The sequence below is a fragment of the Streptomyces chiangmaiensis genome, from assembly GCF_036281785.1.
In the GTDB taxonomy this organism is placed as follows: domain Bacteria; phylum Actinomycetota; class Actinomycetes; order Streptomycetales; family Streptomycetaceae; genus Streptomyces; species Streptomyces chiangmaiensis.
Window position 1 is genome coordinate 1 of sequence record NZ_JAYWVC010000018.1, and the last position, 53952, is coordinate 53952.

The 53952-nt window shown below is 70.6% G+C and carries 58 protein-coding genes and 4 pseudogenes; 34 read left to right on the forward strand and 28 right to left on the reverse strand.

All coding sequences use genetic code 11. The features are described 5' to 3' along the window. Positions 1-174 precede the first annotated feature (174 nt). Both VXC91_RS08500 and VXC91_RS08505 read left to right on the forward strand, forming a co-directional pair. Positions 175-1992, forward strand: coding sequence for an APC family permease (locus VXC91_RS08500; RefSeq protein WP_329506317.1), 1818 nt, complete (start codon positions 175-177; stop codon positions 1990-1992). Positions 1993-2122: 130 nt separating this feature from the next. Continuing rightward, complete coding sequence (locus tag VXC91_RS08505) at positions 2123-2518, forward strand: luciferase domain-containing protein (RefSeq protein ID WP_329506319.1); 396 nt, start codon at positions 2123-2125, stop codon at positions 2516-2518. On the opposite strand, the gene VXC91_RS08510 is transcribed toward VXC91_RS08505, so the two are convergent. Next, on the reverse strand, positions 2500-2937 hold the full coding sequence (locus VXC91_RS08510) for a hypothetical protein (RefSeq protein ID WP_329506321.1): 438 nt from the start codon (positions 2935-2937) through the stop codon (positions 2500-2502). The two genes, VXC91_RS08505 and VXC91_RS08510, sit on opposite strands and share 19 nt — an antisense overlap. A gap of 22 nt (positions 2938-2959) precedes the next feature. Between VXC91_RS08510 and VXC91_RS08515 the strand changes: the two are divergent. The 3 genes and pseudogenes from VXC91_RS08515 to VXC91_RS08525 all read left to right on the forward strand — a co-directional run. Further along, positions 2960-3397 (forward strand): annotated as a pseudogene (locus VXC91_RS08515) (TIGR03668 family PPOX class F420-dependent oxidoreductase); the annotation flags it as partial. Between the two features lie 70 nt (positions 3398-3467). Beyond that, positions 3468-3842, forward strand: a complete 375-nt coding sequence (locus tag VXC91_RS08520; protein WP_329506323.1) for a CBS domain-containing protein — start codon at positions 3468-3470, stop codon at positions 3840-3842. 277 nt (positions 3843-4119) lie between these two features. Beyond that, positions 4120-4932 (forward strand): SAM-dependent methyltransferase, encoded by an 813-nt coding sequence (locus VXC91_RS08525; protein WP_329506324.1) that lies wholly within the window; start codon positions 4120-4122, stop codon positions 4930-4932. Positions 4933-4956: 24 nt separating this feature from the next. Here the strand turns inward: VXC91_RS08525 and VXC91_RS08530 are convergent, their stop codons facing one another. Beyond that, complete coding sequence (locus VXC91_RS08530; protein WP_329506325.1) at positions 4957-6210, reverse strand: hypothetical protein; 1254 nt, start codon at positions 6208-6210, stop codon at positions 4957-4959. Positions 6211-6543: 333 nt separating this feature from the next. On the opposite strand from VXC91_RS08530, the gene VXC91_RS08535 reads away from it, so the two are divergent. Continuing rightward, on the forward strand, positions 6544-7032 hold the full coding sequence (locus VXC91_RS08535) for a phosphatase domain-containing protein (RefSeq protein ID WP_329506326.1): 489 nt from the start codon (positions 6544-6546) through the stop codon (positions 7030-7032). Between the two features lie 18 nt (positions 7033-7050). On the opposite strand, the gene VXC91_RS08540 is transcribed toward VXC91_RS08535, so the two are convergent. From VXC91_RS08540 to egtA, 5 genes are all read right to left on the reverse strand, one after another. Then, positions 7051-7257, reverse strand: coding sequence for a dodecin (locus VXC91_RS08540; RefSeq protein WP_329506327.1), 207 nt, complete (start codon positions 7255-7257; stop codon positions 7051-7053). A gap of 175 nt (positions 7258-7432) precedes the next feature. After that, on the reverse strand, positions 7433-8434 hold the full coding sequence (egtD, locus tag VXC91_RS08545; protein ID WP_329506328.1) for an L-histidine N(alpha)-methyltransferase: 1002 nt from the start codon (positions 8432-8434) through the stop codon (positions 7433-7435). Next, a complete protein-coding gene (gene egtC / locus VXC91_RS08550) occupies positions 8431-9258 on the reverse strand; it encodes an ergothioneine biosynthesis protein EgtC (RefSeq protein ID WP_329506330.1) in 828 nt (275 codons plus the stop codon). Before egtC ends, egtD begins: the two co-directional genes overlap by 4 nt. Further along, entirely contained in the window at positions 9258-10574 is a 1317-nt protein-coding gene (egtB, locus tag VXC91_RS08555; protein ID WP_329506332.1) for an ergothioneine biosynthesis protein EgtB, read from the reverse strand. Before egtB ends, egtC begins: the two co-directional genes overlap by 1 nt. Continuing rightward, a complete protein-coding gene (egtA, locus tag VXC91_RS08560) occupies positions 10571-11887 on the reverse strand; it encodes an ergothioneine biosynthesis glutamate--cysteine ligase EgtA (RefSeq protein WP_329506333.1) in 1317 nt (438 codons plus the stop codon). The genes egtB and egtA overlap by 4 nt, the downstream gene beginning before the upstream one ends. A 300-nt stretch (positions 11888-12187) precedes the next feature. On the opposite strand from egtA, the gene VXC91_RS08565 reads away from it, so the two are divergent. Continuing rightward, positions 12188-13018 (forward strand): TIGR02452 family protein, encoded by an 831-nt coding sequence (locus VXC91_RS08565; protein WP_329506335.1) that lies wholly within the window; start codon positions 12188-12190, stop codon positions 13016-13018. Between the two features lie 119 nt (positions 13019-13137). On the opposite strand, the gene VXC91_RS08570 is transcribed toward VXC91_RS08565, so the two are convergent. From VXC91_RS08570 to VXC91_RS08585, 4 genes are all read right to left on the reverse strand, one after another. Beyond that, entirely contained in the window at positions 13138-13308 is a 171-nt protein-coding gene (locus VXC91_RS08570; RefSeq protein ID WP_329506337.1) for a hypothetical protein, read from the reverse strand. Between the two features lie 530 nt (positions 13309-13838). Next, positions 13839-14285, reverse strand: a complete 447-nt coding sequence (locus VXC91_RS08575) for a type II toxin-antitoxin system PemK/MazF family toxin (protein ID WP_329506338.1) — start codon at positions 14283-14285, stop codon at positions 13839-13841. A gap of 81 nt (positions 14286-14366) precedes the next feature. Beyond that, positions 14367-14561, reverse strand: a complete 195-nt coding sequence (locus VXC91_RS08580; protein ID WP_329506340.1) for an antitoxin — start codon at positions 14559-14561, stop codon at positions 14367-14369. A 114-nt stretch (positions 14562-14675) separates the two neighbouring features. Continuing rightward, positions 14676-15377 (reverse strand): SDR family oxidoreductase, encoded by a 702-nt coding sequence (locus VXC91_RS08585; RefSeq protein ID WP_329506342.1) that lies wholly within the window; start codon positions 15375-15377, stop codon positions 14676-14678. A 104-nt stretch (positions 15378-15481) separates the two neighbouring features. Here VXC91_RS08585 and VXC91_RS08590 point away from each other — a divergent pair, with 104 nt between their 5' ends. The 3 genes from VXC91_RS08590 (at position 15482) to VXC91_RS08600 (ending at position 17749) form a co-directional block, all read left to right on the forward strand. Next, on the forward strand, positions 15482-15991 hold the full coding sequence (locus tag VXC91_RS08590) for a winged helix-turn-helix transcriptional regulator (RefSeq protein ID WP_329506343.1): 510 nt from the start codon (positions 15482-15484) through the stop codon (positions 15989-15991). Positions 15992-16077: 86 nt separating this feature from the next. Further along, positions 16078-16650 (forward strand): TetR/AcrR family transcriptional regulator, encoded by a 573-nt coding sequence (locus tag VXC91_RS08595; protein WP_329506345.1) that lies wholly within the window; start codon positions 16078-16080, stop codon positions 16648-16650. A gap of 82 nt (positions 16651-16732) precedes the next feature. After that, complete coding sequence (locus tag VXC91_RS08600; protein WP_329506346.1) at positions 16733-17749, forward strand: alcohol dehydrogenase; 1017 nt, start codon at positions 16733-16735, stop codon at positions 17747-17749. Between the two features lie 17 nt (positions 17750-17766). Here the strand turns inward: VXC91_RS08600 and VXC91_RS08605 are convergent, their stop codons facing one another. Beyond that, positions 17767-18690, reverse strand: a complete 924-nt coding sequence (locus tag VXC91_RS08605) for a LysR family transcriptional regulator (protein WP_329506347.1) — start codon at positions 18688-18690, stop codon at positions 17767-17769. A gap of 142 nt (positions 18691-18832) precedes the next feature. On the opposite strand from VXC91_RS08605, the gene VXC91_RS08610 reads away from it, so the two are divergent. The 3 genes from VXC91_RS08610 to VXC91_RS08620 all read left to right on the forward strand — a co-directional run bounded on the left by VXC91_RS08610 (position 18833) and on the right by VXC91_RS08620 (position 21195). Beyond that, on the forward strand, positions 18833-19135 hold the full coding sequence (locus tag VXC91_RS08610) for a muconolactone Delta-isomerase family protein (protein WP_329506348.1): 303 nt from the start codon (positions 18833-18835) through the stop codon (positions 19133-19135). A gap of 106 nt (positions 19136-19241) precedes the next feature. Continuing rightward, positions 19242-20504: a YbfB/YjiJ family MFS transporter gene (locus VXC91_RS08615; RefSeq protein WP_329506350.1), complete on the forward strand. Its 1263-nt coding sequence runs from the start codon at positions 19242-19244 to the stop codon at positions 20502-20504. Positions 20505-20586: 82 nt separating this feature from the next. Continuing rightward, a complete protein-coding gene (locus VXC91_RS08620; protein WP_329506351.1) occupies positions 20587-21195 on the forward strand; it encodes a GOLPH3/VPS74 family protein in 609 nt (202 codons plus the stop codon). 19 nt (positions 21196-21214) lie between these two features. On the opposite strand, the gene VXC91_RS08625 is transcribed toward VXC91_RS08620, so the two are convergent. Further along, positions 21215-21910, reverse strand: coding sequence for an SDR family oxidoreductase (locus VXC91_RS08625; RefSeq protein WP_329506352.1), 696 nt, complete (start codon positions 21908-21910; stop codon positions 21215-21217). A 128-nt stretch (positions 21911-22038) separates the two neighbouring features. After that, the gene (locus tag VXC91_RS08630) at positions 22039-22428 is read right to left on the reverse strand and encodes an SgcJ/EcaC family oxidoreductase (RefSeq protein ID WP_329506354.1); all 390 of its coding nucleotides are present in this window, start codon (positions 22426-22428) and stop codon (positions 22039-22041) included. Positions 22429-22506: 78 nt separating this feature from the next. Between VXC91_RS08630 and VXC91_RS08635 the strand changes: the two genes are divergently transcribed. Both VXC91_RS08635 and VXC91_RS08640 read left to right on the forward strand, forming a co-directional pair. Next, positions 22507-23139 (forward strand): TetR/AcrR family transcriptional regulator, encoded by a 633-nt coding sequence (locus tag VXC91_RS08635; RefSeq protein WP_329506356.1) that lies wholly within the window; start codon positions 22507-22509, stop codon positions 23137-23139. A 49-nt stretch (positions 23140-23188) separates the two neighbouring features. Further along, complete coding sequence (locus VXC91_RS08640) at positions 23189-23752, forward strand: CGNR zinc finger domain-containing protein (protein WP_329506357.1); 564 nt, start codon at positions 23189-23191, stop codon at positions 23750-23752. 108 nt (positions 23753-23860) lie between these two features. On the opposite strand, the gene VXC91_RS08645 is transcribed toward VXC91_RS08640, so the two are convergent. Then, positions 23861-24145, reverse strand: a complete 285-nt coding sequence (locus tag VXC91_RS08645; RefSeq protein WP_408057350.1) for an alpha/beta fold hydrolase — start codon at positions 24143-24145, stop codon at positions 23861-23863. A gap of 341 nt (positions 24146-24486) precedes the next feature. On the opposite strand from VXC91_RS08645, the gene VXC91_RS08650 reads away from it, so the two are divergent. The 3 genes from VXC91_RS08650 to VXC91_RS08660 all read left to right on the forward strand — a co-directional run bounded on the left by VXC91_RS08650 (position 24487) and on the right by VXC91_RS08660 (position 26354). Further along, positions 24487-24912, forward strand: coding sequence for an Ohr family peroxiredoxin (locus VXC91_RS08650; protein ID WP_329506358.1), 426 nt, complete (start codon positions 24487-24489; stop codon positions 24910-24912). 78 nt (positions 24913-24990) lie between these two features. Beyond that, positions 24991-25170: a hypothetical protein gene (locus VXC91_RS08655; RefSeq protein WP_329506360.1), complete on the forward strand. Its 180-nt coding sequence runs from the start codon at positions 24991-24993 to the stop codon at positions 25168-25170. A 203-nt stretch (positions 25171-25373) separates the two neighbouring features. Beyond that, entirely contained in the window at positions 25374-26354 is a 981-nt protein-coding gene (locus VXC91_RS08660) for a D-cysteine desulfhydrase family protein (RefSeq protein WP_329506362.1), read from the forward strand. Positions 26355-26478: 124 nt separating this feature from the next. On the opposite strand, the gene VXC91_RS08665 is transcribed toward VXC91_RS08660, so the two are convergent. The 3 genes from VXC91_RS08665 to VXC91_RS08675 all read right to left on the reverse strand — a co-directional run bounded on the left by VXC91_RS08665 (position 26479) and on the right by VXC91_RS08675 (position 29768). Beyond that, a complete protein-coding gene (locus VXC91_RS08665) occupies positions 26479-27966 on the reverse strand; it encodes a flotillin family protein (RefSeq protein ID WP_329506363.1) in 1488 nt (495 codons plus the stop codon). 133 nt (positions 27967-28099) lie between these two features. Next, positions 28100-28318, reverse strand: coding sequence for a hypothetical protein (locus tag VXC91_RS08670; RefSeq protein ID WP_329506364.1), 219 nt, complete (start codon positions 28316-28318; stop codon positions 28100-28102). A gap of 25 nt (positions 28319-28343) precedes the next feature. Beyond that, the gene (locus VXC91_RS08675; RefSeq protein WP_329506365.1) at positions 28344-29768 is read right to left on the reverse strand and encodes an amidase; all 1425 of its coding nucleotides are present in this window, start codon (positions 29766-29768) and stop codon (positions 28344-28346) included. 159 nt (positions 29769-29927) lie between these two features. On the opposite strand from VXC91_RS08675, the gene VXC91_RS08680 reads away from it, so the two are divergent. Continuing rightward, positions 29928-30962 (forward strand): LacI family DNA-binding transcriptional regulator, encoded by a 1035-nt coding sequence (locus tag VXC91_RS08680; protein ID WP_329506366.1) that lies wholly within the window; start codon positions 29928-29930, stop codon positions 30960-30962. A gap of 36 nt (positions 30963-30998) precedes the next feature. Further along, complete coding sequence (locus VXC91_RS08685; RefSeq protein WP_329506416.1) at positions 30999-31493, forward strand: aldehyde dehydrogenase family protein; 495 nt, start codon at positions 30999-31001, stop codon at positions 31491-31493. On the opposite strand, the gene trxA is transcribed toward VXC91_RS08685, so the two are convergent. After that, positions 31405-31791: a thioredoxin gene (trxA, locus tag VXC91_RS08690; protein ID WP_329506367.1), complete on the reverse strand. Its 387-nt coding sequence runs from the start codon at positions 31789-31791 to the stop codon at positions 31405-31407. The two genes, VXC91_RS08685 and trxA, sit on opposite strands and share 89 nt — an antisense overlap. 119 nt (positions 31792-31910) lie before the next feature. Between trxA and VXC91_RS08695 the strand changes: the two genes are divergently transcribed. Continuing rightward, positions 31911-33341 (forward strand): dihydrolipoyl dehydrogenase family protein, encoded by a 1431-nt coding sequence (locus VXC91_RS08695; protein WP_329506369.1) that lies wholly within the window; start codon positions 31911-31913, stop codon positions 33339-33341. A 138-nt stretch (positions 33342-33479) separates the two neighbouring features. Here the strand turns inward: VXC91_RS08695 and VXC91_RS08700 are convergent, their stop codons facing one another. From VXC91_RS08700 to VXC91_RS08715, 4 genes are all read right to left on the reverse strand, one after another. Continuing rightward, complete coding sequence (locus VXC91_RS08700; protein WP_329506370.1) at positions 33480-34142, reverse strand: peptide deformylase; 663 nt, start codon at positions 34140-34142, stop codon at positions 33480-33482. A gap of 420 nt (positions 34143-34562) precedes the next feature. Continuing rightward, on the reverse strand, positions 34563-34910 hold the full coding sequence (locus VXC91_RS08705; RefSeq protein WP_329506371.1) for a tetratricopeptide repeat protein: 348 nt from the start codon (positions 34908-34910) through the stop codon (positions 34563-34565). An 82-nt stretch (positions 34911-34992) separates the two neighbouring features. Next, the gene (locus VXC91_RS08710; RefSeq protein WP_329506372.1) at positions 34993-35436 is read right to left on the reverse strand and encodes a MarR family transcriptional regulator; all 444 of its coding nucleotides are present in this window, start codon (positions 35434-35436) and stop codon (positions 34993-34995) included. After that, positions 35433-35930: a MarR family winged helix-turn-helix transcriptional regulator gene (locus VXC91_RS08715; RefSeq protein WP_329506373.1), complete on the reverse strand. Its 498-nt coding sequence runs from the start codon at positions 35928-35930 to the stop codon at positions 35433-35435. The genes VXC91_RS08710 and VXC91_RS08715 overlap by 4 nt, the downstream gene beginning before the upstream one ends. Positions 35931-36103: 173 nt before the next feature. Here VXC91_RS08715 and VXC91_RS08720 point away from each other — a divergent pair, with 173 nt between their 5' ends. The 6 genes from VXC91_RS08720 to VXC91_RS08745 all read left to right on the forward strand — a co-directional run bounded on the left by VXC91_RS08720 (position 36104) and on the right by VXC91_RS08745 (position 42138). Then, complete coding sequence (locus VXC91_RS08720) at positions 36104-37069, forward strand: pirin family protein (RefSeq protein WP_329506374.1); 966 nt, start codon at positions 36104-36106, stop codon at positions 37067-37069. A 197-nt stretch (positions 37070-37266) separates the two neighbouring features. Continuing rightward, complete coding sequence (locus VXC91_RS08725) at positions 37267-38403, forward strand: molybdopterin-dependent oxidoreductase (protein WP_408057351.1); 1137 nt, start codon at positions 37267-37269, stop codon at positions 38401-38403. A 2-nt stretch (positions 38404-38405) separates the two neighbouring features. Next, positions 38406-38834 carry a hypothetical protein gene (locus VXC91_RS08730; protein ID WP_329506417.1) on the forward strand — a complete coding sequence of 143 codons (429 nt, stop codon included), beginning with the start codon at positions 38406-38408 and terminating at the stop codon, positions 38832-38834. 12 nt (positions 38835-38846) lie between these two features. Continuing rightward, positions 38847-39221 (forward strand): hypothetical protein, encoded by a 375-nt coding sequence (locus VXC91_RS08735; protein WP_329506377.1) that lies wholly within the window; start codon positions 38847-38849, stop codon positions 39219-39221. 53 nt (positions 39222-39274) lie between these two features. After that, positions 39275-40327 (forward strand): NAD-dependent epimerase/dehydratase family protein, encoded by a 1053-nt coding sequence (locus VXC91_RS08740; protein WP_329506378.1) that lies wholly within the window; start codon positions 39275-39277, stop codon positions 40325-40327. Between the two features lie 344 nt (positions 40328-40671). Next, positions 40672-42138, forward strand: coding sequence for a glycosyltransferase family 87 protein (locus VXC91_RS08745; RefSeq protein WP_329506379.1), 1467 nt, complete (start codon positions 40672-40674; stop codon positions 42136-42138). 166 nt (positions 42139-42304) lie between these two features. On the opposite strand, the gene VXC91_RS08750 is transcribed toward VXC91_RS08745, so the two are convergent. Beyond that, on the reverse strand, positions 42305-43003 hold the full coding sequence (locus tag VXC91_RS08750; RefSeq protein WP_329506380.1) for a haloacid dehalogenase type II: 699 nt from the start codon (positions 43001-43003) through the stop codon (positions 42305-42307). Between the two features lie 308 nt (positions 43004-43311). Between VXC91_RS08750 and VXC91_RS08755 the strand changes: the two genes are divergently transcribed. The 3 genes from VXC91_RS08755 to VXC91_RS08765 all read left to right on the forward strand — a co-directional run bounded on the left by VXC91_RS08755 (position 43312) and on the right by VXC91_RS08765 (position 46069). Then, on the forward strand, positions 43312-44397 hold the full coding sequence (locus VXC91_RS08755; RefSeq protein ID WP_329506381.1) for a hypothetical protein: 1086 nt from the start codon (positions 43312-43314) through the stop codon (positions 44395-44397). Between the two features lie 347 nt (positions 44398-44744). After that, a complete protein-coding gene (locus tag VXC91_RS08760; protein ID WP_329506382.1) occupies positions 44745-45041 on the forward strand; it encodes a GYD domain-containing protein in 297 nt (98 codons plus the stop codon). 449 nt (positions 45042-45490) lie between these two features. Beyond that, positions 45491-46069 (forward strand): maltokinase N-terminal cap-like domain-containing protein, encoded by a 579-nt coding sequence (locus VXC91_RS08765; RefSeq protein WP_329506383.1) that lies wholly within the window; start codon positions 45491-45493, stop codon positions 46067-46069. A 500-nt stretch (positions 46070-46569) separates the two neighbouring features. Here VXC91_RS08765 and VXC91_RS08770 read toward each other — a convergent pair whose 3' ends face one another. The 3 genes and pseudogenes from VXC91_RS08770 to VXC91_RS46950 form a co-directional block, all read right to left on the reverse strand. After that, the gene (locus tag VXC91_RS08770; RefSeq protein WP_329506385.1) at positions 46570-48051 is read right to left on the reverse strand and encodes a multicopper oxidase family protein; all 1482 of its coding nucleotides are present in this window, start codon (positions 48049-48051) and stop codon (positions 46570-46572) included. Positions 48052-48573: 522 nt separating this feature from the next. Next, on the reverse strand, positions 48574-48804 hold the full coding sequence (locus tag VXC91_RS08775) for a hypothetical protein (RefSeq protein WP_329506420.1): 231 nt from the start codon (positions 48802-48804) through the stop codon (positions 48574-48576). A gap of 148 nt (positions 48805-48952) precedes the next feature. Further along, positions 48953-49078: pseudogene (locus VXC91_RS46950) on the reverse strand (LysR family transcriptional regulator); the annotation flags it as partial. Here VXC91_RS46950 and VXC91_RS08785 point away from each other — a divergent pair. Then, positions 49076-49222 (forward strand): annotated as a pseudogene (locus VXC91_RS08785) (cupin domain-containing protein); the annotation flags it as partial. The pseudogenes VXC91_RS46950 and VXC91_RS08785 overlap by 3 nt on opposite strands. Positions 49223-50393: 1171 nt before the next feature. Here VXC91_RS08785 and VXC91_RS08790 read toward each other — a convergent pair. Next, positions 50394-51044: an FMN-dependent NADH-azoreductase gene (locus VXC91_RS08790; RefSeq protein WP_329506387.1), complete on the reverse strand. Its 651-nt coding sequence runs from the start codon at positions 51042-51044 to the stop codon at positions 50394-50396. A 145-nt stretch (positions 51045-51189) separates the two neighbouring features. Here VXC91_RS08790 and VXC91_RS08795 point away from each other — a divergent pair. The 3 genes and pseudogenes from VXC91_RS08795 to VXC91_RS08805 form a co-directional block, all read left to right on the forward strand. Next, positions 51190-51849, forward strand: a pseudogene (locus VXC91_RS08795) (nitroreductase); the annotation flags it as partial. Positions 51850-52211: 362 nt separating this feature from the next. Beyond that, positions 52212-53189 (forward strand): patatin-like phospholipase family protein, encoded by a 978-nt coding sequence (locus VXC91_RS08800; protein ID WP_329506388.1) that lies wholly within the window; start codon positions 52212-52214, stop codon positions 53187-53189. 192 nt (positions 53190-53381) lie between these two features. Further along, positions 53382-53660, forward strand: coding sequence for a hypothetical protein (locus tag VXC91_RS08805; protein WP_329506389.1), 279 nt, complete (start codon positions 53382-53384; stop codon positions 53658-53660). Positions 53661-53952 lie beyond the last annotated feature (292 nt).

Sequence of the window (53952 nt, forward strand, 5' to 3'; positions counted from 1 at the left end):
TGCCGGGGGTCGCGAGCCGGTGAACCTTTCCGGTCGCCGCACTAGGACCCGTGAACCCCGGGCGGGCCAGTGCTCCTCACCACTGGCTCGCCCGGTCGCGTCCGCCGGGACGCGCCCGAAGAGGCCGCAGAGGAGACTGTTGGGATCCGTCCGACCGGCCGTGGTGAGGTCCCGATGGCGTATGGCCTGGCACGTCGTGAGCTGAGACCGAGAGTCCCCTTGCGTCCGGGTGAGGGCGAGAAGCACCATCTGACAAGCCTGGAGGGCCTGGCCGCGCTCTCCCTGGACGCGCTCAGCTCGGTGGCGTACGGACCCGAGGCCATCGTGCTGGCCCTGGTCGTCGCGGGGACCGGGGCGTTGACCGCCACGCTGCCCATCACACTCGCGATCACGTTTCTGCTCGCGGCACTCGTGGTGTCCTACGGCCAGGTCATCGCGGTACACCCGGATGGCGGAGGCGCCTACGCCGTCGCCAAGAAGGACCTGGGCAGGACCACCAGTCTGCTCGCGGCGGCGAGTTTGGTCGTCGACTACGTGCTCACCGTCGCCGTCAGCCTTGCGGCGGGCGCCGACGCCTTCGCGTCCGCGTTCCCGGGGCTCGCCGACGACAAGCTCGCCGTCTGTCTCATCGGGCTCGCGCTGCTCACCGCTGTGAATCTGCGCGGCGTCACCGACAGCGCCCGCGTGCTGATGCTGCCCACCGTGCTGTTCATCGTGGCCATCCTGGGCATCGTCGTCCTCGGCCTGATCCGCTCCCATCCGGTGGCCCTCGTCGGCACCCCCCGGTCCTTCCCGGCACACGAGTCGCTGGGGTTTTTGCTGATCCTGAAGGCGTTCTCGTCCGGCTGCTCGGCCCTGACGGGCGTGGAGGCCATCGCCAACGCCGTGCCGACCTTCCGCACCCCCCGGGTCCGACGCGCCCAGCGCACGGAACTCATGCTGGGCGCGCTGCTCGGGCTGATGCTCATCGGGCTCGCGGTGCTCATCCGCCGCGACCACGTCGCCCCGCGCGGGGACGTCACCGTCCTCGCCCAGCTCGCCGCCGGCGCGTACGGCACCGGTTGGGCCTACTACGCCACCAATCTCATCGTCACCCTGGTCCTGCTTCTCGCCGCGAACACCAGTTTCGGCGGACTGCCCGTGCTCATGAGTCTGCTCGCCCGCGACCACCGCCTGCCTCACCTGTTCGGGCTGCGGGCCGAACGGCCGGTCTACCGCTACGGGGTGGTGGCCCTGGCGCTGCTCGCCGCCGTGCTGCTCATCGCCGTCGACGCCGACACCCACCGGCTGATCCCGCTGTTCGCGATCGGCGTGTTCATCGGCTTCACCCTCAGCCAGATCGGTCTCGTACGGCACTGGGCGACCCAGCGGCCCGAGAGATGGCTGCACCGCGCCCTGATCAACGGCACCGGGGCACTGCTGACCACGCTGGCCGGCGTCATCCTCCTCACCACCAAGTTCCTGGAGGGCGCCTGGGTGGTCGTCATCGCGGTCCCGCTGATGATGCTGCTGTTCGCCCGTGTGGAGCGCTACTACACGGCCGTGGGGGAGGAGCTGGGACTCGGCCGCATCCCGGATCCCCCGGACCGGTGGACCGGGAGCCTGGTGATCGTTCCGCTCGGCGAGGTCAGCAAGCTCGCCCGGCACGCCGTGAGCGCTGCCCTGGCTCTGGGCGACGAGGTGGTCGCGGTGGCCGTCCACGCGGACCCGGACAAGACCCGCGCCCTGCAGGAAGCATGGGATCGCTGGAATCCGGGCGTGCGCCTCGACGTCATCGACAGCCCGCACCGGTCCCTGGTCCAGCCGATCGTCGACTATGTGCAACGCGTGGCCCAGGACGGACGGCAGATCGCCGTCCTCATCCCCGAGGTGGAACCCCGTCACCGCCGCTACGAGATCCTCCAGAACCAGCGTGGCCTGCTGCTCGCCACCGTTCTGCGGGCCCGCACCGACGTGGTGGTGTGCATGCTTCCGTACCGTTTGAGCGTGTGAGCCAGGATGCGACGGCCGCGGCTGCCTGCCGACCGGGTGGCCCGTCCGCCGGCCCGCCGTCAACCTCACGTCCCAGTTACAGACCCCTCAACCTCTGGTGTCGATGCAGTGAGGGGACGACGATGGGGGCATGACTCCGGCCCAGCGCGCCCTCGAGAGACTCGACGCCTGGCCCGACCTGAGCACAGGTCCGGCCAGTTGCGGTATCGGGCGGGCACTCCGCTCGTCGCACAGCGAGATCGTCCACTTCCACACCGACCACGAGGCGGACCTGCATCTCACCAGCAGAGCCATCCAGCGCATCTCCGGGGACCTCGCCGAGTCGACCGCCATCCGCATGGTGCCCGGTTCGCGATGGGTGACCGTGCACCTCGACTGCGATGCCGACGTGGATCTGCTGCTGAGTCTGGTCAGCGTGGCGCTCCAGGCGCACCAGACGCGCCCCCCGTCCGGCGCTTCGCCGGCGGCATGCAACTTCCGTCGTGTCACGGTGCTTCCACGCGACCGTCAAGGCGTCGGCCGCTGAAGGGCGAGCGCCTGGTTGCGGTTGATCAGGGCCCGGGTCACGGTGCGGGTCATCTCGCAGTGCCCGAGGACGTCCGCGCTGTCGATGAACTGATCTGCCGCGCCGATGACCGGCAGGGACCTGATCGCCGGGTCGGTGATGTGGCGCGCGTTGCGCTGGAACTGGTCGCGTTCGGCGCGGAGTTCGCGGATCTCCTCGCGGGCCGGTTCGAGATCGACGCGGAGGCTGGTCGAGCTGGCCGGGCTGTCCCGCTCGGAGGGGCGAGGCGGGAGGGCGGTCGGCCGACCGCCAAGCCGGACACCCGCGTTTCCGGGCGGCCGCTCCCGACTGAGGCCGAGACGGTGTAAAGGGGCGGATACCGGGTACCCGTCGCTACCGACAAGGACACCGGCCGGGAACAGGTACGCCGCCGACGTCATCGATCCGGGAGGAGGGCCCGCAGTGCCGCGGATGGCAGAGGACGAGGCACGGCGGCGGTTCGCCGGCGCCCGGGTCGCGCGGCTGGCGACGACTGATCCGCAGGGGCGCCCCCACCTCGTACCGGTCGTGTTCGCCGCCCACGGCGACGGGATCGTGACGGCCGTCGACCGGAAGCCGAAGAGCTCCCAGCGACTCAAGCGGCTGCGCAACGTAGCCGCCAATCCGGCCGTGTGCCTGCTGGTGGACGCATACGACGAGGACTGGGACCGGCTGTGGTGGGTACGGGCCGACGGGGGCGCCCGCACCGTGCGCCCCGACGCGCCCGCGGAACGGGACCGGGACGAGTACCGCGCCGCCCTCGCGCTGCTGACGCGAAAGTACCCCCAGTACCGGGACAGCACGCCGGACGGGCCGGTGATCGCGGTCGCCGTCCACCGCTGGAGCGGCTGGCGAGCCGCTCCCGACCCCGCGCGGCCGGGGGAGGCGAGGGCCGGACGGCACCCCGACGAGACGATTCCGGGAGGTTCCCATGACCAGGCGGATACGTGACGTGATGTCCCATGGCGCGGTCGCCGTCGAACCGATGACTTCCGTGGCCCGGGCGGCCCATCTGATGCGCGACCAGGACGTCAGCGGTGTTCTGGTGAGCTATGACCGCGATCTGTTCGGGATGCTCACCGACCGGGACATCGTGGTCCGCACCGTCGCCGAGGACCGCGATCCGCACACCACCACCGTGGGTTCCGTGTGCACCCGTCCCCCCGTGGTGACGCTGACGCCCGACGACACCACCGACCACGCCGCCGAGCTGATGAGTCGGTACGCCGTACGCAGGCTGCCCGTCGTCGCGAGCGACGGCTGCCCGGTCGGCATCGTCAGCCTGGGCGATCTGGTCGCCACATAGGAACCCGAATCGGCACTGGCCGACATCAGCAGGGCCCCGAAACGCTGAGCCGAGTGCCTCCCCGGGCTCGGTAAGCGCGTCGACGTCAGGCAGCGCTGTCGTCAGCCGGGACGCGGCCTTCTCGCCGACGCCCGCTCCGAGGTCGCCGGCCGGTTCGGCGAAAGGTGCGGACGCCGTGATCAACAGACGGCACAATGGCGGCGAGTGACGGGCCATCGGCGGCGGTCGTACGCACACCGGGGACGGCTCCTCGGTGTGCGAAGAAGGGGAGAGAGACGTGAGCGAGCACCAGCGTCCGTCGGGAGCTGCGCCCCGGCTGAACACCGGAGTGGCCCACAACGCGCGGGTGTGGAACTACTGGATCGGCGGGCGGGACAACTACGAGGTCGACCAGCAGGTCGGCGACCATGTCGCCGCCATGTTCCCGGTGATCCGCGACGTGGCGCGCGCGGACCGCGAGTTCCTCGGGCGTGCGGTGGGGTTCCTCGCCGGTGAGTGCGGGGTACGGCAGTTCCTGGACGTCGGCACCGGGCTGCCGACGTTCGACAACACCCATGAGATAGCCCAGCGCATCGCGCCCGAATCCCGGATCGTGTATGTCGACAACGACCCCATCGTGCTCGCCCACGCGCGTTCGCTGCTGACCAGTGCGCCCGAGGGGGCCACCGACTACATCGATGCCGACGTCCACCACCCGGAGGCGCTTGTGCGCGGCGCGGCGGCCACCCTGGACCTCGAGCGGCCCGTCGCGGTGATGATGCTCGGCATCCTCAACTTCGTCCTCGACATCGACCGGGCCCAGGAGATCACGCGTACGCTCATGTCGGCGGTCCCGTCGGGCAGTTACCTCGTGCTCACGCACCCCACCACCGATGCCGACCTCGGCGGGCAGGGCAATGTCGAGGCGATGCGGTTCTGGAACGACAACGCGACGCCGCCGATCACCGCCCGCACCCGCGCGGAGATCGCGTCCTTCCTCGACGGCCTGGAGATCCTTGCCCCGGGCCTCGTCTCGTGTGCGCGGTGGCGGGCCGACACCGACTCCGCGGCCACTGTCCCGCAGTTCGGCGTGGTCGCCGTGAAGCCCTGACGGACGGCCCCGGCGACCGCGCGCTCACAACGGCGTGCGGCTGGCCGTCAGAAGATAGGTCCCATAGGCCAGGGACAGCACGGCGAGTGCTGAACCGACCAGGAGGACGTGCTTCGGGCGGACCCGCCAGCTGCGCGCGAAGGCGAGCGCGATCGGGAACAGCAGCGGAAACGCGGGCAGCAGGAAGCGCGGTTTCGACGCGTACGGGCCGGAGCCGCCGAGCGTGATCAGGACGAGCATGCCGGCGTAGACGATCAACGGGAGTGGGGCGCGGTCGAAGCACAGCAGGCAGAACAGCACGACGGCCGCCACGACGAGCACCAACGCCAGTGGGTAGACGACCCGGCCTCCGTACAGCAGCAGCGCCTTGAGGAAGTGCAGCGAACCGGCGCCGAAGTCGAAACGGGAGTCCCAGGCGTGCTGCACCTTGAAGTAGCCGCCCAGCAGGTCGCCCGTGTGGCGGCCGACCCACAGGACGAACCCCACCCAGCCCAGCGGCGCGAGCGCGGCGCCGATCCACAGCCCCGGCGGGACGCGGCCACGCCGTCCGATGACCTCCCGCACCGCCACGACACCGACCGCCGCGGCCACGGCGAACCCGGTGGGCCTGGACAGGCCCGCAAGGGCCGCCAGTGCCCCCGCCCACAGCCACCGGCCCGTCAGCACGCTGTACAGGGACCAGGCGGCGAGCGCGGTGAGCAGGGACTCCGTATAGGCGATGTCGAGGACGACGGCGTGCGGCAGGGCCGCCCACACGCCGACGAGAGCAGTCGCGACCGCCCGTCCGTACACATGGTGGCCGATGGCGTAGACGCCGTACGCGGCCACGCCCGCGGCGCACCACGCGACCAGCAGGGCGGCGGCGTCCCAAGGGACGGGGAGGACGGTGTGGACGGCGCGGATCAGTCCCGGGTAGAGGGGGAAGAAGGCCCAGTCCCGCTGGACGGCACCGGTGGTGGCGAGGACGTGGGCGCGGGTGCCGTAGCCGTGCTCGGCGATGTGCAGATACCACCTGGAGTCCCACGACGTGGCCAGGCCCTTGAACAGCGCGTGGCCGTGGTGGTGGTTCGCCAGGGCGATCGCGCCGATACCGGCGAGGCGGATGGAGAAGAACAGGGCGAGGGCGGGCGAGGCGCCAGGCAGGAGCCGTCTGCCGATGGGAAAACGAACGCGACGGGGGGAGCCCCCGGCGCGTTCGACGTCGGGTGTGGGCGCGGATGAGCCCACACCGTGACCCTGCGGCACCGAGGCTCGGTCCGCAACGTGAAGTTTGGCCATGGTTGGGTCATATACCACCGCTGCACGAGAATCTTTCGTGAGCTGGTGATGAACGCGGTGAATCATGCCCGGCCACCCGGGCCAGGGCAGGCCCGTCACGCCGCCGCAGGAGGCGGGCGCGCCGCCCGGACCGACGCTTCATGGAGCCGATGTACGGGTGCGGCGCTGTTCGTGCGGAGCCCCGGAGCCCGGCACACGCGCGTGCACGGCCTGGGTGAACAGCCCGCCGAAAACCGCCACCCCAAGGGACCCGACCAGGATGCGGAACAGGTTGACATCCCGCCCGGCGCAGCGGGGCGACCACCTCCGCGACGCCCTCCCTAGAGTGGTCGCGTGACGAACAGCAGCAGGCCGCTCGCCGTATTCGATCTGGACAACACCCTTGCCGGCACCGCACACCGGCAGCGCTTCCTCGAGGCCCGGCCGCGTGACTGGGACGCCTTCTTCGCGGCCGCGCCGCAGGATCCGCCGCTGGCCGAGGGCGTCGCTCTCGCGCTGGAGACCGCCGAGGAGTGCGAGGTCGTCTATCTGACCGGGCGGCCCGCACGCTGCCGGCGCGACACCCTCGACTGGCTCGCCGCCCAGGGGCTGCCCGAGGGGCGGGTGTACATGCGGGCCAACGGCGACCGCAGGCCCGCCCGTTCCACCAAGCTGGAGATCCTGCGCGAGCTGGCCCGAGGCCGGGAGATGCGCATGCTCGTCGACGACGACGAACTGGTCTGCCAGGACGCGGAACGGGCGGGCTTCACGGTCGTGCACGCCCGCTGGGCGACACCCTCCACCGCGCTGAAGGACGCGCAGGAGAGGGAGGGGCGGACCTGAGAGGGCCTGGCTACGCACCTAGTCCAGTCGGAAGCCCACCTTCAGGCCGACCTGGTAGTGCTCGATCTGCCCGTTCTCGATGGCGCCCCTGACCTGCGTGACCTCGAACCAGTCCAGATTGCGCAGGGTCTGCGAGGCACGGGCGATGGCGTTGCGGATCGCCTGGTCGACGCCCTCAGGCGAGCTGCCGACGATCTCGGTGACCCGGTAGGTGTGGTCGGTCATGCGGGTGCTCCTCTCGGCGTGACGGCTGTGTCACACGTCACTCCACGGTGCCGTATGGTGCGGCGGACCGCGAGACGTCGCCTCATGCAGCATCATCCGGATACTCGCCGACGGCCGACCGCGCCCGGCAAGGCGCGCGGTCGGCCCCGGCCTCACCGGGTGGCCGTGACGCCGCTCAGTGCGCCGTGCTCAGCGACAGTGCGAATCTCGCCTCCTCGTCCGTCCACCAGTGCGTCAACGTCATCCCGGCCGCGGCCAGTTCACGACCTACACCGTCCTCGCGGAACTTCGCCGACACCTCCGTGCGCAGTTCCTCGCCCTCCACGAAGTGGACCGCGAGGTCGAGCGCGGGAATCTTGACGGTCTGTGCCCTGTGCGCCCTCAGCCGCATCTCGATCCATTCGTTCTTGGCGTCCCACAGGGCCACATGGGTGAACGCGTCCGGGTCGAAGTCGGCGCCCAGCTCGCGATTGACGACGGTGAGCACGTTCTTGTTGAACTCGGCCGTGACACCGGCCTTGTCGTCGTACGCCGCCACCAGTACCGACTCGTCCTTGACCAGGTCGGTACCCAGCAGCAGCGCGTCCCCGGGGGCCAGCAGGGACCGTACGGACGTGAGGAACTCCGCACGCTCGGCGGGCAGCAGATTGCCGATCGTGCCGCCGAGGAACGCGACGAGCCGCGGGCCCGGCGTGTCCGGCAGGGTGAGGCCGGCGGTGAAGTCGGCGATGAGCGCGTGGACGTCGAGTCCCGGCCGTTCGGCGATGAGCGCGTGCCCCGCCTGGGTGAGCGCGCTCTCGCTCACATCGACCGGCACATAGGTGCGCAGGCCGCTCAGCGCGTCCAGCAGGTACCGGGTCTTCTCGGACGAGCCGGAGCCCAGCTCGACCAGGGTGCGCGCCCCGGTCGCTGCCGCGATCTCCCCGGAACGCGCGATGAGGATCTCCCGCTCGGCGCGCGTCGGGTAGTACTCGGGCAGCTCGGTGATCTTCTCGAAGAGGTCGCTGCCGTGGGCGTCGTAGAACCACTTCGGCGGCAGCGTCTTGAGTGCGGGGGTCCCTCCCGGCCGAGCGGGGTCGGGACCCTGGGGCAGGGCGAGGCCGCGCAGCACGTCGGCGCGCAGCGCCGCGTCCGTGGCGTCCTCGGCAAGGGTGCGGGTGAGATGGAACGGGCTCACGTGCTGGGCTCCTCGGGTGATGGGGGTGCCCCCGCTCGAGCGGAGCCGAGAGTGGGGGAGGATGCCATGTCGTCGCGAAGGTCCTTGAGAGGGGTCAGCAGGACGCCGGTGGGCGTGGCCGAGAGCAGCGTGCGGTCCGGCACCTCGTGCCAGTGCGGGTCGTCGTCGTACGGTTCGGAGGCCACGACGATGTGCCGGCCGGGCTCGGAGAAATACCACAGCGTGTCGCCCCACGCGGTCGCGGTGATCGTCCTGCCGTCGGTGAGCAGCAGGTTGAGCCGGGAGCCGGGGGCCGCCGCGGCGACCTCCAGCACGGTGTCGGCCAGCGCCTGTGTCCCTTCGTCACCGGCCCGCAGCCGGTTGAGCACGAGCGCCCAGACGATCGCCGAGTCGGTGCGCGCCTCCAGTGACAGCAGCTCGGCGGGCGGCAGGGTCCGGGCGAGGTCGGCGACCGAGCGGGGCCATCCGGCCACGGCGCCGTTGTGGCTGAACAGCCACCGGCCCGCGGCGAACGGCGCCGCGGAGGCCTCTCCTGCGGCACACCCCTCGGTCGCGTCACGCACGGCGGCCAGGACCGCGCCCGAGCGCACGACCCGCGCCAGATCGGCGAAGGACGGGTCGGCCCAGATGGGGCCCATCCGGCGGTACCGCGCCGGCACCGGATCCGCCTGCGCGTACCAACCGACGCCGAATCCATCGGCGTTGACCGTGCCGTACCGCTGCCTCCGTGGTTCCCACGACTGCCGGTACAGACTGTGCCGGGGCTCCACGAGGAGCCGGCCGAGCGGCTCCTCGGGTCCCAGATAGGCGAAATGACGGCACATCACGCGTCCCGGGCGGTGCGGAAGCCGGAGAAGATCTGGCGCCGGATCGGATAGTCCCAGTTGCGGAATGTGCCGCGGCACACCACCGGGTCCACGGCGAACGAACCGCCCCGCAACACCTTGTACTCCGGCCCGAAGAACACCTCCGAGTACTCCTTGTACGGGTACGCGGTGAATCCCGGGTACGGCAGGAAGTCGCTCGCCGTCCACTCCCACACGTCACCGATCAACTGCCGTACACCGAGCGGGGATGCGCCCGCCGGGTAGCTTCCGGCAGGCGCGGGGCGCAGGTGCCGCTGGCCCAGGTTGGCGTGCTCCGGCGCCGGGTCGGCGTCGCCCCAGGGGTAGCGCCGGGAGCGGCCGCTCTCCGGGTCGTGGCGGGCCGCCTTCTCCCACTCGGTCTCGGTGGGCAGCCGGCGTCCCGCCCAGCGCGCATACGCGTCCGCCTCGTACCAGCACACGTGCAGGACGGGCTCGTCGGGCGGTACGACCTCGGTGACACCGAAGCGCCTCCGCAGCCACTGCCCGCCATCCCGGTGCCAGTACAGCGGGGCCTTGAGACCGTGGGTGCGAATGTGCGCCCAGCCCTGTGGGGTCCACCACCGCTCGTCACCGTAGCCCCCGTCCTCGATGAAGGCCTGGTAGGCGGCGTTCGTCACCGGGACGGCATCGATGTGGAAAGCGGGCACCGGACGCTCGTGCGCGGGCCGTTCGTTGTCCAGCGCCCACGGCTCGGTCGAGGTGCCCATGGTGAACGGGCCTTCGGGAACGAGGACTTCGGACGGCCCGGTGTACGGCGGCACCGGCTCGGGATCGGGGGCGGTGAGCGCCTGGGGCCCCTTGCGGAGCTGGTGGGTGATCAGCATTGTCTCGTCGTGTTGCTGTTCGTGCTGGGCGATCATGCCGAAGGCGAAGCCCGCCTGCGTCAGCCGCCGGCCCTCGAACGGCGTGTTCTCCAGCACGTCCAAGGCCCTGCCGCGCACCTCGGCGGCGTAGCGGCGGGCCTCGTCGGGTGGGAGCAGCGGCAGCGAGGGCCGCTCGGCGCGGGGGTGTTCGAAGGCGTCGTAGATGCCGTCGATCTCGGGCCGCATGGCCTCGCGCCCCGCGACCGTGCGCAGCAGCCAGAGCTCTTCCTGGTTGCCGATGTGCGCGAGGTCCCACACCAGCGGGGACATCAGCGGGGAGTGCTGGGCCAAGAGGTCGGGCTCATCGACACAGGTGGTCAGGAGCGCGGTGCGGTCGCGGGCCGTGGTGAGAGCGTCCAGCGCGCGCTCCCGGAGCAGGTCGGGGTCTATCGGTGACCGCTCGTCGGTCATGTGTGGATGTCCTTCCCGTGGAACCGGGTGTCCTGCCCGCCGGAACGGGTGTCCATCCCGTGGAACTGGAGCAGCAGATCGTCGGCGGGGCAGCGGCCCCGGGCCACGTAGCGTTCGGTGAACTCCGCGACGGCGCGCCGGACGTCGGCGTCGGCGCCGAGCCGGGGCAGGGCCTCGGCCGCGGCCGCGAAACAGGCGACGGCGGCCTCGCGCAGTTCGGGGTCGGTGAGACCGTCGCGGGTGGCGGCGATCCACAGCGGATTGCACGGAGCCGGCCGCGAACCCGCCCGCTCGGCGAGGGGTTTCACCGTCCGGTAGGCGGTCTCGGCGGCCTGGGGGTCGTCGAAGAGCGCGGTCGTCACGGCGAGCGGCACGATCCACCCGTCGTCGCCCGGCTGGGCGTCGATCATGCGGAGTTCGAGGTGGCCGCGGGGCCGTATCGGCGGGAAGAGGGTCGTGAGGTGGTAGTCGAGATCGCTGCGGTCCGGCGGGTCGGCGGACCGGGTCCAGTCCCGGAAGCTCAGGCCGGTCGGCACGCGCCAGGGGCCGGTCTCGCCCCGGACGCACATCACCGGTGCGTCCATCACATGCCGGGCCCAGGAGACACGCGGGTCGCCGTTGAGGGGCGGAGCGCTGCTGCGTCCCGGCTCCATGGCGGCCCACAGGGACTGCCGTGTTGAGCGCCAGCCCGTGGGCCGGCCCCGGGACAAGGGCGAGTTCGCGAACGCGGCGAGCAGCACCGCGCCCAGTTGGTGCGCCAGCCACCAGCGCCGACCGTGCCCGAGCGGGCCCGGCTCCTCGTAGCCGGCGTCCAGACACACCTGGACGGAGGCGGACGAGCACATCATGGAACGGCCCTCGGGGCCCGTGCGGTCGAGGTAGTTCTCCATGGCGTCGTAACGCGGCTCATGGAGCAAGCGACGCGGAGGGTTCCAGGGATCGTGGCCGATGCCGCTGATGCCGATGTCCATCTCGCGCAGCAGCGCGCGGACCGCGTCGAGGTCGGCGGAGACGGCCCCTATGCACTCCATCAAGGAGGCGGCCGGAGCGGAACTGAGCTCCAGCTGACCACCGGGTTCGACCGTGAGGGCCGAACGCAGGGGCAGGGACCGCAGAGCGGCGTAGGCCTTTCGGAGACGTTCGGGTGGTACCGGGAGCCACGGTTCTCGCAGCTCGTGGACGAGCCATTCCACTTCGACACCGAGCGTGCGAGGCGGTCCGGTCTTGAAGCAGATGCCGCGGACCAGTGCCTCCACCTCGGCGTCGGTGACGGCGGAGCGCTGCTCCGTACAGTCACTCACCGAATCGGACATGTCGGGATCCTCCTGAGATTCCACCATGCCGCCAACTCGGCCCCGGTAGGCCGGGTCGGCAAACACTCGCACCACCCAAGACCCTCGCGTGGTTTCGCACAAGGGTACCCAGTGGCGCTTTTACGACTTCTTGCTCGCCGTTCCTCGGTGGGAAATCGGTTGTTCTCGAGGCCGGGAAACTCTGTTGCGGCTCATGACCAGCATCGCTCAGGATGCGTTCATGAGCACGACGGGGGAATCCGGCGCTCCGCCGGGAGAGGCCGTGTGCGACGCGCTCACGGCGCCCACGGGGGTGGCGCCGTGAGCGCGCGCCTGCGGGGGATCGCGCAGCAGACGGAGGCGATCGTCGCCGCGGGGGCCTACCGCACGTCCGGCGGACGTACGGTGACCATCGCCGCGGCCGTCGACGCCGCACGCAGCGGCACTCGGATGTTCGGACCGGACCCGGTGCGGACGCCGCAGGCCGCCCCGGTCACCACGGTGTTCGAGGTCACCGGGGAGAGCAGCCTGGAAGCCGCCCGGCGCCTGGTGGGCCGGTCGGGTGATTCGGTGGCCGTGCTGAACTTCGCCTCCGCGCGCAACCCGGGAGGCGGCTTCCTGAACGGCGCGCAGGCCCAGGAGGAGGCCCTGTGCCGGTCCTCCGCGCTGTACTCGTGCCTCCGTGAGGTGAAGGAGTTCTACGACCACCACCGGGCGCATCGCGACCCGTTCTACACGGATCGCGTCATCCATTCACCCGGCGTGCCCGTCTTCCGCGACGACCGCGGCCGCCTGCTCGACGAGCCGTACTCAGCAGGCTTCCTGACCGCCGCGGCGCCGAACGCCGGCGTGGTGCTGCGGAGGGCGCCGGAGCGCGCCGGTGAGCTGCCCCGTGCCCTTGCGGCACGCGCGGAACGGGTCCTCGAGACGGCGGTGGCCTGCGGCTATCGGCGCTTGGTGCTGGGTGCGTGGGGCTGTGGGGTGTTCCGGAACGACCCGGCGCAGGTGGCCGGGGCATTTCGCGAACTGCTGGTCGGGGGACGGTTCGAGGGGTACTTCGGCGAGGTCGTCTTCGCCGTGCTGGACCGTACGCCGGATGCGACGACGCGGGCCGCGTTCGCTCACGCCCTCGCGGACGTGTGCGTCCCGTGACTTCGTCGCTCAGGTGGTCTCGGACGAGCGCATCTGCCGTGGCCCGCGATATCGCGCACCGGATCGTCCCGCCGCAAGTGTTTCCTCGCCTGCCGGGGGGGATGAGGTGTCGGCGTTGCCTACCGGGCGATGCGTGCGAGTGCCCCGTCTTCAGGGTTGCCGTACTTGGCGATCACCTGCTCGTCGGTCATCTGGTCGACTTCTTCGCTTCGTTCGACGGGAAAGATCACGTGGGTGTCCCTCTCCGTCCAGTACTCGACGACGCGGTGAGTGGCGGTGGCCCGGCTCATGGTGTGCTCCCTCGTGGTGCGTGGGTGGTTCAGGTTGCGTCTGTGCACGTCGAGGGTCAAGGGGAGTGAGGGCTTCCGTTTTGGTCGACGGAGGCGTACGTTCGGCTCACCCCGCGAGGGCGCCTTTCGAGGCGTCGGCCCGCAGTCCCGGAAAGAGGCGGGCCACGCGGGGGCCAGCTTCCTTGTGCCGGCCGACGGTGCCCGCCGCCCGGCCGATCTCTCTCAGGCCGACGGTGCCTGGCGGGCGTCGTCGCTCGCCGAGCGCGAGTGGCGCAGGCGCCCGCTGGGGAGCGGGCGGCCGCGAACTGAGCTGCCGTCAGGGACGGCGATCTTTCCCTGCGTCCGGAGCGAAGGCCAAGGCGTCCGGCAGACGCGGGCAGGGGCGCCGCAGCCCTTGTTGCGACGCCCCTGCTGTTCGAGAGGATTTCGGCGAGGTCGTCTTCGCCGTGCTGGACCGCACGCCGGATGCGATGACGCGGGGCGCGTTCACTCGCGCTCCTGCGAATGTGTGCGCCCCGTGACCTCGTCCCTCAGTTCCAGCGGTATCGCTCCCGGAGCCGGTGCACGACGAGGTTGAACCGCATCCGGTCCAGGGCGCATGCCTCGCGTCGCATCCCGGCCTCGTGCAGTCGCAGGACGCGGTCGACGTCCACCCATGAGTCGCGCCCGGAGCGGTCCCAGGGCCCACTGCCGATCGGTACCCACTCCTGGTCGCCGGCGTGGCGCTTGCTGGACAGTTGCACAGCGAGGAGCGTGCCCGCCGCCTCACGGGCGACCACGAGCACGGGACGGTCCTTGCCGCGCCCGTCGTTCTCCTCGAAGGGCACCCACGTCCAGACGATCTCCCCGGGGTCGGGGTCGCCGTCGTGTGCGGGGGAGTACTCGGTGCGCACACGCCCGACCTGACGGGGGTCGGCCTCGGTGGTCGCGGCGGGCCCGTAGCGGCCGGGGACGTCTTCATCGGTAAAGGCAGTCACGCGGCTCACGTTAGAGCGTCGCCGCGTGCGCTCACCGAGCGGGGGCGCGGCGTGAAACCGCGTCAGTTCACCGTTGCCGCGTCACGGCTGGGGCGGGTTGTCCCGGTCCTGCGGGGACCGCATCTGCTGCCGGAGCGCGTCCGGGCCCTTGTCGACCCCGCCGGCGGGCCTGCCCTGGGTGTTCTCGCCGGCGGGACGACCAGCCTGGTCGTGGCTCTCGCCCACGCGTTCCCCGTGGCCCGTCAGCATCCGCTTGAGCTTGTCCATCACGGACATCGTGCCCTCCTTGCCGGTGTTTCTCCCTCCAGCATCGGGGTCCCCGGCCTGACGTGCATCCGGTACGGCCCGAGGGCGTTGCCCGACTCCGGGTGGCCGGGCCGACGGGGCCGGTCAGAAAGCTATCTCGTGCAGTCCCGCGATCCCGCCGGAGAGCGCCGCACGAGTCCGCCTGGTGAACTCGTCGACGAGTACTTCGTCCGCGTCGCTCTCCAGTGCACGCATCGTGTGCTCGGCCACCACGTCCGCCCCGATCTTGGGGGCGTCGACCGCAGCGCTGAGGTCGGTGTCGACGAAGCCGCAGTGCACGCCCACCACCAGTGTCCCCTGCTTGCGCAGACCCTCGCGGAGCGCGTTGGTCAGCGACCACTGCGCGGCCTTGGAGGCCGAGTAGCCGGGTGACGCCTCCAAGGCCCACCAGGAGGCTGCTGAGAGCACGTTCACCAGCGCCCCGCCACCGCCCGCCGCGAGGATCGGAGCGAACGCGCGGGACACCGACCAGGTGCCGAAGTAGTTGACCTCCATGGTCGTGCGAGCCGCGTCGAGATCCCCCTCCAGGAGACGCGTACCGCCGCCCTGGCCGGCGTTGTTGATCACGATGGTGACGTCCTGGGCCGACTCGGCCGCCGCGGCGATGGTCCGCGGGTCCGTGACATCCATGAGGAGCGGTGTGAGCCGCGGATCGGTCACGGTCTCCGGCCGGCGCACCGCCGCGTAGACCTTCGCCGCCCCCCGGTCGAGCAGGGCTCGGCCCAGGGCCGCGCCGATGCCGCGGTTGGCACCCGTGATCAGAGCCGTTTGTCCTTCGATGCGCATGGGTCGCCTCTTCGATGTGGGGGCGGGGTGTGTCCCACCCAGCTGTATTGGCTAATCCAAGTTAGCACATGGATTGGATTTTCCAAGTCATGTAGGTTGGGTGCATGGCCAGAGCGAAACGACCCGATGTCACGCCGGACCAGCCCGTCTGCTCGATCGAGCGGAGTCTGGCTCTCCTCGGCGACCGCTGGACCCTGCTCGTCGTTCGCGAGGCCTTCGCGGGTGCGACCCGGTTCAGTGACTTCCGTGACGCCCTCGGCATCGCCACCGATCTGCTCACGCAGCGCCTCGGGTCGCTGGTGGACGCGGGCGTCATGGAGCGCCGCACCTATCAGGAGCCGGGTCGACGGGCCCGTTTCGACTACCACCTCACCCAGGCGGGGCGTGATCTGAGGCTGGTGCTCGGCGCGCTTCAGCAGTGGGGGGACCGGCATCGCCCGCCCGTGGGCGGGCCGAGCGCCCTGCGGCGCAGCCGTACGACCCTGCAGCCCCTGGATGTCGCATTTGTGGACGGCGGTGGCGCGGCCGTCGACATCGCGGATGTGGAGTTCGTGCTCAATGACGGCGGCCGTGCGGCCACGCGGGCGCAGAAGTGCGAGGGGTTGCCCGGCTGACGGAAGGTGCTGCCGGGCCGGGGCGCTTGACGATTTTAAGTAGACTGGTCATATTGATTTCACCAGTAGAACCGAGGTGACATCCCATGGCCCGGGCCTCCAAGCGCGAACAGATCGCGCAGGCAGCTCTCGAGCAGTTCCATTCGCGCGGCTTCCACGCCACCGGCATCAACGACATCACCGCTGCCGCCGGTGCCCCGAAGGGGTCGTTCTACAACCACTTCTCCAGCAAGGAGGAGAGCGCGCTGGAGGCGCTGAGCCGCTACGCCGACGGCCTGCGGTTCGACATCCTCGTCACGCCGGGGCGGCCCGCCCTGGACCGGCTGCGGGCTCACTTCGAGTTCCTGGGGCGGATGATGTTCGACAGCGGTTTCGCGCGCGGCTGTCTCGTCGGCAACTTCGGGGCCGAGGTCGCCGATCACAACGCCACGATCAGGGCCGCGGTCAGGCAGAGTTTCGACCAGTGGGCAGGCCTGATCGGCCAAGTGCTGGCCGAAGCCCGGGAAGCGGGCGAACTCGACGCCGGCCTCGACGTGGACGAGGCGGCGCGGTTCGTCCTCAGCGCTTGGGAGGGCACGCTCCTCGTCGCCCGCGCCGACAAGACCTCCGCTCCCTTCGACAGCTTCTTCCACATGGTCTTCGGCGTCGTCCTGCGCTGAGCGCGCCGCGCCGGCGGTACCGGGCCGGCACCACATCCACTGTTCGGCCCAGGGGGCCGGCAACCGATCCAGGAGAGTCAGCATGTCCACGTATCGAGCCTTCGAGGCCACCGGCGTCCACCAACTGCGGCTGGTGGAGCGCGAGCTGGTGGAGCCCGCACCCGGTCACGTCCGGCTGAGGGTGCAGGCATGCGGCGTCTGCCACACCGACGTATTCGCCGTGGAGGGCCTGCGCCCCGACCCCTCCGAGCCGGTCGTGCCCGGTCATGAGATCGTCGGGGTGATCGACGCGGTGGGTCCGGGCGTCACCGCCTGGCAGCCGGGAGACCGGGTCGGGGTCGGGTACCTCGGCGGCCAGTGCTGGGAGTGCGAACAGTGCCGGCGTGGTGACTTCGTCAACTGCCTCAACCAGCAGCAGACCGGCACCACCCACGACGGCGGCTACGCGGAGGTGGTCTACGCGCGGTCCAGCGGACTCGTCCGCATACCCGACGGTCTGACCGCCGTCGAGGCCGCGCCGCTGCTGTGCGCCGGCCTGACCACGTTCACCGCCCTCCAGCAGGAATCCACCCGTGCCGGTTCTCTGGTGGCCGTCCAGGGGATCGGCGGACTGGGCCACCTGGCCCTGCAGTACGCCCGTAGTCTCGGCCACCGCGTCGTCGCGATCGCGCGCGGGAGCGACAAGGAGAAGCCGGCGCGTGAGCTGGGTGCCCACGAGTACATCGACAGCACCGCTCAGGACCCGGCCGCGGCCCTGCGTGACCTCGGCGGCGCGGCGCTCATCGTCGCCACCGCTGCCAGCGGTGCCTCCATGGGTCCCCTGGTCGACGGCCTGGCCCCGGGTGGGAGGCTGGTCGTGGTCGGCGCCGCCGCCGACCCGATCACGGTGTCCACGGCCGGCCTGATCTTCGGCACGCACACCATAACCGGCAGCCTGACCGGTTCGTCCATCCAGAACGAGGACAACCTCGCCTTCGTCCTTGCGCAGGGCATTCGACCCGCCGTCGAGACCATGCCGTTCGAGCAGGCGATGGACGCCTACGAGCGGATGCTCTCCGGCAAGGCGCGCTTCCGCGTGGTCCTCGACGTCGCCTCCTGAGGGCGATGCCGAGCCCGTCAGCGCCTGTACAGGTCGTCGCCGGGCAGCCAGGCGTCCGGGGCCTGGATGCCGAGGTCGTCGACACCCTCGGTCAGGGTGTCGACGACGGCTCGGACCGAGGCGCGCTCCTCGTCGCCGCGCCAGACCAGCGACCAGGTCCAGTAGATCTTGGGTGCGACCAGGGGGCGCCTGATCAGGTCGGGCGGCACGGCGGCGCTCTGACCCTTGGGGGAGTTGACCACCGGACGGCGGCAGCGGCGGACGTGGTCGAAGAACGCGGCGCCGGTGATGCCGCCGTCGGTGATGTGGACCGCTCGGGCGCCGGTGTCGTCGGACAGCTGCTGGGCAAAGGAGTTCCAGGACGCCCAGGACGTCGTGTCCGCGTCGAGGAGAACCGTGGTGTCCCGGGTGCGTACGTCGCTGTCGTCACCCCCGGGGGCGACGGCGTACAGCCGGTCGGCGCCGATGAGCCGCGCCTGGAGGCCCAGGCGCGCCAGGTCCTCGGCTCCGATCCAGCACACCGCGACGTCGAGGCTGCCGGCGGCCACCCGGGCGGCCTGGGCGTGAGAGGGCGCGACCCAGGCGTCGACGTGCACTTGGGCGACCGCGGCGGTACGTGTAGTCAGGTCCGGGGGCAGCCAGTTGACATAACCCAGCCGTACCGGCTCCGACCCGGCGAGACGGTCGGCCCGGCGCTTGAGGTCGTCGGCCCGCTCCAGCAGGGCGCGGGTGTGCGGGAGCAGGGCGGCGCCGGCCGGGGTGAGGGACACCGAGCGGCGGTCCCGGTCGAACAGCCGCACACCAAGGTCGCGTTCGAGCGCCTTGATCTGCTGCGACAGTGAAGGACCGGCGATCAGCAGCCGCTCGGCGGCGCGGCCGAAGTTCAGCTCCTCGGCGACTGCGAGGAAGTACCGCAGCTGGCGTAGCTCCACGTCCGCCATGCTACGTCGCTGGGAGGCTCCGCCTACCAGCAACGAGGAAGCCGATCATGGCCTTTGCCCTGGTCGCAGCGGGACCATGGGGGTCACGGCAATGCGTCGGCGTCCCGGCACCGCGGGGAGCCCGCCCACTTGGAGAGGGATCATGCGCGAGTTCCTGGTCGAGATCACCACCACGGTTCCCGAAGGCACGAGCCAGGAAGAGGTGGACCGCCGTCGCGCCGCCGAAGCCGTCCGGGCCGGGGAACTGGCCGCCGCCGGGCATCTCGTACGGCTGTGGCGCCACGTCGGCCAACTGCGCAGCCATGGCGTCTGGCGTGCCGCCGACGAGGACGAACTGCACGAGAAGGTGCTCGGCACGCTGCCGTTGCGCCCGTGGATGACGCTCCACGTCACCGCGCTCGAATCCCACCCCAACGACCCGGGCCGCACCGACTCCGCGTCCTGACCCCAAGGCGCCCGCCCTCAGCGCCGTCCGGTCGCTTCCGCGCGCCGGGGGCGGCGGACCGAGCCCCACGGACCTCCGCCCGGACCCATCTCCCGAGGACATGTCCATGAGTGCGCGCATCGAGCGCCTTTCACCCGCCGGCACCACCACCGCACGGCACTCGCCCTGGGCCCACGTCGCCCGGGCCGCAGCAGCGCTCGCGGCCGGCATGGGGGTCGGCCGCTTCGTCTACACGCCGATCCTTCCTCTGATGCACACCCAGGCCGGGCTGTCCGCCGGAGCCGGTGCGCACCTGGCCACCGCCAACTACGTCGGCTACCTCATCGGTGCCCTCACGGGCATCCTGGCCCCTGCGCTGGTCCGCTCGTCTTTCGTCCTGCGCTGCTGTCTGGTCGTCCTGACCCTCACCCTGGCCGGGATGCCCGCCACGCACAGCAGCGCGGCATGGCTCGTACTGCGGCTGCTGGCCGGGATCGCCAGCGCCCTGATCTTCGTCATCGCGGCAAGTTCCCTTGTCAGCCACCTCAGGGAGCATCCCGCCCATCTGCCCGGGTGGGCCTTCGGCGGAGTCGGCGCCGGAATCGCGCTGTCTGGCCTGCTGGTCCTCTTGCTGCGCACCGTCGCCGACTGGCAGCCCGCCTGGTGGGCCTCGGCCGCGCTCTGCGCCGCTCTCGCCGCGGTCTCCTGGAACCTGTGGCCCGAGGAAGCGCCCGCTCCCGGTGACGGCGTCACGCCGGTGCGACCGAGGGCGCCCACGCACCGCTGGTTCAGCGCCCTGTTCGTCAGCTACACGCTGGAAGGCATCGGTTACATCGTCGCCGGCACCTTCCTCGTCGCCGCGATCGGGCAGAGCACGCCGGGCTGGGCCGGCAGCGGCGCCTGGGTGCTCGTCGGTCTCGCGGCAGTGCCGTCCTCGGCACTGTGGGCCCGGCTGGGACGCCGCTGGTCCCGTCCCGGCCTGCTGCTCGCCGCACTCGTCGTCCAGGCGGTCGGCATCGCCCTGCCGGCTCTGTTCGGGTCGGTTGCGGCCGCCCTGGTCTCCGCGGTCCTGTTCGGCGCCACCTTCATCGGCGTCAGCACCCTGGCCCTGGCCACAGGCGCGCATCTGCGGTACCCCCGTTCCGTCGCCCTGCTGACCACCGGGTACTCCGTGGGTCAGATCGTCGGACCGCTCACGGTCGCGCCACTGCTCCACCACGGCTACCGCCAGGCGCTGCTCCTGGCCGCCCTCGTGGTCCTCGCGGCCGCCCTCACCGCAGGGCTTGTGCGCATCGGGTTCCCGCACCACATGACGGTCGCACGGCACGGCGTGCCCCAGGACCGGACCGCACCGGTCGACGCTGCTACGGCCTCGACCGACCGCACCTGACCGGGCCGCGCTACTGTCGGGCTGACGGGGCGGCCGCTCAGCGAGGCGTACCGCCACCCCGCGCCGAGATGTGGAGTCACGCATGACCACTGCACGGGATCTGCTCATCGTCGCCCTGGACGCCACCCCGGGCGGTCCTGCCGAACCGGGTGATCTGTCGCTGTCGCTGGCGGGAGCCGAGCTGATCGACCTCGTCGACGCCCGGGCCATCACCCTGGACGGTGACCGCATCGTTGCGGCCGACCCGCCGGTGACGGACGACCGCCTGGTGCAGGACGCCGCGTCGTCACTGGTGCGGCAGATGCCCTACGAGTCGGTCGAGGACTGGCTGTGGCGCAGGGGGCGTGGCCTGTCATCCGCCTACCTGGCCGCCTTCGAGGAGGAGGGGCAGTTCAGGCGGCAACGCCGCCGTTGGCTGCCGTCCTGGACCGGCGAAGCGGTGCTGGTGGATTCGCCCGCACGGCGCCGGGCGGCGGACCGGTGGGCCGCCCGGGAGCCGGTGCTCGCCACCCTCGCCGCGACGGCCGGGATCGGGGACACGCCGGCGGGGGAACTCCCCGACGAGATCGGCGAGGTGGCGGCGACGGTGCTGGCCGCCGTCGACGACGCGGTGACGGAGCTGACGGCGGTACGACAGCGGCGGGACATCGAGAAGGCGGCCTTCGACAACATCTGGAGGGGACCCGTCTGAGGCAGGCGGGTGCCCGGTCTCAGGGGGCTTCGGCGTCCAGCGGGCGGCACAGGTTCGCCTTGACCTCCCGAGTGCGTTCGTCGGTGAGGACCTCGACCCGGTTCTCGAGCAGAGCGTGCATGGTCTGCTGGGCGACGTCCTCGGGAGCGATCTTCGGCGCGTCCACCCAGGAGGCCAGGTCCGTCTCCACGAACCCGGCATGCACCGCGACCACCTGTGTTCCCTGGTCCCGCAAGCCCTCGCGCAGCGCGCTCGTCAGGGACCACGCGGCGGCCTTGGACGCCGCGTAGCCCGGCCAGCCGGGCCGGCCGACCCAGGACGCCACCGACAGCATGTTCACCAGGGCACCACCCCCGTTCCGGGCCAGAACGGGGGCAAAAGCGCGGGCGACGGCCCAGGTGCCGAAGAAGTTGACCTCCATGGCCTCGCGGGCACCGTCGAAGGAGCCCTCGAGGAGCTTGGTCTCCCAGCCCCCGGCACCGGCGTTGTTGATCACGATCGTGACGTCACCCGCCGCCTCGGCGGCCGCGGCGACCTGCTCATGGTCGGTGACATCCAGCCGCAACGGGGTGAGATCCGCGTCGGCCACACTGTCCGGGTCCCGTACGGCGGCGTAGACCTTGGCCGCGCCGTGGTCGAGCAACGCGCGGGCGAACGCCCTGCCGATACCGCGGTTGGCCCCCGTCACGAGGGCCACCGAGCCATTGATGTCCATCGCTCCTCCTCCGCAGTTCTGCTGTGCCCGGCCACGAAGGGGCACTTGCCCACCGACTCACCATCGCGCGGGGCACGACGGCTCGCACCCGCGGAGCCCTGCGGGGCCTCCCGCGCCGGTCGGGTGCCTCAGTGGTCGGTGACGACCCGGGACACGTGGTACTGGCGGATCCGCCAGGTGTCGTGCTCGCGCCGGAGGACCAGCGACAGGTGCACCGGGGCTGCCCAGCCGTGCGGGTCGCTGAAGGTCACGTCCGCGAAGCCGCCGGCCGCGTCTTCGCCGATCGTGTAGGTGTTCAGGACGGTGACGTCGGCCGTGCGGTCGTCCGGCACCGCCGCGTAGTAGGCGTGTACCGCGTCGCGGCCGGCCTCGACCTTCGGGCCGAAGCCCTGGAAGAGGGCGTCCTGCGTGAACAGGTCGGCCATCGCCCCCACCTGGTGGCCGTCGAAGGCGGCCTTCCAACGCTCGAGGACCACGCGTACGGGGTCCGCGACGGTCTCGGTCATGGGTTCCGTCATGGTGTCGGGTTTCCTTGCTATGCAATAGACGACTGGTCTAGTAAATTCACGCTAGACGACCGGTCGTAGACTTGCAACATGGGACGAACCAGTGATGCCAAGGAGCGGATCCTCGCCGCCGCTCAGTCGCTGATCGAGCAGCGCGGTTTCTCGGCGCTGGGAGTGGCCGAGATCTGCAAGGCGGCAGGTGTGCCGAAGGGCAGCTTCTACTACTTCTTCGACTCCAAGGAGGTGCTCGCCCTGGCGGTGCTCGACGAGCACTGGGCCGGGCAGCGCGCCGGCTGGAGCCGTGTCCTTAGCGGGGACGCGCCCCCGCTCGAGCGCCTGCGGCGGCTGTTCGAGGAGACGGAGGCCGAGCAGCGCGCCGGGCAGCAGAGCTGCGGTACCGTCTCGGGCTGCCTGTTCGGGAATCTGACCCTGGAGATGAGCAATCAGACCGAAGCCATCCGCGAACGGCTTCAGCAGATCTTCGAAGCGCAGGTGGACATGGTCGAGGAGGTCGTCGCGGAGGCCCGTCAGGACGGAGAAGTCACCGTCTCGGACAGTCGCGAGGCCGCACGGTCCGTGGTCGCCCAGCTTGAGGGCCAGGTACTGTTCGCCAAGCTCTACAACAACACCCAGCGCCTCGACGCCCTGTGGGAGAACTGCCTGGCCCTTCTCGGCGCCACGGCGCCCGGTGCGGCGCACCGGGCGGGAGCGTCACTTGTCTGAGGGGTGATGCGTGGTTGCCGTGTTACATGTCACCTGCCAAAATGGTGACGTGAAACTGGAGCATGCATTTCCGTGCGGAAGCCCTGCTCTCGACTTCGCTGCGACGCTTCGTGCCCGTCGTTCGGTGCGGTTCGAGATGTTCGTGTCTCCGGACCGGCTGGACGCCTGGTACGTCGAGTCCGGAATCGTCGACGCCGTCACCCCGAGCCGCGAGTCCGATGTCGAGCGGGCCATCGAGGTCCGGGAGGCGATCTACACGCTGGTCAGCGCACGGATCGCCGGGGAGGACTTCGACCGGGGGGCCCTCGCCGTCGTCAACGGCGCGGCCCGCACACCGTCCGCCACGCCTCAGCTCACCCCGTCGGGGCGCTGGACGGATGCGACGCCCGACGAGGCACTGTCCGCCGTCGCGCGGCACGCCATCGAACTCCTGGGGGGTCCGGATGTGCCCTTGATGAAGGAGTGCGGCAATCCGCAGTGCACGCGGGTCTACATCGACCGTTCGCGTGGCATGCGCCGGCACTGGTGCGGCATGGAGTCCTGCGGGAACAAGCTCAAGGCGCAGGCCTACCGTGCCCGCAAGAAGGAGGCCAAGGTACCCGCCTCCCGCTGACCGGCGCCGGCCCGTGCGCGCTCCGGTTGATGGCCGACCCGCCGCACCCGGTGGGGGACTTCACCGTCGGGGCGGGGGGCCGGCCGTCACGCTGTCCGCTTCCGTGGATCAGAGGCGCAGCAGGGAGCCGGCCTCCACGACCGCTTCCGCGAACGCCTCGGGGGCCTGCTGGGGCACGTTGTGGCCGATGCCCTTGAGGGTCCTGTGTACACAGGGTCCCGAGAACTTGTCCCGGTACATCGCGCCGTCACCGGCGGGTGTGAAGGGGGCGAGCTCGCCGTCGAGGGTGATGGTCGGAACACCGATCACGGGTCCCTGTGCGAGCCGTTCCTGGGCGCCGTATCGCGGATCGCCCGCCGCGAGGCCCAGTCGCCAGCGGTGGTTGTGGATCACGATGTCGACGTAGTCGGGGTTGTCGAAGGCGGTGGTGGTGCGCTCGAACGTGGCGTCGTCGACGTGCCAGGTCGGCGAGCTGAACTTCCGGACCAGCCGTGCCGGCTTGTCCCGTGGCCCCGCAGATGGGCTCGTGGCAAGACCCTTGCATGACGTTAGTCACCAGTCAAACTGGTAACGTAATCCGGTTCCTGTGCGTGGTAACGGCGTGTTCGCTGGCCAATTGCCTGGTTGAAAGCGATGTGGCATCGAGCATCACCCCCTTGACTGGTGATGCATGTGCATGCAGTGTGGTGGTCACAGGTTCGACCCTGACGATCACCACGGAAGAGAGATTCGCCATGGCTGCCACGTACACGGGCGTTGTCACATCCACGAGCGAGGGTCGCAACGGAGGCCGTGTCGTCGCCGAGGACGGTCTGCTCGAAGCCACGCTCGCCATCCCGAAGGAGCTCGGCGGTGCCGGCGGGGCCACCAATCCCGAGCAGCTGTTCGCCGCCGCATGGTCGTCGTGTTTCGTGGGTGCGGTCAAAAGGGCCGCCACGCAGCGGAAGGTCACCCTGAAGGGCGTGTCCGTCGAGGCGGCCGTCACGTTGCACCACGACGACCCGAGCGAGTTCGGTCTCAGCGCCGTGCTCAAGCTCGAACTGAGCGGCGTCGACCAGCGGACGGCGGAGGAGCTCGGCGCCGCCGCCCACCAGCTGTGCCCGTACTCCAAGGCCACCCGGGGCAACATCCCGGTCACCATCGAAGCCACCGCGGTCTGAGCCGACGGTGAGCCCGCCAGGGACGACCGGCCCCGGCGGGCCCGGCCTCCACCCGCGTTCGTCACAAAGGAGAGCGAGATGTCGCAGAAAGAGAAGCAGTCTCCGGATGCCGCCGCGGTCGCGCGCCACGCACGCTTCGGCACCTTGCCCGAGCGCATACGCCTGGAAGACACGGTGGCGGAGAGCCCGGCCACCGTTCCGGACCCGGCGCGGGACCACTACAACCCCGACGAGTGGCTCGTGCGCACCTGCCTGTGAGTCCAGCGGCCGCAGCCGAGCAGCGGTCCCCCAGCCCATCCCCCTATGACCCGGGAATACCGAAATGATGTTCAAGGCCTTTAAGATCATGTCGGCCCTCGTGGCGACGGTCGTGATTGCCGTCGGCTGCTTCACACAGGTCTTCTGACGACCTCCGGCACCACCGGGGCGGACACCGGCGGCCCGCTCGATCTGGAGATCCCATGAGTGACAAGATCGCCCTGTCGACCTGGCCCACACCGCTGGAACCCATGCCCCGGCTGGCGGCGGCGATCGGGCTGAGCGAGGGCGACCTGTGGATCAAGCGGGACGACCTCGTCGGCCTGGGAGGCGGCGGCAACAAGGTCCGCAAACTGGAATGGATCGTCGGGGCGGCCCTCGCGGAGCGCGCGGACACCCTGGTCACCACCGGTGCCGCACAGAGCAACCACGCCCGGCTCACCGCGGCCGCCGCTGCGCGCCTGGGACTCGACGTCGTGCTCGTCTTCCCCGGCACACCCGACGGCGCCGAGAACGGCTCGGGCAACCTCGTGCTCGACGGCCTCTTCGGCGCGAGGATCTTCTGGGCCGGGGAGGGTGCTCCGAGCGACCTGGCCGGCGCCGCCGAGGACGTCTGCCGGCAACTGGACCGGGACGGCGCCCGCCCGCACCTGATCCCGTTCGGGGGCTCCAGTCCCCTCGGAGCACGGGGATACGTCGAAGGCGGCGAGGAGCTTCGGGCCCAACTGCCCGAGGTGGACCACGTCGTGGTGGCGCTGGGCTCCGGCGGCACCATGGCCGGACTGATCGGCGCCCTGGGCGTCGAGCGCGTCCTCGGCGTGCACTGCGGCGCGGTGGCCGAGCCTGCCACGACCGTGGCCGACCTCGCGGGCGCCCTCACGGGCCGCGCCCTTGCCCCGGACGCCCTCCGTATCCGTACCGACCAGGTGGGCGCCGGATACGGCGTCCTCCACGAGCCCGTCCTGGAGGCCATGCGGACGGCCGCGGCCATCGAGGGCATCGTCCTGGACCCGATCTACAGCGGACGGGCCATGGCCGGGCTGATCGCCGCCGTCCGGGACGGCGACATCCGCAGAGGGGAGCGCACCGTGTTCCTCCACACCGGTGGACTCCCAGGCCTCTTCGGACACGCCGAGACCGTGCACCGATCCGTCGCAGCACTGCGCCTGCACAGCCCCGGCTGAACTCGCCCCTGCCGCAGAACGCGCTTCGGGTGTACGGAACATCTTCCGTACGCCCGAAGCCTCGGTGCATCAGCGGCTCAGTGCCTCGGCGCCGGACCGGCTCGGCGGCTCACCGCGCGGAGCCTCACCCCTCGTCCTTCTCCACCGTGACCTTCTCCGGGCGCGGCGGCGTGAATCCGTTGCGTCCGGCCGCGCCGTTCACCGATGTCCCGTTCTGGTTCATCGAGGACAGCAACTGGCGGGCAAGACCCAGACCGGTGCCACCCATCGTCAGTGCCTTGGCGAACATGTCGGCCATGCCGTCGGCACCGTTCAGCAGCACCATGTTGTCGACGTTGCCGAAGGCGGACGCGCCCGCCTGGACGATCTCCGGCCACCTCTCGGCCAGTTGCTGCGCGACGACGGCCTCCTGGTTCTCCGCGAGGGCCGCGGCACGCGCCTTGATGGCCTCCGCCTCCGCGAGACCCTTGGCCTTGGTCGCCTCGGCCTCGGCCAGCCCCCTGGCCTGGGCCGCGGCCGCCTCCGCCTCGCCGGTGGCGCGGGTCGCCGACGCCGTGGCCGCACCGCGTGTCTTGGTCGCCTCGGCCTCCGCGCCCGCGGCCGTCTTGACCCGGGTCGCCTCGGCCGCGGCCGCCAGTTCGGTCTCCTTCGCCTTCGCCTGCGCCGAGGAGATACGCGCGTCGCGCTCGGCCTCGGCCAGCGTGCGCTTCTCGTAGGCCTTGGCGTCCGCGGGCTTGCGCACGTCCGCCTGGAGCTGCTGTTCGCGTCGGTGCGCCTCCAGTTCGGCCACCCGGGTCTCCTGCACGACGACCTCCTGCCGGGCTGCCGCATCGGCGAGCGGACCGGCCTGGCGCGCCTTGGCGCCCGCCTTGTCGCGTTCGGCCTGGTAGCCGGCCTGCAGGATCTCGCTGTCCCGCGTGGCCTCCGCCATCCGCGCGAACGACTGCTGCTCCGCCTCGGTGGCGAGACGGTTCGCCTCCGCCTGTGCGATGCGTGCGTCCCGCTGAACCGCCGCCGCGTGCGGTGCGGCGAGGTTGCGGATGTAGCCCGTCGGGTCCTCGATCTCGTGGATCTGCAGTGAGTCCACGATCAGGCCGAGCTTCTCCATCTCCGTGCCACACGCCGCCCGGGTCTGCCCGGTGAGCTTCTCCCGGTCACGGATCATGTCCTCGACCGTCAATCCGCCCACGATGGACCGCAGATGACCCGCGAACACATTGTGCACGCGTTCCGACATCAGCTTCTGCTGGTCGAGGAAGCGGCGGGCCGCGTTGGCGATCGACACGAAGTCGTCGCCCACCTTGAAGATGACCACGCCCCGCACCCTCAGCGGAATGCCCTGGTGGGTCACGCAGTCCACCTGAAGTTCCGTCTCGTTGAGGTCCAGCGAGAGCTTGCGCACCGCCTGCATGCCCGGCAGCACCAGCGTGCCGCGCCCCGTGACGATGCGGAAACCCATGCCTTCTTCGAGACCTTCGGTCCGATGCTTCGAACCGGAGATGATCAGTGCTTCGTTGGGCTCCGCCACACGCCACATGAGCTTGAAGACACCAACGATGCACATCAACGCGAGGACAACAGCCCCCGCCACGACGCCGATGACCATCGGCATGCGCCCCCTCTGCCTGGTGCCTGGTCGGCACCGAACGAAGGGAGTGTGCGCCTGCGCAAGCCGGGGGTGAAGACGCTGACGGATCCTTGTCGCAAACTTGACACGTACGGCCCTCGCCTGCGAGGAGGCGGGCTCAACTGTCGTACGCCGCCTCGACGTACACCGTCCGCGGCGGCAGGTGCTCCACGATCATGACCACCGTGCCCGGCTCGATGCGCCGCTTCCCGTCCGCGGGATAGGCGAGGAAGTGCTCGGCGCCGCCGCGCACACGGACGATCACCTCACCGACCAGCCCGGGACCCACGGTGCCGGTGACACGCCCCATCAAGCCGACCAACGACGCATCGTCCATGGTCACAGCGTACGGTCCAACGGGCCTATGCCGCCCGTGTGTCCGTGGACTCCTCGTGCGGCGGCCACCGTTCGTGCCACCCGAGGTCCGCCTCCAACTGCGCGGCCAGCGAGACCAGAAGCGGCTCGCTGTGCGCCGGACCGAGCAGTTGCGCACCCACCGGCAGCCCTGCGTCGACGAAGCCGGCCGGGACGTTGACGCCGGGCCAGCCCAGCACGTTCCACGGCCAGGCGTACGGGCAGGCGGCGATCATCGCGCGGTCGGTGCTCCAGCCGCTCATGTTCGCCAGCGTTCCGATGCGCGGCGGGGGAGTGGCTGCCGTCGGCGCGAGGACGACGTCGTACGACGCGAAGAGCGCGCCCACGCGGCGGTGCAACGCTCCCTCAGCCCGCCGTGCCACGCGCAGCGGCACCCCGCCGAGCAGCCGGCCCAGGCGGGCGGTGTCGCGGGTGCGCCGGTCGAGGAGGTCCGGGTACGGCACGACGCGTACCCACTCGGCCACGCCGACGGTCGCCCGCGGCAGGAAGGTGAGCCCGATCTGCCCGTACCGCGGCTCGGCCTCCTCGACCACGTGCCCGAGCGCGGCGAGTCGCTCCGCCAGGGTGAGGACCCGCTCCCGTACGCGGGGATCGAGCCGTGCGGGCAGCGCGGTGAAGGGCGGCTTCAGCGAGAGCGCGATCCGAAGCCGGCCAGGGTCGCGTCCCACCGCCGCCGAGACGTCGAGCGCGGGCGGCCGGTGCGCGTCGTCCGCGTGGTTGCCGCTCGCCGCGTCCAAGAGCAGTGCCGCGTCCCCGACCGTACGGGCGAGCGTGCCGTTGACCGTGATGCCCTGGAAGGACTCGGGGCTCGGCCAGGTCGAGATGCGGCCGCGCTGCGGTTTGATGCCGACCAGGTGCGTCCAGCCGGCCGGGATGCGGATCGACCCGGCACCGTCCGAGCCGAGCGCCGCTGGAATCAGGCCGGCGGCGACCGCCGCGGCCGACCCTCCGGACGAGCCGCCGGGGGTGTGGTCGAGGTTCCAGGGGTTGCGGGTGGCACCGAAGGCGGGGCCCTCGGTGAACGGCCACTGCCCCAGCTCACAGGTGTTGGTCTTGCCGACAATCACGGCCCCTGCCGCCCGCAGCCGCCGTACCGCCTCGCCGTCCTCGGCCACCGGCTGAAACTCCCCCGGGCAGCCGAACGCGGTCGGTTCGCCCGCCACGTCCATGTCGTCCTTGACGGCCACCGGCACGCCGAGCAGCGGTCGCCGCACCCCGGCCGCGAGCTCCCTGTCGGCCGCCTCCGCCTCGGCGAGCGCGGCCTCGGCGCGCACCAGGCGGAAGGCGTTGACCGAAGGCTGCGTCGCTTCGATCCGGGCCAGCGATCGCTCCACGAGCACTCGGGAGGTCACCTCGCCCGCGGCGAGTATGCGGGCGCAGTCGGCCAGCCCGGGAGTACGGTCGGAAGCCATGCGGGACACCTCCGCGAGTCCGTTGTCTACCGAACGGTAACCTGTGACCGCGCCGGACGGTGCGGAACGCGCAACTTCCCTTGTCAGGATGGTCGTTGAGGCATCGTTCGCACCCGGGAGGCGGCCCGCCGCGGCGGTTCTGCAAGGATGCGGTGCGTCATGGTGCAGTTACCTGAACAGCCCGTCACTTCGTCGCCCGCCCCCTCCGCCGTGCCGACGAGTGCCGATGTGGCACGCCTGGCCGGTGTCTCACGCGCGACCGTCTCCTATGTCCTCAACAACGCCAGGGCCGTACGTATCAGCGAACCCACGCGACGGCGCGTCCACGAGGCCGCCGAGGAGCTCGGGTACGTCCCGCACGCCGCGGCCCGCAGTCTGCGCGCCGGCCACAGTCGCATGGTGCTCATGCCCTCCCCGAACGTACCGGTGGGCCCCCTCTACAGTCGGTTCATCAATGAACTGCAGTGGGCCCTCGGTCGCTTGGACTACACGGTCGTGCAGTACGCCGGGATGGGCCTGCACGGTGACGCGGCGGCCCGCGCCTGGGCGGAGCTGCGACCGGCGGCAGTGATCGTCCCCGGCGCCGGCCTCGGTCCGCGGGGCGTGCAGATCCTCAAGCGCTCCGGCGCGCGCGCCGTCGTCATCCTCGGCCCCGAACGTGTCGAAGGCGCCCACACGCTGCTCCTGGACCACTACGGAGTCGGCCACAGCGCCGGAGTGCACCTGCTCGCCAGGGGCCGTCGCCGGATCGGCGTGGTCATCCCGCAGGAGCCCGGCCTCGAGTACTTCTCCAAGCCCCGTCTCGAAGGGGTCAGGTGCGCGCTGGAGGACACCGGGGCAGCCGTCACCGAGCTGCCGCTCGCGTACGAGGAGGAGGCCGCCGCCCGAATCGCCGCACGCTGGCGCTCGCTCGGGCTGGACGCCGTGTTCGCGTACAACGACGAGTACGCGATGCTGCTGATGCGCGCCCTGCAGGACGACGGCGTGGGCATTCCGGAGGAGACTGCCGTCGTGGGCGCCGACGACCTGATGCTCGGGCGGCTGCTGCGCCCGCGGCTGAGCACGGTCCATATCGAACTGCCGTCCGGACACGGCCTCGCCGAGCTGGTCGACCATGTGGTGCGCGATCCTGGAAGTGTGCCGGAGGCGCACAAGGTGCTCGGGACGCGGATCGTGCACCGCGAGTCCAGCTGAGCACACGGGAGACGTGGTCTGCGCACCCCGGACCGCATCGGTGGCGAGCACACCCGGCCGACGGTGCCGGCCGGCGTCGGCGACGGCACACCCGCCTGTACGGAGGACGTTTTCGGGCCGGTCGCGCCCATGCGTCCGTTCCACATTGCGGAAGAGGCCGCGACCCTCGCGTCAGCCGGGCCGCACTGCCCATCGGTTGGGATCGTCACCCGGGACACCGCGCACGGTCTGGAACTCGCCGAGCGCATCCACGCGGGCACCGTTCACATCAACGACCGGAGTGTCAGCGACGATACCGTCGAACCCTTCGGGGCCGCCGTCTCCCGCGGCACCGCCGCCCGCTTCGGCAGTGAGGCCGCGGTGGAGGCCTTCACCGGCCGGCGCCGGACGACGGTGCGCGAGGAGATGGGGACGTACCCCTTCCAGAGGTCGCTTCCAGATGTCACTCGCCGTTCTGCTCAGCCTTCGCCTGCTGCTCGGCGACCGCCTTGCGGACCTCGTCCATGTCCAGCTTGCGAGCCTGCCCGATGACGTCGTCAAGGGCCGCCTGCGGCAGGGCACCCGGCTGCGCGAACACGGCCACCCGGTCACGGACGATCATCAGCGTGGGAATCGACTGGATGCCGAAAGCCGCCGCGAGCTCGGGCTGCGCCTCGGTGTCCACCTTGGCGAACACCAGGTCCGGGTTGTCCTTGGCAGCGCTCTCGTAAACGGGGGCGAACTGACGGCACGGCCCGCACCAGGACGCCCAGAAGTCGATCAGGACGAAGTCGTTGTCCTGGACCGTCTGGTCGAAGTTTTCCTTGGTGAGCTCCACGGTGCTGCTCATTGCCTATCCCTCTTCCTGATGTCGGGGCTGAGCCGCTGTCCACAACGGCGACACAGGGACATGTATTCCGCGCACATACCCGTGTGGCAACCGCGCACACCAACAACCAGACTGTCCCCATGACGGAAACGGAATCCATCGCCTACGACGTAGTGGTGCTCGGCGCCGGACCCGTGGGGGAGAACGTCGCCGACCGCACGCGTGTGGCCGGCCTCTCCACCGCGATCGTGGAGAGCGAACTGGTCGGCGGCGAGTGCTCGTACTGGGCGTGCATGCCCAGTAAGGCCCTGCTGCGCCCGGTGATCGCTCGCGCTGACGCCCGCCGCGTCCCCGGCCTCGCCCACCTGGCGCAGGGCGCCCTCGACGCGCCCGCGGTCCTGGCCCACCGCGACTACGAGGTGTCGGACTGGAAGGACGACGGCCAGGTCGCCTGGGTGGAGGGCATCGGGGCCGACCTCTACCGGGGCCTGGGGCGGCTCGCCGGGCCACGCACGGTCACGGTGACCGGCCCCGACGGAGAACAGCATGTGCTCACCGCCCGGCACGCGGTGGCCGTGTGCACCGGCAGCCGCGCCCTGCTGCCCGATCTGCCGGGGCTCAGCGAGGTGAACCCGTGGACGAGTCGCGAGGCGACGAGCGCCAAGGCCGCCCCGGGCCGGCTGATCGTCGTGGGCGGCGGTGTGGTCGCCGTCGAGATGGCCACGGCCTGGCAGGCCCTGGGCTCCCAGGTGACCGTCCTCGTCCGCGGCAAGGGCCTGCTGTCCCGGATGGAGCCTTTCGCCGGAGAACTGGTCGCCGAGGCGCTCACGGAGGCGGGCGCGGACGTACGCATCGGTACCTCGGTCGAGTCGGTACGGCGCGAGGGCGGCACCCTCGTGGTCGTCACGGACGCCGGCGACCGCCTCGAGGCGGACGAGATCCTCTTCGCCACCGGCCGCGCACCTCGTACCGAAGACATCGGGCTCGAGACCGTCGGCCTGAAGCCCGGCTCCTGGCTCTCGGTCGACGACACGCTGCGGGTGACGGACAGCGAGTGGCTGTACGCGATCGGTGACGTCAATCACCGGGCGCTCCTCACCCACCAGGGGAAGTACCAGGCACGGATCGCGGGAGCGGCGATCGCGGCCCGCGCCGCGGGCGTTCCGCTACTGGAGACGGACCGCTGGGGCGCCCACTCCGCGACCGCCGACCACGCGGCCGTCCCCCAGGTGGTCTTCACCGACCCGGAGGCGGCGGCCGTGGGCCTCTCCCTCGCGGAGGCGGAGGAGGCAGGCCACCGGGTGCGCGCGGTCGACATCGATCTGTCACGCGTCGCGGGGGCCGGCCTGTACGCCGACGGCTACCGCGGCCGGGGCCGCATGGTCGTCGACTTGGACAGCGAGATCCTGCTCGGCGTCACGTTCGTCGGTCCCGGCGTGGGCGAGCTGATCCACTCGGCGAGCATCGCGATCGCCGGAGAGGTGCCGATCAACCGCCTGTGGCATGCGGTGCCGTCGTACCCGACGATCAGCGAGGTATGGCTGCGTCTGCTGGAAGCGTACCGGGGCTGACGCTGTCACCCGGCAGGGGGACACTCTGAGCCCCCTCGCGACCTTCTGCATCACACCGACCGCCCGATTCCCTGAGGACGGCAGGACGCCCGCGGCCCTGAACACAGGGTGCGGGCGTCACCGCCGCGGCGGGAATTCTCAGTCCGGCAGCGTGAATCCCAGCTCCATGGCCGCTCGTTCGGGTGTCGGCTGTGCCCATCGCGCCAGCACCGTCTCGTTCGACGACAGCGAACGCAATTCCGCACGGTCCAGATAGAGCGTGCCGTCCAGATGGTCCGTCTCGTGCTGGACGATACGGGCCGGCCAACCCGCGAACTCCTCGTCCACCACGGCGCCGTGTTCGTCCAGCGTCCGCAGCCGCACCCGCGCGTGCCGGGCCACCACGGCCTGCCAGCCCGGCACGCTCAGACAGCCCTCGAAGAACGCCACCCGTTGGCCGCCGAGCGCCTCGTACGACGGGTTGACGAGCACCCGGAAGGGCTGCGGCAGCCGCCCGCGCACCACCCGGACGTCCTCGGGCACGGGTGCCGGATCCTCGATGACCGCGATCCGCAACGGCACCCCGACCTGCGGCGCTGCGAGTCCCACCCCCGGTGCCGCGTGCATCGTCGTGCGCAGCGCCTCGACGAAGCGGGCCAGCAGCGCGGGCGACAACTGGCCGTCGAAAGGCTCGGCGCCACGGCGCAGTACCGGATCGCCCGCGGCGACGATCGGCAACGGGCCGCCGGCGGCGAGGAGTTCTTCGACGAGTTCGGCGATCGGGCGGTCGTCGGAGTTCGTGCGGTCGACTTGGGATGCCATCCGGCCAGCATGACAGGCGATTCACGGGTCGGACGGGGTCGCCGGGCGTCCCCGTGGCGGATGTCACCGCGCCAGGGGCGGAGGCATGGTGTTCTTGGCGGCGGACGTCGTCCTCGGTGAGATCGCCCTTCGACGGGGCAGGCGGTCCCATGGCAGCCGGGCGGCGTCGTCCGGCACGCGGGCGCGGGAGCCGGACGGTCAGGGGGCGGCGCGGCGTTCGGCGGCCCGGAGCGGCGGGTTGTCGCGTGCGCTGCCGGCGGCAGCGCACGGGCGCATGCCCGACCACGGCCTGTCATGACGCTTCCTGCCGTCGGCACGACCCACGACTCACGTGAACCCGCAGGGACGCCCGAACCGCACGACGGCCCGTGACCGGATGAACCGGGCACGGGCCGTCGCCGCCCTCAGACCTGCCGAGGGTCACACCTGCGCGAAGTCGCCGCCCAGCGCGGACGCGATCCGCAGATGCCGCTCCGCCTCGCCGTCGCGACCCTGCCGCTGCAAAGTGCGCCCCAGCAGCAGGCGGGCGTAGTGCTCCACCGGGTCGCGCTCTACGATGATGTTCAACTCGGCCTCGGCTCGACGCAGTTGGGCCGAGTGGTAGAAGGCGCGCGCCAGCAGCAGCCGCGGCCCCGTCTGCTCCGGCACCTCGTCGACCAGAGCCTTTAGGACGCGTGCGGCGGCGTAGTAGTCCTTGGCGTCGAAGAACATCCGCGCCCGCTCCCAGCGCTCCGCGGCTGCTCCGTGGTCGTAGTACGTCATTTTCACTCGAGACCTCCTTACGGGGGCCGACAACCAACCCGGATTGTTGCTTATTCCACGATGGCGGCGGAACGGGAGTGAGAGCGGACTACGCGGCCGCCAGCTCGGCGTTCGCGCGCCGGAGGACCAGCGCCAGCACACGCCCGGCGGCCTCCAGGTCCTTCTGGGGGATGCCCGCGTAGAGTCGGGAGGCGACCTCCTTGCCGCCGTCCTGGATGTGGTCGAACAGCTCCCGGCCGTCGTCCGTGAACGACACGCGGTCGTCGGCGGACGTGGCCAGCAGCTGGCCGGCGACGAGCTCCTCGACGGCCGTCCGGACTTCCGACTCGTCGACGATCTTGAGTGCGTCGTGCGCAAAGTTCACGAGGGAGCGGCGCTCGAGGATCCCGCCGTGGCTCGCGAGCGATCGCAGTATCACGGACTGGGTGAATGTGGTGCCGGTGCGGGTGAGGACGCGCTCCAGCAACGCGCGGCTCGCGTAGTGGGTGAGGCCGATGAGCTGGCCGTTGACGACGGGAGTGGGCTGGGTCATGACGACTCCTCTGCGATACCGATGTCGGTGCCTGCGGCTGCGGGGTCCAGCGGTGCGTCGAGCAGGGTGCGCAGCTCGTGCGTGAAGTCCTCGGTGCGGGCGCTGTCGAGGCCGCCCAACGGCTCGAGGAACTGCTCGTGGAGCCGCTGGACCACCTGGATCGCCCGCCGTGCGACCTGCTGCCCGTCCGCGGTGAGCGAGAGCTGCACGGCCCGGGGGTCCGCCGGATCGCGGTCCCGGTCCACGAGCCCGGCGGCCTCCAGGGCGCGGGCGAGCTTGGAGACGTAGAGCGCCTCGAGCCCGGTGTGGTCGGCGAGCTGTCGCTGGCTGGGGCGCCGACCGTCACGTTGCATGCCGAACAGCGTTGCGACCAGCGCGTACTGCGCGTGCGTCAGGCCGAGCGGCGCCACTGCACGATCGACGGCCACGCGCCATTTCATCGAGAGCCGCCAGACGAGAAAGCCGGGAGTCGCGCGCTCGGATGGTGCACTCATGGCAAATACCATACATGACTACTATAGCCATGGCTACTATATTTTCCTCCTCTCCCGGCCCTCGACGGTGAAAGCCCTGGTGGGAAGCTCGATTCCACGTTCTGTTCAAGAGTGCCTTGACGCACGCGTGGATGGCCTGACGCGGGTGTCCGCACAGGACTAGGTTGTGCCGCATGAGCAATCTGGATCGCGAGGCAGTGCCCGCCGTGTGCGGTGGCCGCGGGTTCGTGGTGGCGGAGCCGGTGCGCGAACTCCTCAGCCCGCGCCGAGTCCGGCTCGGCGAGTCGACGGAGGTCCGCCGGCTGCTGCCGAACCTGGGGCGTCGCATGGTCGGGGCGTGGTGCTTCGTCGATCACTACGGTCCGGACGACATCGCCGACGAGCCGGGGATGCAGGTCCCGCCGCACCCGCACATGGGGCTCCAGACCGTCAGCTGGCTGCACGAGGGAGAGGTGCTGCACCGCGACTCGACCGGCAGTCTCCAGACCATCCACCCGCGCCAGTTGGGCCTGATGACATCGGGCCGGGCGATCAGTCACTCGGAGGAGAGCCCGAAGCCGCACGCGCGTTTTCTGCACGGCGCGCAGCTGTGGGTGGCCCTGCCGGACAGCCACCGCCACATCGAGCCGCACTTCGAGTACCACCCCCAACTGCCCGTGGTCACGGCACCGGGCCTGACGGCCACGCTGGTCCTGGGCGAGGTCGACGGTGCTGCGTCGCCCGGTACGAGGCACACCCCGATCGTGGGCGCCGACCTGGCTCTGACACGCGGATCCGATGTACGGCTGCCCTTGGAGTCGGACTTCGAGTACGCGGTGCTGTCGATGTCGGGCGAGGCCCACGTCGACGGGGTCCCGGTTCTGCCAGGTTCGATGCTCTACCTCGGCTGCGGCCGCACCGAACTCCCGCTGCGCGCCGAGTCGGACGCGGGCCTGATGCTCCTCGGCGGTGAGCCGTTCGAGGAGGAGCTGATCATGTGGTGGAACTTCATCGGGCGCACCCAGGAGGACATCGCGCAGGCGCGTGCCGAGTGGATGACGGGCTCTCGGTTCGGTGAGGTGAAGGGCTACGACGGCGCTCCGCTGCCCGCGCCCGAACTGCCGCCGACGCCGCTGAAACCGCGCGGACGGGTGCGCTGACCGGGGTGGTTCCAGGGAATCGGTCGCGTGGACCGACGGGGGTACTCCGCCCTGCGCGCCTGCCGTTCCCCGCCCGTCCCGGCTCCGCACCCGTGTCGGTCCAGCGCGCCCGGCCCGGCATGTCACTCGCAGACGTCCCCGTTCCGTAAGGGGCTCGGGCGTTCCTCAGCGCCCTTGCGGTGGCTGTGATGGAAGGCATGAGATCGCGCTTGTTTCCGCCGGTGTTCAAGGGCAGGCTGCACGACGCCCGCACGGCGACTTCGATCGGACGGTGGCTCGGCCTCGCCTTCGCCGTGTGCTTCGTCACCGGTCTGATCAGCCATGTGCTGCAGCATCCCCCCGGGTGGCTGGTCGATGATGTGCCGAGCCGACCGGTGTGGGGCTACCGGCTGACACAGGGACTGCATGTCGCCTCGGGCATCGCGGCGATTCCGCTGCTGCTGGCCAAGCTGTGGACGGTCTATCCGCAGCTGTTCGCCTGGCCGCCCGTGCGTTCGGTGCGGCACGCCCTGGAGCGGTTGTCGGTGGCCGTACTGGTGGCGGCGGCCGTCTTCGAAGTGGTCACGGGCCTGCTGAACACCGCGCAGTGGTATCCGTGGCCCTTCTCCTTCGTGCCGGTGCACTACGCCGTGGCGTGGCTGGTGGCCGGATCTCTCGTACTGCACATTGCGGTCAAGGCCCCTGAGATCCGGGCTCATTGGAGCCGCCGGTCGCCGGGCACCCTCGCTCTGCCGGTCGAGGACGGGCCCGACCGGCGCTCGCTGCTGGCCGCGGTGGCAGCGGCGGTCGGCGCGGTCACCGTGACCACCGTGGGCCAGTCCTTCACCCCCCTGAAGGACCTCGACCTGCTCGCACCCCGCCATCCGGACCACGGCCCGCAGGGCCTGCCGGTCAACCGGACCGCCGCCGCGGCCGGGGTCGGAGTGATTCCGGCCCAGCGCTACCGCCTGACGGTCGCCGGACCGAGGCCCTGCACGCTGACCCTGGACGAGTTGCGTGGCCTGCCGCAGCACGAGGTGGAACTGCCCATCGCGTGCGTGGAGGGGTGGAGCAAGTCGGCGCACTGGACGGGCGTGCGGGTCATGGACCTCCTGGAGCTTGCGGGTGCCCCGCCGCATGCGCGGGTGCGGGTGGTCTCGCTGCAGACCCGGGGCGGCTACCGGGTGTCCGAGATGGGGCACGAACACGCCCGCGATCCGCTGACCCTCCTGGCACTGCGCCTCAATGACGAGGAGCTTTCCCCCGACCACGGCTATCCGGTGCGACTCATCGCCCCGAACCGGCCCGGTGTGCTGCAGACCAAGTGGGTCGGCCGACTGGAGGTGCTGTCATGAGGATGAGCGTGGCCCGGCTGCTGATGGGCGTGGCGGGTCTGGCGCTGATGGGCGTCGGTGTCTTTCGGCTCCTGGACGTATCTGATCTGACGGGCGTTCTGATCTGGCTCGGCGCGGCGGTGGCCCTGCATGATGCGCTGATCGCGCCGCTGGTCCTGCTCATCGGGCTGTTGCTGGTCCGCGGTCGCGTGCGCGGTCCCGTCCGCGGGGCGCTGCTCGTCACGGGCGCCCTCACGGCGGTCGCCCTGCCGGTGCTGCTGCGCCCGGGAAGGCCCGCCAACTCGTCGGTTCTGCCCCTGGATTACCCGCGCAACTGGCTCCTCGCACTGGTGGCGGTGGCGGCGGTCACGGCCCTCCTGCAGGCCGCGCGGGGGATCCGCCGCAGCCGTCGACGGCCACCCTCGCAGGCCCGTCAGCCCTCCGGCCGGTAGGGCGTCCTGACCGTGGTCGCCTGGGCTGGCTGTTTCTGCTACGCCGCCTACTACACCGGGCTGGACGCGGTGGCCGGCATCTCCGCGGGGACGGTTGCGGGCAGCGCTGTGCATGCAGTGGTGGGGCGACTGTTCGCGACCGGCGACGAGCTGGGCAGGGCTGGGGTGTACGCGCCGACGGTTGCCGCCTGCGCCGTTCTTCTGCGGCGGCACGGCGCGCGGGTGCTGCCCGGCGCCGCCGTGGTTCTGGCGGCGTGCTGGTCGTTCGCCGCCAGCCACATCTTCTGGCCGCGGGGCGTGTTCACCATGCTCGGCTTCGCCTTGCTGACCGTGGCCTCGACCCGCGCAGACGCCGGGCCTTCGGCAGCAGGGCTTACGAACCCCTGACGTTCCGGCGCCGTACGGCCGCGGGGCAGCGGCGCGGCCGTACGGTCGGTGGCATGTTGATCCTGGTCACCGGAGGTGCGGGCTTCATCGGCTCGCACATCGTCGCCGCCCTCACCGGCGCCGGGCACGAGGTGCGCGTGCTCGACGCGCTGTTGCCCGCCGCGCACCGCACGGCCCCGCCGATCCCCGACGGGGCGGACTTCAGACATGCGGACGTCCGCGACGCGGCGGCCGTCGCCGAGGCCCTGAGGGGTGTGGACGCCGTCTGCCACCAGGCAGCGATGGTGGGGCTCGGCAAGGACTTCGCCGACGCCCCTGCCTACGTGGGCTGCAACGATCTGGGCACCGCGGTGCTGCTGGCCGGCATGGCCGAGGCCGGGGTACGGCGTCTGGTGCTGGCGAGTTCGATGGTCGTCTACGGAGAGGGGCGGTACGAGTGCCCGACGCACGGTGGTGTGGGGCCGGGACCGCGCAGGGTGGCCGACCTGGAGGCGGCACGCTTCGAACCGCCCTGCCCGAGGTGCGGTGAGCCGCTGGTCCCGGGCCTGGTGGCCGAGGACGCCCCGCTCGATCCGCGCAACGTCTACGCCACCACCAAGCTCGCGCAGGAGCACCTCGCCTCCGCGTGGGCGCGCGCCGTCGGGGGGCGGGTGGTCGCGTTGCGGTACCACAACGTGTACGGCCCCGGGATGCCTCGGGACACCCCCTACGCGGGTGTCGCCTCGCTGTTCAGGTCCGCGCTGGAGCGTGGTGAGGCGCCGCGCGTGTTCGAGGACGGTGGCCAGCGTCGGGACTTCGTCCATGTACGGGACATCACCGGGGCCAACGTCGCGGCCCTGGGCGGTCTGCCCGGCCTGCCGGAGGGGACCGCGCGGGCGTACAACGTCGGCAGCGGCGAACCGCACACGGTGGGGGAGATGGCCGCCGCTCTGGCCGACGCGCACGGCGGGCGAGCACCGGTCGTGACGGGGGAGTACCGGCTCGGCGACGTCCGCCACATCACCGCCTCCTCGGATCGACTGCGCGAGGAACTGGGCTGGAAGCCGCAGGTCGCCTTCCTGGAGGGAATGAGGGAGTTCGCGACGGCCCCGCTGCGGGCCGGATGACGTCTTCCGTCCGCCGGGTCTCGGTGGCCACGACAACCCGGCAGCGGCCGGGTTCATTCCGTGTTCGTTCCGTACCCGTTTCGGCCGCACCGGTGCTGTTCGGCGACCCATTCGCAGCTGAGGCCTCGTCGTTCGGGCTGCGCTCGAGCGCGGAAGTCCAGCCGCACGCCCCGGCGGCCAGGGCCGTCATCAGACGTCCCGGGCCGCAGGCGCGGCGCCGGCGCCGCGAACCGGAACCCGACCTGGCGGTGGACGGGCGAGGGCAGCCCGTTCGTCGAACTGCACCGCCCACAGCCCGCGCGTCACCACGAGCACGCCACGGTCACCGGAAGGCCCGAACACCCATGAGCGACATCGCCGCCCCTCGCCGGCACCCCTCCCGGCCGCTGCCGAGTCCGGCCGCCGCACCTACGAACCGCATATCGGCGCGCATCAGCGTCATCGTCACCGCGGTCCTCCTCGCCGCACTGACGGCCGTCGTCTTCGACACCGTTCGCGCCGGCGACAGCACCGGCGACCCCGGCCGCCTGCTGGCCGGCTACGCCGTCGCCTGGACGCTGTTCGCCGCCGCGGTATGGGCCGTACGCAGGGCCCCGACGCGCGCGGCGACCGGGCTGGTACTGGCCGGTGCGGGCGCCGTGGCGCTCGCCGCGCTCGCCGCGCCGCCCCGTACCAGCAACGACATGTTCCGCTACGCATGGGACGGCCGGGTCCAGGCCGCCGGCATCTCCCCGTACGCCCATCCACCGGCCGCACCCGAACTCGCCACGTTGCGCGACGACTGGCTTTTCCCCACCGAAGGAGCCTGCCGGGGCTGGGGACTGACCCATACGGACAGCGGCCTGTGTGTCCGCATCAACCGCCCCACCGTCCCCACCATCTATCCGCCGGTCGCCGAGGGCTGGTTCTTCGCCGTGCACGCCCTCTCACCGTCCGACGGCCGTCACAAGCCGCACCAAGTCGGCGGCGCCGTCCTGGCGTTCGGCACGACCATCGCCCTGCTCACCGTGGGGCGCCGACGCGGCGACCCCCGCCGGGCCCCGGCCCGTGCCGCCCTGTGGGGATGGTGTCCGGCCGTCCCCTTCGAGGCGGTCAACAACGCCCACATCGACGCCCTCGGCGTCCTGCTCACGGTGCTGGCCCTCGGCACCGTCGCCACGGGGGCCCGCCGGGGTGCGCTCCTCGGCGCCGCGATCGCCGTCAAACTGCTGCCCGTTCTGGTGCTGCCGGGTGCCCTGTCCGGACAGCGCAGTCCCGCCCGGGTGGCACGCGTGGTGTCGGCCTCGCTCGCTGTGGTCGCGATCGCCTACCTGCCCTACGTCATCGCCTCCGGCGCGGGAGTCCTGGGCTACCTGCCCGGCTATCTCCAGGAGGAGGGCTACGAGCCCGGTGACGTGCACCGCTTCGCCCTGCTACGGCTGTTGCTGCCGGACACCGCCGCGGGGGCGACGGTCATCGTGCTGCTCGTGCTGACGGCCCTGTACGTGTGGTGGTGCGGGGATCCCGCCCGCCCCTGGCGCGGCGCGCTGCTGCTGACGGGCACCGCTTTGCTGCTGGTCTCGCCCAACTACCCGTGGTACTCGCTGCTTCTGGTCGGTCTCGTCGCGCTCGACGGCCGCTGGGAGTGGCTGACGGTCACCATGGCCGGCACCGTCCTCTACCTCGGCGGCCGGCTGCTGCACGGCTTCCCCCTCCAGGCGTGGGCGTACGGCGCAGCCGCCGTGTGCGTCGCGCTCGGGGCCTGCCTGCGCACCGCCCCGGCACGGGAGTTCCTGGAGCGACGCCGCGGCCGGTCCCCAGGGTGCACCTGACGCGACCAGCGGTGGCCGGCGTCCTGTCGGCGGAATGCTGTGCGCCGGGCGGCGCACCCGACCAGCACGAGGCCGCTTCCCGGGGACCCGTCGGCCCTGGGTCGACCGGACGTCAACGCCCCATGGGACAGCCGTGCTTCGGCGACGGCGTCAACGGCCATAGCGGTTACGCCCGGTCCGGACCACCGGCGCCGTACCGCTCGATCAGCTGGTCGGCGAGCGTATCGAGGTCCTCCCCGATGTAGTCGGGTTGCGGGCCGACGTCGAGTGGCGCGTTGCCCTCCCGAAGGATGAGCGCGGCCTGCCATCCGGCCGCCGCGGCGCCGATGGTGTCCCAGACGTGGCATGCGACCATGCAGATGTCGCCGGAGTCGACCTCGAGTGCGGCGGACACCGATCGGTAGGCCTCCAAAGCCGGCTTGTGGCGTCGCGCGGTCTCGACGCTGAAGCAGCGCTCGAACAGATCGATCAAACCCGCCTGCTCCAGTTGCCGCTCGGAGGCCTCCATCGTGTTGTTGGTGAGCGTGAACAGCCGGAAGCCATGGTCGCGGAGCCGGCGCAGGGCCGCTGAGACCTCAGGATGGGGCGGCATGGTCGCGAACCGATCCGTGAGCTCGGCAGCGTCGGCATCACTGATCGTGATGTCTCGCGTGGCGGCGAGCATCCGGAGTACGGCACCGCCGATGTCGGTGAACGGAACGTACACTCCGCTGAGCGTGAGCGCCTCGGAGTAGGTGACCAGGTGGGCGAACCACAGGCGCATCGCGGTGGGTTCGTCGAAGATCCTGTCAAAGGTGGGGCCGAGTACGTCCAGGTTCAGCAGCGTCTCGTTGACGTCGAAAACTACGATCGGTCGCTCAGACATGAGTGGGCTCTCGTCCATCCGCGGGGCAGGAGACGTCGACCGCCGCCGACACCGTTGGGGTGGCCGGTCCAGGCGCCCAGGGAGGGCGCGGCCCTACCAGAGTCCCCGGCACAGCGTCATCGACGGCATCGACAGTATGCGGTGTCACCGATGCGATGGGGGTCCGTACACGCGAGCGCCACGCATCTCCGTGCCGTGTCACCGACCTCAGGGCCCTCGTCGACGCCCGTCCGGCATCACATCGTCTGCACCTTGGATGCGTGGGGAACAGCGGCTTTGGGCGGCATCATCCCTGTTAACGTGCCCTGGTGCCCTCGGAGATACCGCGCCTGGTCGACGAACTCGTCACACAGATGGAGTCCGGTTCGGCTCCCGCCTACCGAACCGCGATGAAGCGGCTTGCGGACACCGCTCGGGCGGGAGGCCCCGAGAGCCTGACCGCCGCCGTGGAAGCCCTGGCCCCCTTGCTGCCGGGGCTCGGCGGAGACTTCGCCATGACCGCGGTTCTGGCGGGGGCCTGCGTCGAGTGGGGGGCGTCCCCCATGGCTCTCGCCGAGGTGCTGCCGCGGCGCGCCTCGGAAGCCATGATGCTCAACGAGGTGGTGCCGGAGTTTTGGGACAAGGCAGCACGCGGGCGGCCGCTTCCCGAGCCGGTGAGCGCCGGCTACCACGAACTGGCGCGGACACTGACCAGACTGACCCGGTGGCGCCGGGGCGTGGACAAGAACACCATGACCCGGATCGCCATGTCCTGGTTCGACATGGAGGACTGGCTCAAAGCCCTGATCACCGTCATGGCGGACACGGATTTTCGTGCGGCCGTTCCTGGCGACGTCAAGGCAGAGTTGTGCGACCACGCTGCCGCGGTCGCGCACCGCTCCCAGCGAGCAGCCTGGGTCGGCGCGCTGGCGGCCGTTCTCGACGACGAGCCGCTGGTCGTCATCGACTCCCGTACACGCCGCGGATACGCCCTCACGATGAGCGGCGTCGGGGACAACGGCCAATTGCACATCCTCCTGGCGGACCGGCTCGTCGGGGATCCCGGCCGAGGCCTGGTCGCCGGGGATCGCCCGGCGCGGTCCTGGGTCGAGGCGGCGACCGACGGTGACCCGCACCTCGGTCCCGGCGACCCGGCGACCCGCGCCTTCCGTCTCTTCGACGGTCACGGGACCTACGTCAGTCCGGAAGGTGTGCCTGCCGACATCGAACCCCTCGACGGCACCCGCGTCCTCGTCCTGCACCCGCCGAACGGCAACTACGCCCTGGGTATTGGTCGAGTGTTCGAGCACATGACGCCGGCACTGCGTCTCGACCGCATCCTGGCAGCGGACGAGACGCAGCACTGGCTCGCCCGGCTGGCTCCCGCCGTTGAGAACGACCTGATGGCCGATTAGCGACTGCGGTGCTTCCAGCCTCGGAGACAGCTGGCACGCGTCCGGCACGACCGTGTCGTCTCGCGTTCGCGGCTGGGCGGTCATCGAGGTCCCGTGGGCCGTCGGCCGGCCGTTGACGGCCGTTGGCGCTCGGCAGCGGTCGTGATGGTTGCTGTACGTGACGCCGTCGGCCCGGCTCCCATGAGGTCACACACGCCCGACCAGCCGCTCGCCGGCGTGGATGCCGGCCCGCTCCTTGATGCTTGTGGTCGCTCGAAGTGCTCGTTCGGGTGCGTACCTCGTGCAGGTTCTGGCCGAGATGACGAGGCTTGACCTCGCGATGTGTCTCCTCGTGAAGGTGAGAGAACATGCCGACGTACGTCACCTTGCTGAGCTGGACCGATCAGGGGGTCCGAAACTACAAGGACACCGCGAAGCGCGCCGAGACCTTCGGCTCAGCGGTGCAGAGGCTCGGGGCGAAGCTCCTGAGTATCTACTGGACCGTCGGTCCCTACGACCTCGTGGCCGTCGTCGAGGCGCCCGACGACGAAACTGCCACAGCAGCACTCCTGCAACTCGGTGGGGTGGGCAACGTCCGTTCCACGACCCTGCGGGCCTTCGACCGAGAGGAGATGGAGCGCATCATCGCCAAGGCGGCCGGCTGACGACCACCGCACAGCGCAGGCGATGGCGTCCGGCGAGTCGGTGCTCGAGGATGTACACGCCGACATCGGCGACTGGACCGTCGCCGAGATCACGGACGCCGGTACCCGAGTGGGATACGTCGCCGTGGTCGTGGCCGACGACGACGGCGCGCTTGTGTGCCGTATCCGCGCCTCCGCGTCGACGCGCTCCACACCGGCCGGGGGCACGAGCAGGCAGCCCGTGACTGGGCCGAGGCATGGCGTGTGGAGCGCGGTGCACGCCGGGCGGCCGAGGCACGACGGAACCGCCGACCCGCTGCACGGTCGGGAAGGTGGCTGTCAGAGGCCGCAAGGACAGCCGGGAGGTCTATGAGGCCACTCGCAGCCGCTCGGGAAGCACTGCCGTTTCCTATAGGTTCGATCACGTCCCGTTGGAGGACGGGTTTGGACCTACGCGTGAGGGAGCTCGCATGGCCTCCATCCACCACACCACCATGACGCCCACCAAGCTCGAGTTGCTCACCGAGTGGCTGCCGAAGCAGAGCTGGTACGCGGGCAACGCAGAAGCGCCGGAACTGCTCAAGGCCGGTGGGTTCCGTCTGGACGACCCGGGGGGCGCGGTCGGGATCGAGTTCATGGTCGTGGGGGACGCCACCGCCCAAGAGCCGGTGGCGTATCTGGTGCCCATGGGCTACCGCGGTGCGGCGCTGGAGGGCGTCCCCGGCGAGGCACTGATCGGCACCTCGGAGCATGGGGTGCTCGGGACCCGGTGGATCTACGACGGCGTCCATGACCCGGTGGTGATGGCGCAGTTGCGCGCGCTCCTGCGCGGTGAGGCGATGCCGCAGCACCAGAGCAAAAGTGACACCCCTGACCCGACCGTCACTGTGCACGGCACTGGCCCTGACGACGGGCTTGACGTTCACGTCAACCGCGTCCTGCGGCCGGCGGAGGCTGCGCAGAGGTCGTCCGGACGCCTCGTCGCCGGATGGACCTGGCCAGACGGAACGGCTGCACAGGGTGTACTCGCGGCCGTGGTGCCACGGTAAGAGGTCGCGCGGACAGTGGGCGTGCGGTCATGGCCGGTGGTTCGGGCAGTGTTCGACGGGCCAACGCCGACCGGTCCGAAGGGGTGCATTCTTGCCTTTGTGTGCGAGGCAGCCGTGCTCGCCGCCTCCGCCACGGGACGGCGAGAACTGCACCGCCTGAGCCCTGCACCTGTGATGCCCATGGCCGAGCAGCAACCCGCGAGGCTTGCTCTGCCCCGACTTACCTCGTTTTCGGGAACCGTTCTCCGCCCCCTGACGTCATGGGAGGCGATCAGGAGGGGTGAGCATGCAGGGGGATCCGCCTTGGTGGGGCATCATCGTCATCTCAGTGGCAGCGACCGTGATTCTGGGCGCCCTGTTTCTCTCCACCCTCGCTGTCGTGGTCCTGAGCGCGAGGTGGCTTCGGCGAAGGTGGCGGCGTCGGCATGGCTGAGTTCCCCGCCTCGGCGACTGGGCGTCCTTGTGAAGACGCCGTATGTGGATGCCCGGCGCAGGGGAGGTCAGGTGCAGCGCAGCAGGACCATGAACCCGTAGTCCATGTGGAGCTGCTGGTGGCAGTGGAACAGGGACAGTCCCGGTTGGTCGGCGGTGAAGTCGAAGGCGAGGGCCTGGTAGCCGCCGAGCATGACGACGTCCTTGCGCAGGCCATGGGTGGAGGTGCCGGCGATATGGGTGACCTCGAAGGTGTGGCGATGCAGGTGGAGGGGGTGGATGTCGTCGGTGGCGTTGCGAAACCGCAGCCGGTATCGCTTGCCGCGCACGACATCCATCACCGGCTCGTCGAAGTCCATGTTGAAGGGGACTCCGTTGAGGGTCCAGATGTTGTAGCCCTTGTCGGCTGCGTTCTGCTTCTCGATCAGTAGGTCGATCGTGTGGTCAGGTTGCCGGGTGGTGGCGCCGGAATGGGCGAAGGCGCGGTAGTCCCACCTGAATGCGGGTGGTGCGATCCATTTCGGGGAACCGCTGCGGCCGGCGTACTCCACCACGGTGCCCATGCCGGCGTTCCGGTCGTCGTCGGACAGGTCTCCCAGCACCCACACACCCGGATGGTTCATCTCCACCAGGGCCGAGACGCGTTCGGCGGTGCCGATCCACAGCACCGGCACGTCGGCCCGGCGGGGTACCGGGTTGCCGTCGAGCGCGACCACTTTGAAGGTGTGGCCGGGTAGGGCAAGACTGCGGATTTCGGTGGCGCTGGCGTTGAGGATGTGGAACAGCACACGCTGTCCGGCCTTGACTTTGATCGGCTCGCCGTGGCCGAGTTTGCGGCCATTGATACTGAAGGCCCGGTAGCCGACTTCATAGCCGTGCGGCAACCCCCGGGCCAGCGACTCGGCCATCGCCTTCTCGCCATCGCTCTTCAAGTCCGCCACGGGGGAGCCGGCCAGGAAGTTCTGGGCCGTGTCCCCGCCTTGGCTGAGGGAGGGCTCGAACTCCTTCAGCGTCAGGAACACTTCCTGGTCGTAGGCCCCGGGGTCGGCTTTCGGCTCGATATAGACCGGGCCTGCCTGACCGGTGTACGTGCTCCGGGCCAGATCACCACGCGCTGCCACATGGGTGTGGTAGAAGCGGAAACCGGCAGGTCCGGGGGTGAACGACAGGCGCCGCATCCCGTGTGCGGGAATGAACGGGGTGCCCTCCTCGGAAGCGCCGTCCACTTCGGCGGGGACAAATTGGCCGTGCCAGTGCAACAGCTCGGGGACTCCGGTGTCGTTGTGGACGTCGACCACGACCGGGCGGCCTTCTTTGAACCGCAGGAGCGGACCGGGGAACTGTCCGTTGTACGTCGTGGTGGAGACGATCGTGTCAGGCGCGAGCTCGACGCGACCGGTTGCGATCCGCACCGTGTAATCCGCTTTTCCTCCGGGAGCAGCCGCTCCGGACGTCTCCCAGGAGTCGCAGGCGGCCAGTGCACTGGCACCCGCCCCGGCCAACAGGGAAACGCCACCCAGTTTGAGGGCGTCGCGACGAGAGATCGGCACGGCTCTGCTCCCTTCCCCGGTCGCCAGTCAACCGCGGCGGATACGGGTCGGTTACATATGCTCGGAAACCCGGCTATGTATGGCTGAATCGCTACAGCGAACAAATGTAGCCGGACGGCGCACCAGATCCCGCGTGGACGCGACGGCGCCGACCGGCACAAGGGCCTGGCGGTTTGCAGCGCCCACTCCACCGAGCCCGCCGACGACGTGCTCACCTCTGACGGCGTGTCACAGAACCGGACTATGCCCGGTCGAAGGGGCGAGGCCGTCTCGCGGTCCTGATTCTGCGCGCGCAGGACAGATTCGCCCAGTTCGCAGGGAGACGACGGGCACGGCACGACGCCGCGCAGTACCCGTGGTGCGGCCTGAGCACGGCCGTGGATCGGGCCGCATCAGACGTTTTCTCCACGCCGCCGGACCCGGACGGCCTTGGCGAGTTCCTCGACCAGGCAGCCGACTTGGCGGGCAGGGCGATGGGGCGAGGGCATCGTCGGTACCGCTGGACCTGTGTCCGGTGTGGTGTCACCGGGTGGTCGGCTTCTGAGGCCTGTCGTTTCCGTCCGGCGTGGTCTGATGGTCGCTTGCCTCGGCCCAGCGCTGCGGGCCGGGAGCGGGGCCCTGGTCCGCTGCAGATCCGTCGGGGAGACCGCAGCCCGCCAGGTCGGCCAGGCGCAGCGACGGTCGCGCGGCCAGCGGGTCGGCAGCCGCCATTGCGACCAGGAACGGCTCGCCGGCCAGCGTCTCGAAGTCCAAGCCGCGGCGTGGGCTCGCCGGCGTGCTGAGCCCGCCGCCCGGCGGCGCTGATCGCGTCGAGCGCGGTCCGCGCGTCCCGCAGCAGGACTTCACCGGCAGGCGTGACCGTGACCTGGCGCGTGGTGCGCTTGAGTAGCAGCACACCGAGCTGACGCTCCAGCTCCCGGATCGCGCGGGACAGCGGCGGCTGCGCCATGCCGAGCCGCTCGGCCGCGCGCCCGAAGTGCAGTTCTTTCGCGACTGCGACGAAGTACCGGAGCTGCCGCGCCTCCACTCGGACGGCAACGCCCGAGCCGATGTACCGTGCCGGTTCGTCGTCACGATGCTGTGTGCGCCGGGCCAGCCGATGCTCACGCTGGTCGACGAGGAGGAGCTGGCCCAGCGGGCCCACCTGCGTGCTTCGCGCCCCGCGAACTGACCTGCGGCCTTCTGCCCACGAGGTCGGCGCCGACCGAAGCAGACGCTCTCGCTGGAGGGCACAAGAGGCATGAGCGCCATTGCCGTCGGGTTCTCTCTGCTGGCAAGTGATGCCGGCGGTGCTGCGGGCCTTCGGAGATTCGCCGTCGCCCGGCGAACGACGGCTTTGACGTGGCGCGGGCGTTCCTCGGCACGCCAATGTCCAACTGTCGTTGGTGGCTGAACAGACCTGGGAGTTCGCCGAAGACGCTGCCTTCTGATCACGGCCGCCTCCGGTTTTGCACGGTCACGGCCCACCGCGTCCGAGTCGGGCCCGCCCTGTCGCCCGCACCGGTGGGGCGGGCTCGCCGGGCCCCGCCCAGCAGTCCGGCCCACCACCCTGGCGCGGCCAGACCTCCGGACCACCACCGTGCCACTCGATCAGGTCCGATTCGGCCACGTCAAGCTCGTCCCCACCCACCAGCCCGGTGTATCGGAGGTACACCGTCAAGTCGTGCAGCGAATAAGCCGTGCCCAGGATCTCGCCATCGACGCATACGCAGCGGCCGCCAGATCCGCAGGGCGCGTCCACGATCACGCAATGCTCGACCATGAGCTCAGCCTCTCCCAGCCAAAACCCGACCGCATTCCGAGGTGTGATCTGGGGCGGGCGGGCTTTCCGCTGACCGACGGGACCGACGGCCGTGACGGGCCAGAGTGTGATGCCGGCGCCGACCCGGGTGTCTTTCCCTCATTACGTAACCGGGGGAGCCGATCACCATCGGTCACGGCTGCGGCCGGGCTCGAAGCGCCGGGGTCGACGGCGACGGCCCGTGGGAGCCGTATCGCCTGTATCCGGCCCTCGGTGGGTTGCTGCAGTGGGCGAGCACCGAGCAGAGGACGTCTTTCTACTGGCTCACGGCGGGCTCCGACCCTGATCGGTGGCCCATCCTCGTCACGGATGACGCCCACACCAGGTGGGACCGCTTCGACGGTTCGACCGCGGAGTTCATCTACCGCCTGCTCACCGACCCGCTGTACCCCTGCTCGCTACTTCGACAGCCACTGGGTCATGACCTACGAGATCCCGAACCGGGCAAACGATCAATGACGTTGCCTGGCAACCGTTTTGTGACTCCGATCCGGCATCCGCGTCTTTGACGAAACGTCACAAATCGCCTGTTGCCCGTGACTTATGCGGCAAGGCGCTCCGCGAGTTCCTTGGCCTTGGTGGTTGCGTCCCTGATGGCGCGCTCACGGGAAGCTTCGTAGAGGGGGATCAGTCCGGACATGACCGGGTTGCGGGGAGCCATGGTGAGTTCCGGGACGATGAAATCGACGTCCAGGCCGAGGCTGCCCTTGAGGACGGCCTCGAGGTAGTTCTGTACGAAGTCATAGCCCTCCCGCGGGGTGCCCGGACCGTAGGCGCCGCCGCGGCTGGCGATGACGGTGACTGGGGTGCCCTGGGCGGAGGGGGCCTCGCCTGTGGTGCGGCCGAGCATGATCACGTTGTCCAGCCACGCCTTGAGGGTCGAGGGGATCGAGTAGTTGTACATCGGGGCGCCGATCAGGACGGCGTCCGCCTGCTCCAGTTCCTCGATGAGTTGCACGCGCGCGGTGAAGGCGGCGGACTGCTCCGGGGTGTGCTCGGTCGGGGCGGCGAAACCGGCGGTGTGGGCATCGGCGGTGATGTGCGGAACTGGGTCGGCGGCCAGGTCGCGGTAGATCACCCTGCCTGACGGGTGCTGTTCCTCCCAGGTCCTGCGGAAGGCGTCCGCGACCGAACGGGACGAGGATGCCGCGTCCGGGAACACGGACGAGTCGATGTGCAGCAACGTGACCATGGGGTTTCTCCATAGGGCGGGCCCGAGGCGGGGAGCCGGGGGCTGGGGACTCATACTCCGCGACAGTTCTACATGAGATTGTATTGAATGATACTATAACGGATGCAACGGAGTCTGACGTCGAGTGCACGGGAGGTCGGTGATCATGGACGTCTATGAGGCGGTCACCAGTCGGCGGGCGGTGCGCGGGTTCACCGACAGGCCGGTCCGGAGAGGGGCGCTGGAGCGTGTGCTGTCCGCCGCGGCTTGGGCGCCGTCCGCATCGAACCTGCAGCCGTGGCACACCTATGTGCTCACCCGCGGTCCGCTGGCCGAGCTCAAGAAGCGCACCGCCGAGCGCCTGGCCGCGGGCGACCCCTGGGACGAACCGGAGTACGAGCAGTACCCGCCCGCACTGAAGTCCCCGTACCGCGAACGCCGATCCGCCTTCGGCGAGCAGCGCTACGGCGCACTCGGTATCGCGCGCGAGGACCTGGAGGCGCGCCAAAGGGCTGCTTCCGCGAACTGGGACTGCTTCGGCGCGCCCGCTGCCCTGTTCTGCTACATCGATCGCGACATGGGCCCGGCCCAATGGTCCGACGTCGGCATGTATCTGCAGACCGTCATGCTGCTGCTCCGCGCCGAAGGGCTGCACAGCTGCACGCAGATGGCTTGGGCGAAGTACCGCAGGACCGTCGCGGAGGTCCTGTCGCCCCCGGACGAGCTCATCCTCTTCTGTGGCATGTCCATCGGCTACGAGGACTGCACGGTGGGTTATGCCCGTACGGGCCGGGCGCCGCTCGACGAGACGGTCACGTTCGTCGACACAGCGGACACCGCACGCCGATCTTGCTCCGCGGAGGTGACGGCAGGGGTGTGCTCGACCTCACCGCTTCACGCTCCAGGGAGCAGAACCACCGTTCTCGCGAGGCGCCAGGCACCTCGCGGCCGACGGGTGCGGGGTGTTGTCACGCGTCTCAGTGACGCCTTCACCAGACGCGTCCGGCGGTTGGTGTCACAGATCGGGTTGCCGACCGGTCGTGGTTGAGAAGCCAATCCGATTCCGTGCCGTAGTGAGCAGGGTGGATCATGAGGATTACTTGGGGCCGGGGACCGGTCCCATGATCTCGCTCGGGCTCCAGTGAGGGCGACTTGCCGAATGGTCGTGGCTACGAGAGGTGTCGAACCATGACGGGCGACAACGCGATGCGTTCCCCGTCATCGAGCCGGCCGCCCGAGGAGCCCATGTCGACGGGCCTGCACGCCCTTCCTCGTCCCGTGGCCGCGGTGGTGGGCGCCGGTGGCGTGCTCGGAGCGGCACATGTCGGCGTCGGGCACGCGCTGGAGGAGCGCGGATTCGTTCCGGACTTGATCGTCGGAAGCTCGGTGGGCGCCCTTGTCGGGGCCGTCGCAGCCGCCCACCCCGACGGGTCCGCGCCATGGTTGGACCGCGTGTGGACCCAGCTGCGCCGCCGTGAGGTGTTTCCGCTCGGCTACCTGCCCTCACGGGCCAGTATCTTCACCGACCGCGGCCTGCGTCGCCTGATCGCCCGGTCGGGGCTGCCGTCTCGGATGGAGGAGCTGGCCGTCCCGTTCACCGCGGTGGCCATGGACCTGGTCACCGGCGCTCCGGCGTTGCTCGACCACGGAGACCTCGAGTCCGCACTTCTGGCCAGCGCCGCCGTGCCCGGGGTCCTGCCCCCGGTGGACCGCGGGGGCAGGACTCTCGTCGACGGCGGGGTGATCGCCTACGTCCCGGTCCTGGCGGCCCGGCAGGCCGGGGCGGCCAGCATGGTGGTGCTGTCGACCGGGCCGCAGGGCTCGCCGTTGCCCGCCACTGTTCCGCGCCGACGGGCCGGCGCGATCGCCGGCCGGGCCGGACTGTTGCTGATACGCCATCAGATCGAGCGTGATCTGCACGAGGTGTCCCAGCACATCCCGACCGTCGTGCTCCCGACCGGTATCGATGCCTGGCCCTCCCCGTGGGACTTCGGCCATTCCCAGCGGCTGATCAGCACTGCGTCCCGCACGGCGGGACGGTTCCTCGACGGGCTGCACATCAGTGGTCCGGGCCTGTATCGCGGTGACCATCCTCCTCCGGCGGCGGCGGATGGACCGGGCGATGGGTCGACGTCCCCCGTATCGGGGGTCGCCCGGTTAGTATGATCGCGTTCCTCGACATCGCCATGCACGGGCGCGCTACCTGGACGGCATCGGCAAACGCCGCGGCCGCGACAGCCGGGATGGCGGCCAGCTGGTCAAGGCCTTGATCGCAAGAGCGCCGGAGCTGCGGGTGCTGGGACAGGTGCTGCCCTACTCACCACTGGCCGATCCGCTTGCCGAGCGGCCGGTGTGGGCGTGGCTGCGAGCGACCGGGTCGAGCGAGTCGGTACCTGGATGTTCCCTCAGCGCTGGTGGCTGTTCCGAGGCGGCGAATGGAACCGGGCCGGTCGAGCCGGGAAGATCACCGTGCACCGACTCGACCCGGCAACACACGTCGGGCCGTGCAGCTACATCAGCACAACGGCTCAGTTGCCCGACGGGCGCAGCCACCTTGACCGCACCGCCGACACCGTGATCGCGCTCATCCGCGCCCACTACAGGGCGACCGTGGCGACAGATGACCGGTTGCGGTGAGGCCTGGGACAGAGCGCGAAGTGCGGGGCCGGGGTACGGCTTGACGGTGTCTTGCCCTCCCGGCCGCTGGGCCCCACCCGCTTTCCCTACGTCTACGTGGACGCGACGTACCGCAAGACTCGCATGAACCACCAGTTCGTGTTCCAGGCCGTGGTCATCGCCACCGGCATGACCGAGGTCGCCGCCACCGTCTCGGCACAGTCCCCAAGCAGCCGGCGAAGGTGTGACATACCGATGTTTCGCCGGTCTTTGCGGGTCCGAGCCGCGGCCGGATGCACACCATGAAGAAGGG

What these genes read in the sequence shown, in the direction of transcription:
- VXC91_RS08650 (WP_329506358.1), top strand. Translation starts at nt 24,487, where the DNA reads ATGGCTGCCACGTACACGGGCGTTGTCACATCCACGAGCGAGGGTCGC.
- VXC91_RS08745 (WP_329506379.1), top strand. Translation starts at nt 40,672, where the DNA reads ATGAGCGACATCGCCGCCCCTCGCCGGCACCCCTCCCGGCCGCTGCCG.
- VXC91_RS08665 (WP_329506363.1), bottom strand. Translation starts at nt 27,966, where the DNA reads ATGCCGATGGTCATCGGCGTCGTGGCGGGGGCTGTTGTCCTCGCGTTG.
- egtC (WP_329506330.1), bottom strand. Translation starts at nt 9,258, where the DNA reads ATGTGCCGTCATTTCGCCTATCTGGGACCCGAGGAGCCGCTCGGCCGG.
- VXC91_RS08505 (WP_329506319.1), top strand. Translation starts at nt 2,123, where the DNA reads ATGACTCCGGCCCAGCGCGCCCTCGAGAGACTCGACGCCTGGCCCGAC.
- VXC91_RS08605 (WP_329506347.1), bottom strand. Translation starts at nt 18,690, where the DNA reads ATGGCGGACGTGGAGCTACGCCAGCTGCGGTACTTCCTCGCAGTCGCC.
- VXC91_RS08660 (WP_329506362.1), top strand. Translation starts at nt 25,374, where the DNA reads ATGAGTGACAAGATCGCCCTGTCGACCTGGCCCACACCGCTGGAACCC.
- VXC91_RS08510 (WP_329506321.1), bottom strand. Translation starts at nt 2,937, where the DNA reads ATGACGTCGGCGGCGTACCTGTTCCCGGCCGGTGTCCTTGTCGGTAGC.
- VXC91_RS08635 (WP_329506356.1), top strand. Translation starts at nt 22,507, where the DNA reads ATGGGACGAACCAGTGATGCCAAGGAGCGGATCCTCGCCGCCGCTCAG.
- egtB (WP_329506332.1), bottom strand. Translation starts at nt 10,574, where the DNA reads ATGACCGACGAGCGGTCACCGATAGACCCCGACCTGCTCCGGGAGCGC.
- VXC91_RS08680 (WP_329506366.1), top strand. Translation starts at nt 29,928, where the DNA reads ATGGTGCAGTTACCTGAACAGCCCGTCACTTCGTCGCCCGCCCCCTCC.
- VXC91_RS08655 (WP_329506360.1), top strand. Translation starts at nt 24,991, where the DNA reads ATGTCGCAGAAAGAGAAGCAGTCTCCGGATGCCGCCGCGGTCGCGCGC.
- VXC91_RS08740 (WP_329506378.1), top strand. Translation starts at nt 39,275, where the DNA reads ATGTTGATCCTGGTCACCGGAGGTGCGGGCTTCATCGGCTCGCACATC.
- VXC91_RS08695 (WP_329506369.1), top strand. Translation starts at nt 31,911, where the DNA reads ATGACGGAAACGGAATCCATCGCCTACGACGTAGTGGTGCTCGGCGCC.
- VXC91_RS08710 (WP_329506372.1), bottom strand. Translation starts at nt 35,436, where the DNA reads ATGACCCAGCCCACTCCCGTCGTCAACGGCCAGCTCATCGGCCTCACC.
- VXC91_RS08585 (WP_329506342.1), bottom strand. Translation starts at nt 15,377, where the DNA reads ATGCGCATCGAAGGACAAACGGCTCTGATCACGGGTGCCAACCGCGGC.
- VXC91_RS08520 (WP_329506323.1), top strand. Translation starts at nt 3,468, where the DNA reads ATGACCAGGCGGATACGTGACGTGATGTCCCATGGCGCGGTCGCCGTC.
- VXC91_RS08570 (WP_329506337.1), bottom strand. Translation starts at nt 13,308, where the DNA reads ATGAGCCGGGCCACCGCCACTCACCGCGTCGTCGAGTACTGGACGGAG.
- VXC91_RS08750 (WP_329506380.1), bottom strand. Translation starts at nt 43,003, where the DNA reads ATGTCTGAGCGACCGATCGTAGTTTTCGACGTCAACGAGACGCTGCTG.
- VXC91_RS08615 (WP_329506350.1), top strand. Translation starts at nt 19,242, where the DNA reads ATGAGTGCGCGCATCGAGCGCCTTTCACCCGCCGGCACCACCACCGCA.
- VXC91_RS08620 (WP_329506351.1), top strand. Translation starts at nt 20,587, where the DNA reads ATGACCACTGCACGGGATCTGCTCATCGTCGCCCTGGACGCCACCCCG.
- VXC91_RS08765 (WP_329506383.1), top strand. Translation starts at nt 45,491, where the DNA reads ATGGCCTCCATCCACCACACCACCATGACGCCCACCAAGCTCGAGTTG.
- VXC91_RS08590 (WP_329506343.1), top strand. Translation starts at nt 15,482, where the DNA reads ATGGCCAGAGCGAAACGACCCGATGTCACGCCGGACCAGCCCGTCTGC.
- VXC91_RS08530 (WP_329506325.1), bottom strand. Translation starts at nt 6,210, where the DNA reads ATGGCCAAACTTCACGTTGCGGACCGAGCCTCGGTGCCGCAGGGTCAC.
- VXC91_RS08760 (WP_329506382.1), top strand. Translation starts at nt 44,745, where the DNA reads ATGCCGACGTACGTCACCTTGCTGAGCTGGACCGATCAGGGGGTCCGA.
- VXC91_RS08580 (WP_329506340.1), bottom strand. Translation starts at nt 14,561, where the DNA reads ATGTCCGTGATGGACAAGCTCAAGCGGATGCTGACGGGCCACGGGGAA.
- VXC91_RS08730 (WP_329506417.1), top strand. Translation starts at nt 38,406, where the DNA reads ATGAGCGTGGCCCGGCTGCTGATGGGCGTGGCGGGTCTGGCGCTGATG.
- VXC91_RS08595 (WP_329506345.1), top strand. Translation starts at nt 16,078, where the DNA reads ATGGCCCGGGCCTCCAAGCGCGAACAGATCGCGCAGGCAGCTCTCGAG.
- VXC91_RS08700 (WP_329506370.1), bottom strand. Translation starts at nt 34,142, where the DNA reads ATGGCATCCCAAGTCGACCGCACGAACTCCGACGACCGCCCGATCGCC.
- VXC91_RS08625 (WP_329506352.1), bottom strand. Translation starts at nt 21,910, where the DNA reads ATGGACATCAATGGCTCGGTGGCCCTCGTGACGGGGGCCAACCGCGGT.
- VXC91_RS08610 (WP_329506348.1), top strand. Translation starts at nt 18,833, where the DNA reads ATGCGCGAGTTCCTGGTCGAGATCACCACCACGGTTCCCGAAGGCACG.
- VXC91_RS08500 (WP_329506317.1), top strand. Translation starts at nt 175, where the DNA reads ATGGCGTATGGCCTGGCACGTCGTGAGCTGAGACCGAGAGTCCCCTTG.
- VXC91_RS08670 (WP_329506364.1), bottom strand. Translation starts at nt 28,318, where the DNA reads ATGGACGATGCGTCGTTGGTCGGCTTGATGGGGCGTGTCACCGGCACC.
- VXC91_RS08790 (WP_329506387.1), bottom strand. Translation starts at nt 51,044, where the DNA reads ATGGTCACGTTGCTGCACATCGACTCGTCCGTGTTCCCGGACGCGGCA.
- VXC91_RS08675 (WP_329506365.1), bottom strand. Translation starts at nt 29,768, where the DNA reads ATGGCTTCCGACCGTACTCCCGGGCTGGCCGACTGCGCCCGCATACTC.
- VXC91_RS08800 (WP_329506388.1), top strand. Translation starts at nt 52,212, where the DNA reads ATGACGGGCGACAACGCGATGCGTTCCCCGTCATCGAGCCGGCCGCCC.
- VXC91_RS08540 (WP_329506327.1), bottom strand. Translation starts at nt 7,257, where the DNA reads ATGACCGACCACACCTACCGGGTCACCGAGATCGTCGGCAGCTCGCCT.
- VXC91_RS08715 (WP_329506373.1), bottom strand. Translation starts at nt 35,930, where the DNA reads ATGAGTGCACCATCCGAGCGCGCGACTCCCGGCTTTCTCGTCTGGCGG.
- trxA (WP_329506367.1), bottom strand. Translation starts at nt 31,791, where the DNA reads ATGAGCAGCACCGTGGAGCTCACCAAGGAAAACTTCGACCAGACGGTC.
- VXC91_RS08725 (WP_408057351.1), top strand. Translation starts at nt 37,267, where the DNA reads ATGAGATCGCGCTTGTTTCCGCCGGTGTTCAAGGGCAGGCTGCACGAC.
- VXC91_RS08630 (WP_329506354.1), bottom strand. Translation starts at nt 22,428, where the DNA reads ATGACGGAACCCATGACCGAGACCGTCGCGGACCCCGTACGCGTGGTC.
- egtA (WP_329506333.1), bottom strand. Translation starts at nt 11,887, where the DNA reads ATGTCCGATTCGGTGAGTGACTGTACGGAGCAGCGCTCCGCCGTCACC.
- VXC91_RS08600 (WP_329506346.1), top strand. Translation starts at nt 16,733, where the DNA reads ATGTCCACGTATCGAGCCTTCGAGGCCACCGGCGTCCACCAACTGCGG.
- VXC91_RS08720 (WP_329506374.1), top strand. Translation starts at nt 36,104, where the DNA reads ATGAGCAATCTGGATCGCGAGGCAGTGCCCGCCGTGTGCGGTGGCCGC.